The organism is Pseudomonas sp. JL27(2026) (assembly GCF_056933555.1).
This window is the reverse complement of sequence record NZ_CM167794.1, coordinates 1,482,987-1,539,054: the sequence shown is the minus strand read 5'-3', so window position 1 is coordinate 1,539,054 and position 56,068 is coordinate 1,482,987. Positions and strand designations below refer to the sequence as shown.

General features: G+C 59.5%; 53 protein-coding genes and 2 tRNA genes (2 of these 55 only partly in view). 27 read left to right on the top strand and 28 right to left on the bottom strand.

Translation table 11 applies throughout. The features are described 5' to 3' along the window. The 8 genes from AC1Z1G_RS07025 to AC1Z1G_RS06990 form a co-directional block, all read right to left on the bottom strand. Positions 1-357: the 5' portion of a 5-carboxymethyl-2-hydroxymuconate Delta-isomerase gene (locus AC1Z1G_RS07025; protein WP_483625978.1), read on the bottom strand. It extends 9 nt beyond the left edge of the window; only the first 357 of its 366 coding nucleotides appear in the window; the start codon lies at positions 355-357; its stop codon lies beyond the left edge, outside the window. A gap of 73 nt (positions 358-430) precedes the next feature. Further along, complete coding sequence (locus AC1Z1G_RS07020; protein ID WP_483625977.1) at positions 431-1,621, bottom strand: low temperature requirement protein A; 1,191 nt, start codon at positions 1,619-1,621, stop codon at positions 431-433. Positions 1,622-1,686: 65 nt separating this feature from the next. Further along, complete coding sequence (locus AC1Z1G_RS07015; protein ID WP_483625975.1) at positions 1,687-2,622, bottom strand: LysR substrate-binding domain-containing protein; 936 nt, start codon at positions 2,620-2,622, stop codon at positions 1,687-1,689. Between the two features lie 75 nt (positions 2,623-2,697). Then, positions 2,698-4,794, bottom strand: coding sequence for a DUF6311 domain-containing protein (locus AC1Z1G_RS07010; protein WP_483625973.1), 2,097 nt, complete (start codon positions 4,792-4,794; stop codon positions 2,698-2,700). Between the two features lie 80 nt (positions 4,795-4,874). Then, entirely contained in the window at positions 4,875-6,980 is a 2,106-nt protein-coding gene (locus tag AC1Z1G_RS07005) for a DUF6311 domain-containing protein (RefSeq protein WP_483625971.1), read from the bottom strand. Continuing rightward, complete coding sequence (locus tag AC1Z1G_RS07000; protein ID WP_483625969.1) at positions 6,977-7,372, bottom strand: GtrA family protein; 396 nt, start codon at positions 7,370-7,372, stop codon at positions 6,977-6,979. The genes AC1Z1G_RS07005 and AC1Z1G_RS07000 overlap by 4 nt, the downstream gene beginning before the upstream one ends. 40 nt (positions 7,373-7,412) lie before the next feature. Then, positions 7,413-8,123: a class I SAM-dependent methyltransferase gene (locus AC1Z1G_RS06995; protein ID WP_483625967.1), complete on the bottom strand. Its 711-nt coding sequence runs from the start codon at positions 8,121-8,123 to the stop codon at positions 7,413-7,415. A gap of 3 nt (positions 8,124-8,126) precedes the next feature. Further along, positions 8,127-9,077 (bottom strand): glycosyltransferase family 2 protein, encoded by a 951-nt coding sequence (locus AC1Z1G_RS06990; RefSeq protein WP_483625965.1) that lies wholly within the window; start codon positions 9,075-9,077, stop codon positions 8,127-8,129. Between the two features lie 402 nt (positions 9,078-9,479). Between AC1Z1G_RS06990 and AC1Z1G_RS06985 the strand changes: the two genes are divergently transcribed. From AC1Z1G_RS06985 to AC1Z1G_RS06970, 4 genes are all read left to right on the top strand, one after another. Then, on the top strand, positions 9,480-9,671 hold the full coding sequence (locus tag AC1Z1G_RS06985; RefSeq protein WP_483625963.1) for a YegP family protein: 192 nt from the start codon (positions 9,480-9,482) through the stop codon (positions 9,669-9,671). Positions 9,672-9,948: 277 nt separating this feature from the next. Continuing rightward, complete coding sequence (locus AC1Z1G_RS06980; protein WP_483625961.1) at positions 9,949-11,346, top strand: toxin-antitoxin system YwqK family antitoxin; 1,398 nt, start codon at positions 9,949-9,951, stop codon at positions 11,344-11,346. A gap of 67 nt (positions 11,347-11,413) precedes the next feature. Next, complete coding sequence (locus tag AC1Z1G_RS06975) at positions 11,414-12,742, top strand: toxin-antitoxin system YwqK family antitoxin (RefSeq protein ID WP_483625959.1); 1,329 nt, start codon at positions 11,414-11,416, stop codon at positions 12,740-12,742. 278 nt (positions 12,743-13,020) lie between these two features. Beyond that, entirely contained in the window at positions 13,021-15,951 is a 2,931-nt protein-coding gene (locus tag AC1Z1G_RS06970) for a TonB-dependent receptor (protein WP_483625957.1), read from the top strand. Between the two features lie 142 nt (positions 15,952-16,093). On the opposite strand, the gene AC1Z1G_RS06965 is transcribed toward AC1Z1G_RS06970, so the two are convergent. The 6 genes from AC1Z1G_RS06965 to dapA form a co-directional block, all read right to left on the bottom strand. Beyond that, on the bottom strand, positions 16,094-17,065 hold the full coding sequence (locus tag AC1Z1G_RS06965) for a type VI immunity family protein (RefSeq protein ID WP_483625955.1): 972 nt from the start codon (positions 17,063-17,065) through the stop codon (positions 16,094-16,096). A gap of 137 nt (positions 17,066-17,202) precedes the next feature. Next, positions 17,203-17,292 (bottom strand) — tRNA-Ser (locus AC1Z1G_RS06960). Positions 17,293-17,375: 83 nt separating this feature from the next. Continuing rightward, positions 17,376-18,089, bottom strand: a complete 714-nt coding sequence (gene purC, locus AC1Z1G_RS06955; RefSeq protein WP_483625953.1) for a phosphoribosylaminoimidazolesuccinocarboxamide synthase — start codon at positions 18,087-18,089, stop codon at positions 17,376-17,378. Between the two features lie 28 nt (positions 18,090-18,117). Next, a complete protein-coding gene (locus AC1Z1G_RS06950) occupies positions 18,118-18,876 on the bottom strand; it encodes an MBL fold metallo-hydrolase (RefSeq protein WP_483625951.1) in 759 nt (252 codons plus the stop codon). A gap of 4 nt (positions 18,877-18,880) precedes the next feature. Continuing rightward, a complete protein-coding gene (bamC, locus tag AC1Z1G_RS06945) occupies positions 18,881-19,996 on the bottom strand; it encodes an outer membrane protein assembly factor BamC (protein ID WP_483625949.1) in 1,116 nt (371 codons plus the stop codon). 17 nt (positions 19,997-20,013) lie between these two features. Next, on the bottom strand, positions 20,014-20,892 hold the full coding sequence (dapA, locus tag AC1Z1G_RS06940) for a 4-hydroxy-tetrahydrodipicolinate synthase (protein ID WP_483625948.1): 879 nt from the start codon (positions 20,890-20,892) through the stop codon (positions 20,014-20,016). 326 nt (positions 20,893-21,218) lie between these two features. On the opposite strand from dapA, the gene AC1Z1G_RS06935 reads away from it, so the two are divergent. Then, positions 21,219-21,779, top strand: coding sequence for a glycine cleavage system transcriptional repressor (locus AC1Z1G_RS06935; RefSeq protein ID WP_095080353.1), 561 nt, complete (start codon positions 21,219-21,221; stop codon positions 21,777-21,779). Between the two features lie 9 nt (positions 21,780-21,788). After that, positions 21,789-22,262: a peroxiredoxin gene (locus AC1Z1G_RS06930; protein WP_483625946.1), complete on the top strand. Its 474-nt coding sequence runs from the start codon at positions 21,789-21,791 to the stop codon at positions 22,260-22,262. Positions 22,263-22,388: 126 nt separating this feature from the next. Here the strand turns inward: AC1Z1G_RS06930 and AC1Z1G_RS06925 are convergent, their stop codons facing one another. Together AC1Z1G_RS06925 and AC1Z1G_RS06920 are read right to left on the bottom strand one after the other, a co-directional pair. Continuing rightward, a complete protein-coding gene (locus AC1Z1G_RS06925; protein WP_483625945.1) occupies positions 22,389-23,459 on the bottom strand; it encodes an AI-2E family transporter in 1,071 nt (356 codons plus the stop codon). A 110-nt stretch (positions 23,460-23,569) separates the two neighbouring features. After that, complete coding sequence (locus AC1Z1G_RS06920) at positions 23,570-23,809, bottom strand: sulfurtransferase TusA family protein (protein WP_347904588.1); 240 nt, start codon at positions 23,807-23,809, stop codon at positions 23,570-23,572. Positions 23,810-23,906: 97 nt separating this feature from the next. On the opposite strand from AC1Z1G_RS06920, the gene AC1Z1G_RS06915 reads away from it, so the two are divergent. Continuing rightward, complete coding sequence (locus AC1Z1G_RS06915) at positions 23,907-25,340, top strand: M48 family metalloprotease (protein ID WP_483625943.1); 1,434 nt, start codon at positions 23,907-23,909, stop codon at positions 25,338-25,340. Positions 25,341-25,403: 63 nt separating this feature from the next. On the opposite strand, the gene AC1Z1G_RS06910 is transcribed toward AC1Z1G_RS06915, so the two are convergent. The 4 genes from AC1Z1G_RS06910 to rpoE all read right to left on the bottom strand — a co-directional run bounded on the left by AC1Z1G_RS06910 (position 25,404) and on the right by rpoE (position 29,248). Continuing rightward, the gene (locus AC1Z1G_RS06910; protein WP_483625941.1) at positions 25,404-26,831 is read right to left on the bottom strand and encodes a DegQ family serine endoprotease; all 1,428 of its coding nucleotides are present in this window, start codon (positions 26,829-26,831) and stop codon (positions 25,404-25,406) included. 248 nt (positions 26,832-27,079) lie between these two features. Next, complete coding sequence (locus AC1Z1G_RS06905; protein WP_483625939.1) at positions 27,080-28,039, bottom strand: MucB/RseB C-terminal domain-containing protein; 960 nt, start codon at positions 28,037-28,039, stop codon at positions 27,080-27,082. 8 nt (positions 28,040-28,047) lie between these two features. After that, positions 28,048-28,635 carry a sigma-E factor negative regulatory protein gene (locus tag AC1Z1G_RS06900; protein WP_347904584.1) on the bottom strand — a complete coding sequence of 196 codons (588 nt, stop codon included), beginning with the start codon at positions 28,633-28,635 and terminating at the stop codon, positions 28,048-28,050. A 31-nt stretch (positions 28,636-28,666) separates the two neighbouring features. Then, a complete protein-coding gene (gene rpoE, locus AC1Z1G_RS06895; protein ID WP_019692537.1) occupies positions 28,667-29,248 on the bottom strand; it encodes an RNA polymerase sigma factor RpoE/AlgU in 582 nt (193 codons plus the stop codon). A 570-nt stretch (positions 29,249-29,818) separates the two neighbouring features. Between rpoE and nadB the strand changes: the two genes are divergently transcribed. After that, entirely contained in the window at positions 29,819-31,435 is a 1,617-nt protein-coding gene (gene nadB, locus AC1Z1G_RS06890) for an L-aspartate oxidase (protein ID WP_483625937.1), read from the top strand. Here the strand turns inward: nadB and AC1Z1G_RS06885 are convergent. Both AC1Z1G_RS06885 and AC1Z1G_RS06880 read right to left on the bottom strand, forming a co-directional pair. After that, positions 31,404-31,856 (bottom strand): protein YgfX, encoded by a 453-nt coding sequence (locus AC1Z1G_RS06885; RefSeq protein ID WP_483625935.1) that lies wholly within the window; start codon positions 31,854-31,856, stop codon positions 31,404-31,406. The genes nadB and AC1Z1G_RS06885 overlap by 32 nt on opposite strands. Then, positions 31,840-32,094, bottom strand: a complete 255-nt coding sequence (locus AC1Z1G_RS06880; protein ID WP_483625933.1) for an FAD assembly factor SdhE — start codon at positions 32,092-32,094, stop codon at positions 31,840-31,842. Before AC1Z1G_RS06880 ends, AC1Z1G_RS06885 begins: the two co-directional genes overlap by 17 nt. A 149-nt stretch (positions 32,095-32,243) precedes the next feature. Between AC1Z1G_RS06880 and ygfZ the strand changes: the two genes are divergently transcribed. Next, positions 32,244-33,185, top strand: coding sequence for a CAF17-like 4Fe-4S cluster assembly/insertion protein YgfZ (ygfZ, locus tag AC1Z1G_RS06875; RefSeq protein ID WP_483625931.1), 942 nt, complete (start codon positions 32,244-32,246; stop codon positions 33,183-33,185). A 35-nt stretch (positions 33,186-33,220) separates the two neighbouring features. Further along, a complete protein-coding gene (locus AC1Z1G_RS06870; RefSeq protein ID WP_483625929.1) occupies positions 33,221-34,042 on the top strand; it encodes an HDOD domain-containing protein in 822 nt (273 codons plus the stop codon). Between the two features lie 156 nt (positions 34,043-34,198). Here AC1Z1G_RS06870 and AC1Z1G_RS06865 read toward each other — a convergent pair whose 3' ends face one another. Together AC1Z1G_RS06865 and AC1Z1G_RS06860 are read right to left on the bottom strand one after the other, a co-directional pair. Next, the gene (locus AC1Z1G_RS06865; protein WP_483625928.1) at positions 34,199-35,587 is read right to left on the bottom strand and encodes a sensor histidine kinase; all 1,389 of its coding nucleotides are present in this window, start codon (positions 35,585-35,587) and stop codon (positions 34,199-34,201) included. Further along, on the bottom strand, positions 35,580-36,251 hold the full coding sequence (locus AC1Z1G_RS06860; protein ID WP_483625926.1) for a response regulator: 672 nt from the start codon (positions 36,249-36,251) through the stop codon (positions 35,580-35,582). The genes AC1Z1G_RS06865 and AC1Z1G_RS06860 overlap by 8 nt, the downstream gene beginning before the upstream one ends. A 234-nt stretch (positions 36,252-36,485) precedes the next feature. Here AC1Z1G_RS06860 and AC1Z1G_RS06855 point away from each other — a divergent pair, with 234 nt between their 5' ends. Genes AC1Z1G_RS06855 through AC1Z1G_RS06835 form a run of 5 tightly spaced genes read left to right on the top strand, consistent with a single transcriptional unit; the run spans position 36,486 to position 41,874 of the window. Continuing rightward, on the top strand, positions 36,486-37,778 hold the full coding sequence (locus tag AC1Z1G_RS06855; RefSeq protein WP_483625925.1) for an OprD family porin: 1,293 nt from the start codon (positions 36,486-36,488) through the stop codon (positions 37,776-37,778). Between the two features lie 55 nt (positions 37,779-37,833). Further along, positions 37,834-38,811: a Bug family tripartite tricarboxylate transporter substrate binding protein gene (locus AC1Z1G_RS06850; protein WP_483625923.1), complete on the top strand. Its 978-nt coding sequence runs from the start codon at positions 37,834-37,836 to the stop codon at positions 38,809-38,811. 58 nt (positions 38,812-38,869) lie between these two features. After that, positions 38,870-39,328, top strand: a complete 459-nt coding sequence (locus AC1Z1G_RS06845; RefSeq protein ID WP_483625921.1) for a tripartite tricarboxylate transporter TctB family protein — start codon at positions 38,870-38,872, stop codon at positions 39,326-39,328. A 1-nt stretch (position 39,329) separates the two neighbouring features. Beyond that, positions 39,330-40,844 (top strand): tripartite tricarboxylate transporter permease, encoded by a 1,515-nt coding sequence (locus tag AC1Z1G_RS06840; RefSeq protein ID WP_483625920.1) that lies wholly within the window; start codon positions 39,330-39,332, stop codon positions 40,842-40,844. Then, positions 40,837-41,874 (top strand): AbrB family transcriptional regulator, encoded by a 1,038-nt coding sequence (locus tag AC1Z1G_RS06835; RefSeq protein ID WP_483625918.1) that lies wholly within the window; start codon positions 40,837-40,839, stop codon positions 41,872-41,874. The genes AC1Z1G_RS06840 and AC1Z1G_RS06835 overlap by 8 nt, the downstream gene beginning before the upstream one ends. Before the next feature lie 129 nt (positions 41,875-42,003). Here the strand turns inward: AC1Z1G_RS06835 and ung are convergent, their stop codons facing one another. Beyond that, on the bottom strand, positions 42,004-42,696 hold the full coding sequence (ung, locus tag AC1Z1G_RS06830) for a uracil-DNA glycosylase (RefSeq protein WP_483625916.1): 693 nt from the start codon (positions 42,694-42,696) through the stop codon (positions 42,004-42,006). Positions 42,697-42,827: 131 nt separating this feature from the next. On the opposite strand from ung, the gene AC1Z1G_RS06825 reads away from it, so the two are divergent. Further along, entirely contained in the window at positions 42,828-43,940 is a 1,113-nt protein-coding gene (locus tag AC1Z1G_RS06825) for an enoyl-CoA hydratase/isomerase family protein (protein WP_483625914.1), read from the top strand. 53 nt (positions 43,941-43,993) lie between these two features. Here AC1Z1G_RS06825 and AC1Z1G_RS06820 read toward each other — a convergent pair whose 3' ends face one another. Both AC1Z1G_RS06820 and AC1Z1G_RS06815 read right to left on the bottom strand, forming a co-directional pair. Continuing rightward, a complete protein-coding gene (locus AC1Z1G_RS06820; protein WP_483625912.1) occupies positions 43,994-44,425 on the bottom strand; it encodes a hypothetical protein in 432 nt (143 codons plus the stop codon). Between the two features lie 250 nt (positions 44,426-44,675). Continuing rightward, complete coding sequence (locus AC1Z1G_RS06815) at positions 44,676-44,993, bottom strand: hypothetical protein (protein ID WP_483625910.1); 318 nt, start codon at positions 44,991-44,993, stop codon at positions 44,676-44,678. A gap of 184 nt (positions 44,994-45,177) precedes the next feature. On the opposite strand from AC1Z1G_RS06815, the gene AC1Z1G_RS06810 reads away from it, so the two are divergent. The 9 genes from AC1Z1G_RS06810 to AC1Z1G_RS06770 all read left to right on the top strand — a co-directional run bounded on the left by AC1Z1G_RS06810 (position 45,178) and on the right by AC1Z1G_RS06770 (position 54,296). Then, the gene (locus AC1Z1G_RS06810) at positions 45,178-46,665 is read left to right on the top strand and encodes a sensor domain-containing diguanylate cyclase (protein ID WP_483625908.1); all 1,488 of its coding nucleotides are present in this window, start codon (positions 45,178-45,180) and stop codon (positions 46,663-46,665) included. Continuing rightward, positions 46,658-46,876 (top strand): cysteine-rich CWC family protein, encoded by a 219-nt coding sequence (locus tag AC1Z1G_RS06805; protein WP_483625907.1) that lies wholly within the window; start codon positions 46,658-46,660, stop codon positions 46,874-46,876. The genes AC1Z1G_RS06810 and AC1Z1G_RS06805 overlap by 8 nt, the downstream gene beginning before the upstream one ends. Before the next feature lie 33 nt (positions 46,877-46,909). Continuing rightward, on the top strand, positions 46,910-47,602 hold the full coding sequence (locus tag AC1Z1G_RS06800) for a pseudouridine synthase (RefSeq protein WP_483625905.1): 693 nt from the start codon (positions 46,910-46,912) through the stop codon (positions 47,600-47,602). A gap of 310 nt (positions 47,603-47,912) precedes the next feature. Continuing rightward, entirely contained in the window at positions 47,913-48,797 is an 885-nt protein-coding gene (locus AC1Z1G_RS06795; protein WP_483625903.1) for an alpha/beta fold hydrolase, read from the top strand. 199 nt (positions 48,798-48,996) lie between these two features. Then, positions 48,997-49,070, top strand: a tRNA-Gly gene (locus AC1Z1G_RS06790). 238 nt (positions 49,071-49,308) lie between these two features. Next, a complete protein-coding gene (locus tag AC1Z1G_RS06785) occupies positions 49,309-51,921 on the top strand; it encodes a hypothetical protein (RefSeq protein ID WP_483625902.1) in 2,613 nt (870 codons plus the stop codon). Positions 51,922-52,190: 269 nt separating this feature from the next. Continuing rightward, positions 52,191-53,399 carry an acyltransferase family protein gene (locus AC1Z1G_RS06780; protein ID WP_483625901.1) on the top strand — a complete coding sequence of 403 codons (1,209 nt, stop codon included), beginning with the start codon at positions 52,191-52,193 and terminating at the stop codon, positions 53,397-53,399. Positions 53,400-53,672: 273 nt separating this feature from the next. Then, positions 53,673-53,855, top strand: coding sequence for a type II toxin-antitoxin system HicA family toxin (locus tag AC1Z1G_RS06775; protein WP_483625899.1), 183 nt, complete (start codon positions 53,673-53,675; stop codon positions 53,853-53,855). A gap of 33 nt (positions 53,856-53,888) precedes the next feature. Next, positions 53,889-54,296 carry a type II toxin-antitoxin system HicB family antitoxin gene (locus AC1Z1G_RS06770; RefSeq protein ID WP_483625898.1) on the top strand — a complete coding sequence of 136 codons (408 nt, stop codon included), beginning with the start codon at positions 53,889-53,891 and terminating at the stop codon, positions 54,294-54,296. Between the two features lie 23 nt (positions 54,297-54,319). On the opposite strand, the gene tam is transcribed toward AC1Z1G_RS06770, so the two are convergent. Beyond that, positions 54,320-55,090, bottom strand: a complete 771-nt coding sequence (tam, locus tag AC1Z1G_RS06765) for a trans-aconitate 2-methyltransferase (protein ID WP_483625897.1) — start codon at positions 55,088-55,090, stop codon at positions 54,320-54,322. 136 nt (positions 55,091-55,226) lie between these two features. On the opposite strand from tam, the gene AC1Z1G_RS06760 reads away from it, so the two are divergent. Next, positions 55,227-55,376: a hypothetical protein gene (locus AC1Z1G_RS06760; RefSeq protein ID WP_483625895.1), complete on the top strand. Its 150-nt coding sequence runs from the start codon at positions 55,227-55,229 to the stop codon at positions 55,374-55,376. Between the two features lie 456 nt (positions 55,377-55,832). Then, positions 55,833-56,068, top strand: the 5' end (the start) of a protein-coding gene (locus AC1Z1G_RS06755) for an inclusion body family protein (protein ID WP_347904560.1). It continues 268 nt past the right edge of the window; 236 of the gene's 504 nt are visible here — the first part of the coding sequence; it begins with the start codon at positions 55,833-55,835; its stop codon lies beyond the right edge, outside the window.

Here is a 56,068-nt window from a genome sequence, read left to right as displayed (position 1 = left end):
GAGGAAGCTCTTGCTGTAAGACGCTCGATCGATGTCCTGAATTTCCACGCACAATTGCAACTCAACGCCAGCCGGCCACTCGCACAACGCCTGCACGACCGCCAGCAAGCTGTCTGACAATTGCTTTTTGACCTCTGGCGAACGCCCGCTCAGCAACGCCAGTTTCACGTGCACAAAACCTCGTTCCCCAAGCCCGGTGCCCACCCGAAAACGGGCGACCTGCACCGCTCGGCTCTTGATTTCGTACTCCGCAGAAAATTGCCCCGAGGCCACCAGCGCCTGGTTGAGGCGCAGCAATGCCACGTCTGGATTGAGCGTCGGCAGGTTGTCGGTGTATTCCATGTGCAGATGAGGCATTGCAAAGCTCCTGGGTGGATGTACGAAAAGTTGTAGCCATAACACAGAAAAATAGCGTTCAGCCTGGCACTGTTCAGTGCCCCGCCAAGGTGACCTTCTCACGCAGCGCGAGGGTTTCCCACGCGGCCACCAGTATCAGAATCGAGGTGGTCAGCGCGCCGAGCAGCAGCGCCGAAAACAGCTGGTTGAGCGCAAACGGCAGCAGCACCAGCAGCAAGACCAGCCCCACCAGATGGGACAGCGGCGGCAGGATGCGGTCGGCCATCACAAACTTGAACAGCGCATTGCCGAGCAGAAACAGCCAGGGGCCAGCGATGATGGCGATGATCCCGGCGTCTGTGGCGTGGTCCGGGTGCACCAGCACCAGCTCATCGGCCACGGCGCTGACAATGACCCCGGCCACGATCAGTACGTGCAAGTAGGTGTAGGCAATACGCGCCTGACGCCCAGGGTCGTCCGAATGGGCGATGCGGTGATGCGCGCGCTCGGCACCGGTGTCGAAATACACCCACCACATCGCCACGCTACCGAGTACGGCGATCAGGAATGCACTGAGCGACTGCCCGTTCAGCGTCAGCTCGGCGAAGGTCGCGCCGGTCACCAGCAACGACTCCCCGAGGGCGATGATGACGAACAGGCCGCAACGCTCGGCCATGTGATTGCCTTCGACGTTCCAGTCCTTCAGCGTCGAACGCCCCAGGCCCGGTACCCAGAAGTACAGCGAGGGTGAAATCAGCTCGATCAGCAACGCCACGGCCCAGCAGGCCAGGCGGCGATCACCTTCCAGCAGCGCGCCAGCGATCCAGAACACCCCGGACAGCAGCATCCAGGCGAGGATGCGCTGGAAGTTGCGGGTCATGTTCAGTGGTTCGCCACGCACCGCCCAGATCGCGAACAACGTGCGCCCCACTTGCATGAACACGAATGCACCGGCAAACAACAGCCCCTTGTCGGTAAACGCCTTGGGGATCGATGACGACAGCAGCAACCCTGCCACCATCAGCCCGAACAGGCCCAGGCGGATCGGCAGCTTTTCCGGGTCGAGCCAGTTGGTGACCCAGGACGTGAAGATCCACACCCACCACACCGCCACCATCATCAATGCCACCTGCACCGCACCGTTGATCGACAACTGCGCGAGCAAGGAGTGGGAGAGCTGAGTCACCGCGAACACGAACACCAGATCGAAAAACAACTCGACCATGCCGACCTTGCCACTGTCGTGGCTGCCGCGCCCACGCAACAAAGAACGGGAACTGCTCATGGAAAAGGTCTCCGGACCATGGCTGAGAGAGAACGCTGACAGCAAAACAGCCCCACCCCGAACGATCAAGCGCCCGGTGCGAGCAACGCCGATTCGCCGCGTTCACTCATGAACGCTTCGAGCCGCGAACGCAGCCAGCGCTCGGCCGGGTCGTTATCCACGTGGCTCAACCAGACCATGGACAGGTCCAGGGTCGGCGTCTTGAAGGGGAACGGCTCGGTAAACAACAACCCGGACGCCGCCATGGCCATGGCGGTGTAGTCCGGCAGGCTGGCGATCAGGTCGGTGCCAGCAAGCAATGCCGGCAAGGCACTGTATTGCGGCACGGACAACACCACCTGGCGCTTGCGTCCGATCTCGGCCAACCACTCATCGGCGAACCCGCTGACGTTGGCCGTGTGCGACACCAGCACGTGGGGCCGCGCGCAGTATTCGTCCAGGGTCAGCGGGGTGTCCGAGGCGTCGGCGCGCAACACGCTGGGCTGGATATGCCGCAGCAACTTGCGCTTGGCATTGGCCGGTAGGCCACGGGTCTGGCTGATGCCCACGGTGATGTCGCCGGAGGCCAACAGGTCGGGGATGCGCCAGTAATCGACATGCTGGACCACGAACACCACCTGCGGCGCTTCCTGGCGCAAGGCCCGCAAGAGCGGCGGCAACAGGCCGAATTCGACGTCGTCCGACAGGCCGATGCGAAAAGTCATGGTGCTGCTGGCCGGGTCGAAATCGTGGGTCCGGCTCAGCGCCGCCGACAGCGAGTCCAGCGCGGGCGACAAGTGCTGAATGATTTCCTCGGCCCGCGCCGTCGGTTCCATCCGGTGGCCGACGCGAATGAACAACGGGTCGTTGAACATCGTGCGCAAGCGGTTGAGCGCCGAGCTGATGGTCGGCTGGCCGAGAAACAACTTCTCGGCGACCCGGGTCACGTTGCGCTCCAGCATCAGCGTTTCGAACACGACCATCAGGTTGATGTCGGTCTTGCGCAGTTCATTGCGATTCATCAGCTGCCCTCGTCCACGTCTGCGGGCAGTGTAGAAAGGCCTGCCGGTTGACGTCTACAACCGGGAGCATTGGCATTACTGCACAGTCAGGGCCTTGAGCCCCAGCCCCAATCGCCGATCATCGCCGCCCATGCCCAATGCCTTGGGGCTGATCGCATTCGGCAACTGCAAACGGATGCGCATCATGCCCTCAGCGGCGATGGCTTGTTGCAACGCCGGTGTGAGGGAGATTTCGATGGGATTACCATCGGCCTTGATCAGGCGGGTCGACAATGCCTGCACGTTATTGATGGTGACGATCAGGTCCTGGGCCGGGTGGTTGGGCTGTACGAAGACAATCGCATCAAGGGTCAGGGAATGCACCGGGGCGGACACCCGCAGGGCGATCTCGGCCTCGGTCTGGTTGCTCCAGGTGCCCCATGCTTCCGGCACGGACCAGCCGCTGACCAACTGGGTGCTCACCTGATTAAACAGCTGCCGCTCACCGGGCGTGACCGGTGCGAGCAACGCCAGCGGGTTGTCCACGCCCTGCACTGCCAGGCAGTCGGTACACTGTTTCCAGCCTGGCGCCAGGACGATGAAGCCGTCGATTTTGGCGAGCAGGTCAGTGCGGGTATTGATGTGCTGGCCGCCCTGCTGCAATGCCCGGGTATCAAGAATGTACAAGGAGTCGGCTGCGTACTGACCGGAGTCCAGCGCTTGCGTGGCCGTGCGGCGTGCCTGTTTCAGTGCCTTGTTACCCATGCGCCCCAGATAGGCCGCGTCGCTCGGCAGACCGTGCAGGCTGGCGTAGGTCGCTATCGCGCTCCAGCCGGCGGGCTGGTTCTGCGGCGGTAGCGAACGGACCTTCTGGTAATGCGCCGCCGCACTCGCCCAGAACGGATCGCGCATCGGCGTCGCCCAGGCCGATGCGGGTTCCATCATCCGGCTATGGCGCAAGCCGAGCCAGCCGCCACGGGTGTCCAGTACCTGCGCCACCAACGCCACGGCCAACAGGCACACAGCGGCACGCGGCGAGTTGCCCCGCACCACCAGAAAAAATATCGCGAAGAGAATCACGTAGAACACCGGCCAGAACATCCGCCCCGAAGCGCGGAACACATTGGCCGCCGAGATCACCACCGAGGGCAGCGGATAGTGGAACTCGAACAGACCAAAACCGATCTGGTTCGACATTGCGAAAAGCGTCAGCCCCGCCAGCGCCAGCAGCAACATCGGTCGACGGCGCACCGCGGCGACAAAACCACTGCGCCCCTGCAACAGGATCACCAGCGCACCGATGGCGAGGAAGATCGCGCCCAATCCCAGGAAGTTGAGGCCTTCGTAGTCATCCGGCGCACCGGGAATATCCTGCAACACGTATGACCAGCCATTGGAATCGACCAATGCCGACAGGTTCATCCGGTATGCGCCAAAGCCACCGGAGATGGTCCCGGCGCCGACACTGAAGTACCCCGCCTGCCAACAGCACAGGCCGACCAGCCCAAACAACAGGAGGCCTTCGGTCACGGCCGTGCGGCGTGTCAGTTTGCCTTGCAGGTATTTGCCGAACAGGTCGGCCAGCCAGATCAACGCGACCATCGCCAGCAGGTAGGCATGCACCAGTGCAGTCACTGCCAACAGCAAGCCCCACACCCGTCGACGCCGTTGCAGTTGCGGGTGTAAAGCCAGGTACAGCGCGGCCAGAATCAGGAAGTGCCCGGCCAGGGAAAGGTGCGCGCCCATGCGCAGCATCATCGGCGGGGAAAACAGAAACAGCCCAATGCCCAGCATGCGCAGCACGATGCTGTCGGTCACCAGCCCCAGCAATTTCCAGGCAAACCAGGCTTGCAGGACAAAACAGGCCAACAGCCAAAACCCGAAATACTGGAACGGCTGAGGCAGCCATGCCGCAAACGGTTTGAACAACAATGCCAGCAACGGATTGGAGTCCGAGAAGATGATCGCGTTGCCCAGCTCCATTCCATAGGACGGGTTCAAGCCAAGGGGAAAGGTCCACGGCGACTGCCGGAAGAATGCCCACCCCAGGTAGTGGGTGGCCGGATCGCCGTTTTCCAGCCAGGCAATGTTTTGCGGGTCCAGGCCCCTGGGGCCGATCACCATGAAGAAGGCCAGTACGCCCATCAGCAAAGGGATCAAGGCAATCGCCCGTTGCTTGCCTGATTCTGTCATCGGTACGTCCGTCAGTTATGCAGTACAACGATCACGCCGGGCGCGTTTGACGGCCCGGCACCACGCGCTCACCGGGCACATCAATGCACGGTCAACGCCCTCAGCCCCATGGCCATCTGACGATCATCCACACTCATGCCCAACTCCTGCGGGCTGGCCGCATCGGCGAATTGCAAACGCATGCGCACATACCCCTGACGCGCGATGGCGGCTTGCGCCTGCGGCGTCAGGACGATCTCGAGGGTGCTAACGTCCGTCTCGGTGAGGCGGGTCGACAGCACCGGCACATCATTGAGGCTGATGACCACGCGCTGTTGCGGGTGCATCGCCCCCACCAGCGCCGAGGCCTCCAGCACCAGCGAGTGCACGACGGCAGACGGCCGGAAAATGATTTGCGCCTCACGCCCCAACGACCAGGTGCCCCACGGTTCATTGCCCGACCAGCCACTGGCCAGCGTGACCGTCGCCGGGCTACCGAGTTCGAACGACTGCCGCTCACCGTGCTTGAACTCGGTAATCAGTTGCAGCGGGTCGACGGCGCTCGCGACCGCCGGGCAATCGGCGCACTGCTTCCAGCCCGGCGCCAGCACATTCAACCCGTCGATCTTGGCCAGTACATGGGCCGAGCGATCAAGGCTGGCCGCCACTTGCGGCACCAGCCGTTCCTCCAGCACATACAGGGTATTGGCGTCGTAGGCGCCGGTCGTGATCGTGCGCAGTGCGTCACTTTGCGCGGCCACCATGGCCTGATTGTCGACCCGCCCCAGGTACACCGCGTTCGTCGCCAGGCCATGGGTGCCGGCGTAGTCCGCCAGCGTCAGCCAATGGGCCGAATAGTTCTGTGGCGAGAGCCAGCGAACGTTCTGATACCGCAACGCCGCTTGCTGCCAGAACGGATCTTTCAAGGGGGTTTTCCACTTTGACTCAGGCGAGGCCATCAGCAACTTGCGCGTCAGGTCCCAGCCCACGCGGGAATCGCCGACCTGAATCACCAACGCCAGCGCCAGCAGATAAATTGCCGTGCGTGGGCGGTGACCGCGAACCACCACGTACAACACGACGAAGGTCGCCATGTACATCATCGGCCAGATCATGCGCCCCGACGCCCGGAACACGTTCGCCAGGGCCAGTGCCCACTCGGGCAGCGGATAGGTGAATTCGTAGGGCCCCACACCGACCTTGTTGGACAGCGAAAACGCCATCAACCCCACCAGTACCAGCAACAGCATCGGGCGCTTGCGCATCGCGCCCAGCACCTGACGGTTGCCTTGCAGCAGCACAACCAGGGCGCAAATGGCCAGGAACATCACCCCCAGCCCCAGGAAGGCAAAACCGTCACCGTCGCCGACCACTCCAGGGATGTCCTGCAACACGCAAGACCAGGTGTTCACGTCGATAAAGGACAGCAGGTTGGCCCGGTACAACCCGAAACCAAACGACATGACCCCGGCACCGACACTGAAGTAACCCGCCTGCCAGCAGCACACGCCGACCAGCAGCACCAGCAGCAACCATTCGACGCCCGCCGTGATCGGCGTCAGCTTGCGCTGAAGGGTCCGGCCCAGCAGATCGCCCATCCAGATCAGCGCCGCCATCGCCAACAGGTAGGCATGAATCAACGCGGCGCTGGTCAGCAACAGGCCCCAGTAAAGTCGTCGCCGGTCAGTGCCGGGCCGCAACGCCAGGTACAACGCCGCCAGAATCAGGAAGTGCCCGGCCAACGCCAGGTGCATGCCCATTCGTACAATCATGGCTGGTGAAAACAGGAAGAACCCGACGCCCAGCAGGCGCAGTGCGACGTTGCGGGTGAGCAGGCCCATCAACTTCCAGGCAAACCAGGCTTGCAGTACAAAACACGTCAGCAGCCACAGGCCGAAGTACTGGAATGGCTCGGGCAGCCACGCAGAAAATGGTTTGAACAGCAGCGCGAACAAGGGATTGGAATCGGAAAACACAATCGCGTTACCCAACTCCAATCCGTAGGCCGGGTTCAAGCCCAGGGGAAACGACCAGGGGGCGTGCCGAAAAAACACCCAGCCCAGGTAATGGGTCGCCGGGTCGCCGTTATCCAGCCAGGCGATGTTCATCGGGTTCAGCGCCCGGGGGCCGACCACGATGAAAAATGCCAGGACACCCATCAACAGAGGCAACAGTGTGACCGCCAGACGCTTGCCTGTTTGGTTCATCGATACGTCCAGAAGTTATGCAGTACGAAGGTGAATACCGGGAGAGTCAGCGCCACAGCGACAATGCCCAGCCGATAGTCGAGCCCGGCGACCTGAGCTATCCAGGCCACCAGCATCGCCAGGAAAAACCCCACGACCGACACCGTGACAAACCGCGCCAGCGTCCGCCCGTGCAAGCGGCTGGAAAAGCTCCAAGTGGTATTCACCACGTAGGACACCACGGTGGCGATGATGAACGCGACGCCATTGGCCAGCGGTGGCAATGCCAGCACGTGTTCAATGAACAGCACGGCAACCAGCGCATGGAGTGCGGTGACGGCGATCCCGGTCAGCCCGAAACGCAAGGCGCGCCGGATCAGCACCGAACGCTCGGAGGCGGCTGGCGGGTTCATGCCTGGCGGCTCACGCGTTTTGCCCGATAGCGCGCAAGCGTCACCGTTTTTCCGCCAGGCAGAACACCGTCAGGCCCGCCACGCGATTGGCCCGCATAAAGGGCCGCTCAAGCGTGCACAGCGCGTTAAGCAACGAATTGACCAACGGGTGATGACGCTTGAGTTGCGAGCGCGGGGGCGACGGTTGCGCGCCTTTGGGCAACAGCCGCAGCCCCGCCGCCAGCGGGAACACCAGGCCAAAGTAGTAAGCGCCCTGGCGTACGTGCAAACCAGCATCGCGCACCACCGATTCAAGGTGCTTGAGGGTGTAGCGGCGTTTGTGTTCGAGAAAGTCGTCGTGCCCGCTCCACAGGAACTGGAACGCCGGCACGGTGATCAGGAAACGGCTGCCCACCGGGACTTTGTCGACGTAGGTTTTCAGCAGCCCGACATCGTCGTCGACATGCTCGAGCACGTCCATCAACAGCACCAGGTCGGCACCCACCGAGTCAATCGAGCGGCGATAGTGCACCGGTTTTCCGGCAGTGGTGGCGTCGGAGTCGGCGTCGTAGCTGATGTCCACGCACCAGGCCTGAGACGCGCTGGAATGGGTCAGCAGGTGATGGGAGAAAAACCCCGAACCGGCGCCGACGTCCAGCAAGGTCGTGGCAACATAACCATCCAGCATGCGAGTCATGGCGGCGGCTTTGGAACGGTAGTACCAGTGTTGCGCGATACCGTCGCCCAGAATATCGGTTTCCTTGAGATCCATGCTTCAGTCCTTGGCGTTGTAGACCCGGCGTACCAGAAAAACCGGCCGACGCTTCGATTCGATGTAGGTCCTGCCCAGGTATTCGCCCAGCACGCCGATCCCGATCAATTGCAGGCCCCCCAGGAAGGTCACCGCCACCATCAATGAGGCGTAACCCGGCACGTCGATTCCGTGGATGATTGCCCGGATGATGATGAAGGTGGCAAATGCAAACGATATCAGCGAGACGAACGCCCCGAGGTACGTCCAGATGCGCAAGGGCTCGGTGCTGAAACTGGTGATGCCCTCAAGGGCGAAGTTCCACAACCGCCAGCCGTTGAACTTGGTCTCTCCCGCCACCCGGGCAGGGCGAACGTAATCGACGTAGGCCGTGCGAAAGCCGACCCAGGCGAACAGGCCTTTCATGAAACGCCGAGATTCTGGCAGGGCGTCCAGCGCATCGACCACACACCGGTCCATCAGCCGGAAGTCGCCGACGTTTTCCGGCAACCGCTGTTCGGCAATTTTATTGTGCAGGCGATAGAACCAATTGGCCGAGACTTGCTTGGCCCAAGAGTCCGAATCACGATTGACCCGCCGCCCGAGCACCACTTCGTAGCCTTCGCGCCAGCGCTCGATCATCTGGAGAATGACCTCCGGCGGGTCTTGAAGGTCGACATCAATCGGCACCACCACCTGCCCCGTGGCCGCTTGCAGGCCAGCGGTCAATGCCGCTTCCTTGCCGAAGTTGCGGCTCAGGTCGACGATCCGCACGCGTGGGTCGGTCTTCTGTCGCTCAAGCAACTGTGCCAGCGTGCTATCGGAACTGCCGTCGTTCACAAACACGATGTCGAGCACAATCTGCGGCTCATTGGCGAAGACCGCAGAAATCCGGGCCAGGAACAGATCAACAGTGGCGGCTTCATTGAACACAGGGACAACCAGCGATAACCGCAGGATGTCTGTCGGATCCATTCCATGCTGATAAGTCAATTGATTGCTCTTTTTTATTGAGTTTTGACAATCTGCTTGCTCTACCGCCCGCGTCCTGCAACCCGCAAGGAAGACTATCCTCGCCAAAAAACGGTGACCGTAACGATCGGGCGGTTCGTATTAAGCAGCAGTCAACCAGGCGATGCAAGGGCAAACAAGGCGCTGATTCAGCAGGTTTCCAGGCTTTTTCGACGTAGGTCCCGCCACCTTCCTGGCAGGTGAAAAACGCGCTTAACCGACCGTTGGAACACCCTGCGGCGTATGACGTAATACTTGCTAACCATTGGAAACATAAGATTTATAGCCAATTTTTTCCGTGCCGCTAACCTGCGCGGGCAGGTCATGGAACCTGTCGCAATTGAGCCATCGCATGGAGCGAACCGTATGTATTTTGAAATCTACCGACAAACCCGAGGCACCCTGGTCACCGGAAAAGGCCAATGGCGCTGGCGCTTGAGAGCCGGCAACCACGAAACCATCGCCAGCGGTGAGTCCTACATCAACAAGGCCGATTGCCTGCATGCAATCGGGCTGATCAAAAGCACCGACGCGCAGACGCTCATCAAAGAGATCTAGGCGCACGCAGAACGAAGCGGCTCACCTGCGCGTGAGTCGTTCCAGCCATGACCCTCGTACAACCGGCAAACAACGTCCCAGTCCGGTAACTTTTCCTACCTGTCTCGCCCCATCCTGACTCGACCTCTTATATGATTCGCCCTCTGGAAAATCACATGGAAGATGCAGGATGCCGTTCAAACACTGGAAGTCACTGGGTTTAGCCTTACTGACGTTCACATCTCCCCTCCTCACCCACGCAGAATCACGCCCTGCTCACCCGACGGTGATCATTGGCATGGACACCAACGCCAGCTATGTCGCAAAAGGGCCGTCGATTCAGGGTGTACCTTCGGCAGAGCTGCGCCGGGCCGCGTTGTTGCAACTCTCCAACCCGCATGCCTGCGGGAGCGACGAGGTCTACCTCACCCCAGAATCAGTGGGTGTTCCCAATGAGTCGTTTGGCCGACTCCTGGATGAAGTCCAGCAACTGATCGACGATGAAACCCCGCTGCTGCTGACGCTGTCCGCCTGCGACGGCAAGCGTGCCTTCTTCGAAAAAGTCAGGGCCTGTACGCCAGAAGAATGCGCCGAACTGACGGCCACCCTGGTCGACGGCAAGCAGTACCTCGACGAGCAGTACCAGGCGATCGGCAGAAGCCAGGCGTCGTATTTCATCCCGATGCCCATGCCTTACGACAAAAAGCTGAAGGCCTGGCACGCCAAGGTCTTCTACGTTGAATCGAAAACCTTGCGCCGGGACTACTTTGTCGACGCCAAGGATTTCGTTTCCGGCAAGCCTGTCTACGGGTCAAAAACCTACTACCCGAACGGAAAACTCGGCCAGAGCTTTCAGAACGACGCCCACGGCAAACGTCAGGGCGAAGTGGTCACCTACTCCGAAACCGGCATCGTCACCCAGCGTGCGACCTACCTGAACGATGAACTCGAAGGCCTGCAAACCACCTACCACGACAACGGCAAAGTCGAAGAAGCCTACACACTTCACGACGGTAAACGGGTGGACGGTGAGTCCCTTACCTACGACGAAGACGGCAAGCTCGCCGAGCGCACCCCGTACCGTAATGGCGTGATCGACGGCCCCTACACGGCGTACTACCCGAGCGGGAAACTGCGGCACAGCAGCACATTCGTTGCAGGTGATGCTCAGGGACCGGCGATCACCTACTTTGAGGACGGTTCCGTCCAGACCGAGCGCCAAAACGTCAACGGCCATCCGGATGGCTGGTTGATCACCTATTACGCTGGCAAAAAAGTCGCAGAGAAAGAGTTCTACGAGCATGAAAAGCAACGCAGTCTCGCTCGCTGGAACGAACAAGGCGTCCAGACCCTGCAATCCCAATGGGACGAACAACGCCGCGAGCAAGGCGACTTCAAGCAGTGGTATGGCAACGGCCAGATCAAGGAGCACACGGCCTACAAGGATGGAAAAATCGTCGGTGAGGCAAGCAGCTGGTACGAAAACGGCCAGCTCAAAGAGCAGAAGATCTACAAGGATGGGCAGCGCCAGGGTGAATCTCGCGACTGGTATGAAAGCGGCCAGTTGAACGCATCTGCCCACTACGTCAACGACCAGCGGGACGGCAAGACCCAGTACTGGGACATGGAAGGCAAGCTGTCGAGCGAATGCACCTACAAGGCAGGCGAGCGGATTGGCGACTGCATTCAGTTTTAAACAATTTTTTGGATCGCCCGCCTGCGAAATACCGCATTCGGGCGCTCACCGACAGGGAAGCAGCACGATGTATTTGAAACACTGGAAGATGTACCTGGCCATCACCGCCTCCGGGCTGGCCGTATTGCCGGGCACGGCGGCGGCCAGCACCACGCTGAACGCCTATTTCACTGAAGTCGGCAGCAAAGTGACGAACCTGCCTGAAGTGGCACCGGTCCCGTTGATCCTGATGACCCTCTCCACGCCCAATGCCTGTGGCAACAATCAGGCCTACCTGACGCCAGAGGCTATCGAAGTCCCGGTTGAAGCGTTTTCAGAAGTGCCGGAAAAACTCCAGCAAACCATCGATGAGCGAAGAACCTTCGTCTTGACGCTGTCGGACTGCAACGGGCACCCGCCCGTGATCACCCACGTGGAACTGTGCACGCCGCAAGCGTGCCCTGAGTTCCTCGCCCAACCGGTGGACGGAAAACTCTACCTGAGCGAAAACTACCTGCCGGTCGACGCCGACGAGGGCGAAAACGTCCTGCATGTACCGATGCCCTACGACAAAGCCCACAAGGCCTGGAAGGTCAAGATCTACAACCTGCGCAGCGGTAAATTGCGCCTGGAAGGCTATGTCGACAACGAAGACTATGGCAAAGGCAAACTGGTCTATCCGTACAAAGTCCTGCGCAACAACGGCAAGGTCGGCTACAGCAGCGAGCTCGACGCCGACGGCCTGACCGATGGCAAAAGCATCGACTACCACGAGAACGGCAAGGTCCAGAAAACCCTGGTCTACCGCAAAGGCAAGATGGTCGACGGCGAATACGCTTCCTACGACGAAAACGGCAAAGTCACCGAACGCGTCAGCTACCGTAACGGCGTGATGGACGGGCCTTACCGTATGTACTATCCGAGCGGAAAACTGCAGCACAGCAGCACGTTCGTTGCCGGTAAAGCCGAGGGCGCATCGACCTCGTACTTCGAGAACGGTGCGGTACAGACCGAACGCCATAACGTGAACAACAGCGCGGATGGCTGGGTAATCACTTACTACGCCAACGGGAAAGTTGAAGCGAAAACCTTGTTCGAAAAAGAGACTCAGCGCAGCGACTTGCTCTGGAACGAACAAGGCGTACAAGTCAGCCAGTCGCAGTGGGACGAACAACACCGCGAACAAGGCGAGTTCAAGCTGTGGCACGACAACGGCCAGCTCAAGGACCTCCGGGTCTACAAGGACGGCAAACTTCAGGGCACCGCACGCTCCTGGTTTGAAAACGGCCAGATGCAGTCTTCAACCGACTACGTCGACGGCCGCGAACAAGGCTGGATGCGCTTCTGGAAAGAAGATGGCAGCCTGAGCAGCGAATGCCAGTATCAGGCCGGTATCCAGCAAGGAAAATGCACGTAAGACCCGGCTGATTCACCCCCGGGACACGACGCCACATGTCGTTTCCCGGGGCGCAGGTCCCCCCGCCCTTGAGCGCGATCATCTCCCGGTTTTAGCCCCCCAACATCACGTGCCCCTGCCAGCGCACCCTCCCCAGGCGCGTCAAGTGTGGTCCATGTGCTTGTAAGTATTCAGAAAACCTTTCCTCTTTTTTTGAAAAGCCTTTGTCGGTTTCTTCGTTTCATTCGGGCTAGCTCTTGAAACTAATTGATAAGCATTCTTAAAAGGAGCATTTCAGGATGCCGAAGACGCCGTCACCCTGCCCATCCACCCTCTGCCTGGCCCTGCGCAACAGTCTGCTTTGTGGCGCGCTGGTGTCGCTTCCGTGGGCGTTACCGGGCGTGGCGCACGCCACGCCCGGTATTCAGGTGGTTCGTCAGTACGACATCCCCTCTGGCACTCTGGACCAGGCGCTCAACCAGTTCGCCAACGTTGCCGGGCTGTTGCTGGCCGTGGACGCCCGACTCACTGCCGGTAAGCCGTCGCCGGGCTTGCAGGGCCTGTATTCGCCAGCCAAGGCCTTGCGCCAGTTGCTGATGGGCAGCGGCCTGGTCGCCCGGGTCGATGACGATGGCCAGGTGCACATCGAAAAACAACCTCAAAACGCCGGCACTCTGGAACTCAACGCCACCAACGTCGTCGGCGAGGCAGAGCCCGATGCGCTCAAAGACTTCAACGCCCCGCGATCCACCGTGAGCCGAAACCTCGAACAGCTGGAGCGTTTTCGTGGACGCTCCAACGCGGACATGCTGGCCGGTATTGCCGGTGTACACACGTCCGACGGGCGCAATGGTGGCGGTATGGAGGTCAACATCAGGGGTATCCAGGGCCAGGGCCGGGTGCCGATCAAAGTCGACGGCAGCCAACAATCGCTGGATGTCTATCGCGGTTACGCAGGCACCGCGCAGCGCGCCTATGTCGACCCTGACCTGATCAGCAGCGTCACGGTCAACAAAGGGCCAAGCCTGGGCGCGGGCGCGGCCGGGGCCATCGGCGGCTCGGTAGAGATGCAAACGCTGACTGTCCAGGACATCCTCAAACCCGGCGAAACCAGCGGTTTTCGCGTACGCGGGTCGCTGTCCGACAACAGCACCAGCGATATCCCGGACCAGTATCAGGTCCACCCGCGCACTGAGCGCAATGACCTGCTCAACCCTCACGATTGGTCGCGCAGCCTGGCCTACGCCCACAAGGGCGACAGTTTCGACGTGGTGGCCGCTTACGCCGAGCGCAGCAGCAACAACTACTTTGCCGGAGATCATGGCCGTGAACGCTATGACACCTCGACCATCAGCGGCGGCGGCCTGGTGGATGCCAATACCGTGGCGCGCAACTATTACGAAGGCGAGGAAGTGCTGAACTCCGGCACCCACAACACCTCGTACCTGCTCAAAGGTACGCTGTACCGTGACAACGGCCTGGAACTGGGGCTGGGTTATCGCTACCTGGATTCAAGTTTCGGCGAAATCATGCCGTCGCAGATCGGCCGCACCGGGCCGACCGTCACCTGGCCCCTGGGTGATTTCAAGAAAGACATCGATCGCTACGACCAGGCCTGGTGGATGGGGGCCAGCCCCGAGTACTACCAGCGTTGCTCAGCCGTGCCGGCAGCAGTGCCGGATGGCAATAACATGTGGGATGCGTCTGGCTGCTTCGTACGCGAAATTCTCGATCCGGTGGAGGACTACACCAACGCCAACCGGATGATTCAGTTCAAACCCGGCAACATCAAGCTGCACACCCTCACCAGCGACTTCAAATGGCGCCCCGAGGACGACGCGCTGGCACGCTATGTCGACCTGAACGGCCACCTGTGGGCCACTTTCGCCCGCAGCATTATGTACAACAACACCGGTTTCCATGCGCCTCAACGCGGCCAGGGCTACCAGGACGAGCAAAGCGAAAAGTACCGCTCCGCGCTCAAATCGGACCTGAGTAACCTCAAGGTCGGCGCCGACCTGACCAACATCAACCGCTTCGACACCCGTGGCGGCGATTTCACCCTGACCTATGGCACGTCCTACCTGTACGAAACCATCGATCCGACCCGTGCGCCCTATCAGGACGATCGGCAAAACAATCGTGTGGAGCGCGACGCCAACCGCCACGAGTACAGCCTGAGTACCTCGCTGGACTACCAGCCCATCCAGGACCTGACGTTCACCCTCGGCGGGCGCTACAGCGGCTATCGCATTCGCGACCGCAATCGACAAGCCATCATCGAGTCACGCCCGGATTCATTACCGGCTTATCCCTGGACACCCTGGACCCGTGAGTTCACAGGTTTTGCACCGAACACCGAACTGTCCGGCCACGGCTTCGCACCGGCCTACAGCGTCAGCTACACCTTCAACGAACACCTGATGAGCTACGTGTCCTACACCCAGGGTTTGCGCATGCCGTCACTGTTCGAAACCACCATGGGCAACTGGACCGCCATCCCCAACGACGACTTGCGTCCTGAACGAATGAAAACCTTCGAAATGGGGACCGCGCTCAATGGCAACAACCTGCTGTTCAGCAACGACCAGGGTGCAATCAAACTGGCGTACTTTCGCAATACCATCGACAACATGATCACGCGCAACTATCGCTACAACAAAAGTGCGCCCGCCGGTTTTGGTGGCGAGCTGAACATCCGCAACGTCGACAGCTTCACCACCCAGGGCTTTGAACTGACCAGCAGCTACGACAGCCGTTGGGTATTCGCCGACGTGTCTTACGTTTACAACACCAAGGCCGAGACCTGCGACAGCGCCTTCGCCCAGGCCCTGCGCGATGGCGGAAAGCTGCAAACCCCCGATTGCACGCCTGGCGGCTTCCAGGGCTCCTACACCAACACCCAGAACCCGCCGCGCTATACCGTCAACATGGTGCTGGGCGCCAAGGCGTTCGAGCAAAAACTGGCCACCGGCATACGCATGCTCTACAACAGCGGCCCGATGTACGTGCTGGACAAATCCTGGCAGGTCGGCGCAACCACCCCACAGCAGCATTACCTGTCCACGCGGATCTACGACTACTTCGCCGACTACCAGATCAACGATGAACTGAAGGTCAGCTTCAATATTTACAACCTGACCGACCAGTACTACCTGGACCCGATGTCGCAAAGCATGATGCCGGCACCGGGCAGGACATCAAGCCTCTCGGCCTCGCTGAAATTCTGAAGCGCCACCGTTTGCTGATCGGGCAGGCGCAGTGTTTGCCCCACGAAAAAGCCCCCGTCATCACACCTGATCACGGGGGCTTGTCGTTAGTGCCTGTCGCGTTGTTCACCAGCGCTCCGGAACACGCCGGGCGGGCCTTGCATCAACAGGATGCCTCGGTCTCGGCGCCCTCTTCGTCAAAGCGTGCGAACCACCGCCGGGTACTGTCCTTTCCAAAGCTCGCGCCATACGGCGAATGGCCGTGAAGTTGAACAGGATCCGGACTGCGTACCGGCTTCACCACTTTACTGACGGCCACGTACGTCGCTGGAACCCCGTCAGCAAGCGCCCCCAGCTCCGGGTACTCACCTGCACGAATAATCAGGCCGTTGTCGTAACTGAGTACGTCGATATCACTCCGGGAGCCCTGCAATTGGCGCACAGTTGCCTCCCCGCCCAGACGCTCGACGAAGGTCTTCGAGAGGATCGTGTACCAGTTTGCCCCTTTGATCTGGTCAACCAAATGCATGGAAAGACTGTGTGGCATAGAGTCGACCTCCAGCCCTGAATACTGTTGAGCCAGCTCACACTCAATGTGCGTGTAACAATCAAAGTCAAACGGCAGGATTGTCGACAGCCCACCATAGCCATGGTCCGCGCAGACCTGATTGCACAAGTAAGTCAGCCAGTCACGATAGCGAGCCAACCCTTGTGCAGTCGCAAGAAACGTCCAGGGCAACACAAGTTTGATAAACGAACGCGTCGAGTCACCGTGCAACGCCTGTGAGTTCAGAACCGCCAGACCGTAGGTCTCGGCCTCCTGATCGTTCACAGCACTGGAGATCTGCCACTCATACCGGTCATGGGGGCCGGTCTTCAGGATTTTCTCACGGCTCTTTTTGAAACTGTCGGGGGTCAGCTTGCTGTGTCGTTCCCGGAACTGTGCTTTGAGTTCTGAGCCGAACTCGCTGTAGAAGCGATCAAAGCACTCCATGACTTTTTGCTTGTTTTGGGTCGTGTACCCTTCTTTGAAGTACAGGGTCGCAATCAACCCCAACTTCACTACCGGGGTCCCGTCCGGCAATTCAAAGGCCAGATCAGGGGCAAGCCCTGCAAGTTGCTCCAGTCCCTTCATAACAAGTCTTCCTTAACATGCGATCACGCCAACGCCGCCAAAAACGCTGAGAGAAAGCGACACGCAAAGCCTTCCTCACATTTCCCGCCCATGCAAAAAGCCCCGAGGCGGTTAAGCGCTCGGGGCTTTTCAAATAATGGCGGAGAGATAGGGATTCGAACCCTAGGTACTGTCGCCAGTACAACGGATTTCGAATCCGTCCCATTCGGCCACTCTGGCATCTCTCCAACGGCGCGCATCATAACAGCACATTCACAGGAAGCAAACCCTCAAGTGAAATTTTTTCCGTGCTATCAGATGCTTGCGTCGATTACAGCGGTACGCCGAGGCGGTTGGCGACTTCTTCGTAGGCTTCGATGACGTCACCGAGGCCCTGACGGAAGCGGTCCTTGTCCATTTTCTTGCCGGTAGCCTTGTCCCACAGACGGCAGCCGTCCGGGCTGAATTCGTCGCCCAGGACGATGCTGCCATCGTGGAACACGCCGAATTCAAGCTTGAAGTCGACCAGCAGCAGGCCGGCGTCGTCGAACAGCTTACTCAGCACTTCGTTGACCTTGAGCGACAGTTCTTTCATGCGAACCAGTTGCTCAGCAGTACCCCAACCGAATGCCACGACGTGGGATTCGTTGATGAACGGGTCGCCCTTGGCATCGTCCTTGAGGAACAGTTCGAAGGTGTAAGGGTTGAGCTTCATGCCTTCTTCAACGCCCAGGCGCTTGACCAGGCTGCCGGCGGCGTAGTTACGCACGACGCACTCGACCGGGATCATGTCGAGTTTCTTCACCAGGCACTCGTTGTCGCCCAGCAGTTTGTCGAATTGGGTCGGCACGCCGGCGGCTTCGAGTTTCTGCATGATGAAGGCGTTGAACTTGTTGTTCACCATGCCTTTGCGGTCGAGCTGCTCGATGCGCTTGCCGTCGAACGCCGAGGTGTCGTTGCGAAACAGCAGGATCAAGCGGTCAGCGTCATCGGTCTTGTAAACCGACTTGGCTTTGCCGCGGTAGAGTTCTTCACGTTTTTCCATGATGGGCTCCGCTTGCTAAGTTGATGGGCTAGGCGATATCTCGCCAGTCGAGCCCTGAATCTTGATCGGCCAATTGCAGCCAGTCCGGGTCGCACCCGAGGGTGTCGACAAAACATTGCCGGGCCAGCTGCGGCAGGTTGTTCTTGCTGCTCAGGTGGGCCAGAACCAGGTGTTGCAGGTCTTGCCAGCCCAACTCGGCCACCAGGCTTGCGGCCTGATGGTTGTTCAAATGTCCCAGTTCACCGCCCACCCGCTGCTTGAGAAAGGATGGGTAGTGACCTCTGGCGAGCCTGTCACGGCAATGGTTGGCTTCGATCATCAACGCATCGAGGTTGCGATACCCCTCCAGCACCGTGGCGCAATACGAGCCCAGGTCCGTCAGCAGGCCGAAGCGCCGCCGACCATCGCTGAAGACGTACTGCGTCGGTTCCTGCGCATCATGGGCCACCGCGATGACGCTGATGCTCAGGCTGCCGATCTGCAATTGCTCACCGCCAGCCAGAAGGCCCGCCGGTTCAATCGGTTTGCGCATCCCGCGCAGGGTGCCGCGACTCAGGTAGACAGGAAGATTGTAGCGCCGAGACAGCAAACCCACGCCATGCACGTGGTCGGCATGTTCGTGGGTCACCAGTATCGCGCTCAGTTGCGTCGGGTTGACACCCAGGCGCAACAGGCGTTTTTCGGTTTCACGCAGGGAGAAACCACAATCAACCAGTACAACCGTATCGTCGCTGGCTATCAGCGTGCCGTTCCCTTGGCTACCGCTGCCGAGAACGGCAAAACGCATCGAATCAGCCCAGGTTGTCCTGAATCATGCCCAACACCTTGCGGGCCACATCGGCCGGTGCAACGGTGTTGATGTTTTTCTCGACGGTGACCTGGACGTTCTCGCCAACCTTGCTCAGGCGAACCTGATAACGCTCGGCACGGGCTTCAACTTCTTCCTTCGCAGGCTTGCTGCCGAACAACTTGCCCAGGAAACCCGGCTCGTCGTTTTTCTTCTCGGCTTTTTCCGCGAGGTTGATGTAGTACAGGCCCAGGCTGCGGTTGATGTCTTCAACGCGCCACTCACCCTTCTCCAGCGCACGGCCGACACTCGACCACGCACGGTCCAGGTCGGAACCGACGTTGAGGACCGGGTTGCCGCTGCCGTCTTCGCTCAGGCTGACGCGGTTCGGGGTGTCGAAATCACGGGAGGCCAACATGGAGACAGAACCGCCCTTCTCTGAAGTACGGCTCATGCTCGCCAGCATGTCGTCGACCAGCGCAGCGTCCAGGCCAGTGTTGACCGAACGGTTGGTGAAGGCGACGTCGGCGGTGCTGCCGGCAGGACGCTCGGCGCTGACCACGTAGACTTCACTGGTATTGCGCTGCACGCCTGGCTCGATGCGCACCCGCACGCGGGTTTCGCTATCAGATGCCACGCCAGCAGAAGTCAGACGCTTGGTGACTGCCGACGACAACTCGTCAGGACGCTGCCAGGACGTGGTGAACTCGCCGGTTTGCGGACGCTGTTCATCCAGACGGAAACCGTTGTCCTGGAAGAACTGCACGGCCACGGGCCAGACTTCGGCCGGTGGGTGCTGCGCCATGACCCAGCGCGAGTCGCCGCTCTTTTGCAGGCTGTAGTCACTGGCATCGGCCAGCGCCGACAGTGGCTGCGGACGTGGCACTTCGTATTCACCCTTGACGGTGTCGTCTGCCACGTTGCGCGGGATCGGCAACAACGGGTCCAGGCGCTTGGAGGTGCTGACGTCCGGCGGCAGTTGCATCGGTGCAGTCTGTTGCGCTTCCAGGTAATCGCTACCACGGTCACGGAAGTAACCTTCCGGGCCCCAGACCCATCCGCAGCCACTGGTGCTGGAGATAATCAAGGCAAGTGCGGAAAGTCCGGCCATTCGCTTCATGCGTTGTACTTCCTCAATTAAACCAATACGCCGGACTGGCGCATGGCCTGTCGCAGCGGTTCGTGACAGGCTTCGCTGAGCCAGGTGAGCGGCAGACGGATACCGTCCGGCATCAAGCCCATTTCATGCAGGGCCCATTTCACGGGGATAGGGTTGGATTCGATAAACAGGGTTTTATTGAGCGGCATCAGTTTTTCGTGGATCGCCCGGGCAGTCACGGCATCGCCCTTCAGGGCTGCGGTGCACAGGTCACTCATTTCACGCGGCGCTACGTTGGCAGTCACCGAAATGTTGCCTTTACCGCCCAGCAGGATCAGCTCGACTGCGGTGGCGTCGTCACCGGAAATCACCAGGAAATCCTTGCTGACACCGTCCAGGATCGCCTTGGCGCGCGAAAGATCGCCCGTGGCTTCCTTGATACCGATGATGTTTTTCACGGTCGACAGGCGGATCACCGTCTCGGCCTGCATGTCACAGGCAGTGCGACCAGGCACGTTGTAAAGGATCTGCGGGATGTCGACGGCTTCGGCGATGGTCTTGAAGTGCTGGTACAGGCCTTCTTGCGTCGGCTTGTTGTAATACGGGGTTACCAGCAGGCACGCATCGGCGCCGGCGGTTTTCGCATTGGTGGTCAGTTCGATGGCTTCGCGCGTCGAATTGGCGCCCGTGCCGGCGATCACCGGGATGCGCCCTGCGACCTGCTTGACCACGCGACGAATCACCTCGATGTGTTCGTTCACGTCCAGGGTGGCCGATTCACCTGTGGTGCCGACGGCCACGATAGCGTGGGTGCCGTTTTGCAGGTGAAAGTCCACCAGTTTGCTCAGGCTGTCCCAGTCGAGACGCCCCTGTGCATCCATGGGTGTGACCAGTGCCACCATACTGCCCGCAATCATGCAACCGCTCCTGCCGGAAAAAGAGAGCGGTAATGGTACTGGCGCCAAGATGCTTGTACAAGCGAAGTACTGCGCGCGCGCCATTCCCCTGAGCGCTGGTTTTCGCTACCCTTCAGACTTTGATCGGTAACTGACCAGCTATCAGGCCGGGTTCCAGCCTTCATTTTCGGCATCATAAGCCCCGATCCCGCATTGCCAGCCGCGTTCTCGCTACACTGCAGAGCGCTACAACTGTCTGGCTCGGGTTTTCTGAATGCGTCTGCGCAGGCTCACCCCCAGCAAAAAGCCGGTACAGTACCGACCGCTCATCGCTTTAGGAATGCTGCATGTCCACCCCCACAGTTCGCGAACAATTCCTTGTCATCAGTGCCCTCGGCGCCAACCCCATGGAGCTGACTAACGTCCTGTGCCGCGCCAGCCACGAAAATCGCTGCGCCGTCGTGACTTCCCGCCTGACTCGCCATGGCGAGTGCAGCGCGTTGATCCTGGAGATCTCCGGCAGTTGGGACGCCCTCGCCCGCTTGGAAGCCGGCCTGCCGAGCCTGGCCAAGAAGCACGCCTTCACCGTCAACGTGGTGCGCAGCGCGGCACTGGAAAACCGCCCGCAAGCCCTGCCGTACGTGGCGTATGTCAGCTCGGCCTACCGCTCCGACATCGTCAACGAGCTGTGCCAGTTCTTTATCGACCACAACGTCGAGCTGGAAAACCTGACCTGTGACACCTATCAGGCCCCGCAGACCGGCGGCACCATGCTCAACGCCACGTTCACCGTGACCCTGCCGGCCGGCGTGCAAATCAGTTGGCTGCGCGATCAGTTCCTGGATTTCGCCGATGCGCTGAACCTGGATGCGCTGATCGAACCGTGGCGCCCACAGAACCCAATGTAAGGAAGCTCCATGGCCGTTGCTATCGACCAACCCGTCGCCAACTTCGAAGCGCCTGCCACCAGCGGGCAGACTGTCAGCCTGGCCGCCCTTAAAGGCCGGCAAGTGGTGATTTACTTCTATCCGAAGGACAGCACGCCAGGCTGCACCACAGAAGGCCAGGGCTTTCGCGATCAATACGCGCAGTTCCAGGCGGCCAATACCGAAGTGTTCGGCGTGTCCCGCGACAGCCTGAAGTCCCACGAGAACTTCAAGTGCAAACAAGCGTTCCCGTTCGAGTTGATCAGCGACAAGGACGAGGCCATCTGCCAACTGTTCGATGTCATCAAGCTGAAAAAGCTCTATGGCAAGGAATACCTGGGCGTGGATCGCAGCACTTTCCTGATCGACAAGGACGGCGTGCTGCGTCAGGAATGGCGCGGCGTGAAGGTGCCCGGCCATGTGGATGCGGTTCTGGCGGCAGCGCAGGTGCTGAACAAAGCCTGATGTTATTGCGGCGTTTTCATTGACGCCTTCGCGAGCAAGCCCGCTCCCACAGGAATTTTCGCTGAACCTGTGGGAGCGGGTTTGCTCGCGAATGGGTGCCCCCCGCCGATTATTCTGGATCTACCTCTACAGCAGCGGCGCAACAATCGGCTCCTTGCGCGGCCAGGCATCCAGTACGGCTTTGAACAGGGTCGCCAGCGGTATCGCAAAGAACACCCCCCAAAAGCCCCACAGCCCGCCGAACAGCAACACAGCGCAGATGATCGCCACCGGATGCAGGTTCACCGCTTCGGAGAACAGCAGCGGCACCAGCACGTTACCGTCCAGCGTCTGGATGATCCCGTAGACCGCCATCAAATAGATGAACTGATCGCTCCAGCCCCACTGGAACAGCGCAATCAGCAGCACCGGCACGGTCACCACCACCGCCCCGACATACGGCACCACCACCGACACGCCGACCAGCAGCGCCAGCAATGCCGCATAGTTGAGCCCCAGGGCAACGAAGGCGATGTACGTCACGCCGCCGCAAATGAACATCTCCATGACCTTGCCGCGAATGTAATTGGCGATCTGCCGATTCATCTCCTGGGCGACCCGTGTAATCAGCGCGCGCTCACGGGGCAGATAGCCACGCACCCATTGACCGATCATCTCCCGGTCCTTGAGAAAGAAAAACACCAGGATCGGCACCAGCACCAGATAGATCATGATGTTCACCACCAGCGGCAGGCTGGAGAGTGAAAAGGTCAGCGCCCACTGTCCGAATTTGCCGATTTCACCCCGCGCGACTTCAATCGCCTGCAACACCTGCTCATCAGACACCAGGTGCGGATAACGCTCCGGTAACAGCAACAACAGCGATTGCCACTTGGCGAGCATCCCCGGCAGCTCGTTGAACAGCGTAATCAATTGATGCCAAAGCAACGGCACCACCACCACGATGAACACCAGCAACAGGCCCATGAACAGCGCGAACACCAAACCGACCGCTGCGCCGCCGGGCACGCGCAAACGCTCCAGGGTCACGACCAGCCCCTGCATCAAGTAAGCCAGCACCATCCCCGCCAGCACGGGCGCAAGCATACCGCCCAGGGTGAGCACTGCCGTGAAGGCCAAAATCAACAGAACTGCCAGCACCACCGCCTCTTCATCAGAGAAGTAACGCTGGATCCAGTCGCGCAACACTTTAAACATCAATGTTCCTTAAAAAGAGAGCCTGCAAGACTAATGCCGGTCAGTTAGAGCACGAAACAGGCTCGCTCCCACAAGGATTTCGTTTAACTGACTGGCATAACCTGCAAGGCTCAGGCCTTTTTCAGCCAGTAGCGATAAACACCGGCGTCATCTTCTTCGCGAAGCAGCGTATGACCAGCCAAACGGGCAAAGGTGCGGAAATCGCGCTGGGACCCGGCGTCAGTGGCTGTCACCTTGAGCACCGCACCGCTGGCCAGGCGATTGAGTTCCAGCTTGGCCTTGAGCAGTGGCAACGGACAATTCAGACCGCTGGCGTCCAGTTCGGCGTCATGCTCTACAGCGTCGGTCATTGCTTCACTCCGTTCAGGTGATTGAGACGCCTAGAATATCTGGTCGCAAGGCAAGTGTCCGGCTACAGTAAGGTCTTTGTCTTCTAAGGCTTTGTGCATGACTTTTCTGCGCCCTACCCTGCTGACGCTCGCTTGCCTGCTCGCCTCACCAGGCTTCGCCGACGACTTGCCGTCACTCGGTGATGCCAGTTCAGCCATCGTCTCGCCACAGCAGGAATACCAATTGGGCCGTGCCTGGCTCGCGATGCTGCGCAGCCAGGTGTCACAACTCAACGACCCCCAGCTCAAGGACTACGTCGAATCCAGCGTCTATAAACTGGTGGAGACCAGCCAGGTCACCGACCGGCGCCTGGAGTTCATCCTGATCAACAGCCCGCAACTCAATGCCTTCGCCGCTCCTGGCGGGATTGTCGGGGTCAACGGCGGCTTGTTTCTGAACGCTCAAACCGAGGGCGAGTACGCCTCGGTGCTGGCTCACGAACTGGCTCACCTGTCGCAACGTCACTTTGCCCGAGGCGTTGAGGCCCAGCAGCGCATGCAAGTGCCAATGATGGCTGCCCTGCTGGCCGGTATCGTCATTGCCGCAGCCGGCGCCGGGGATGCCGGCATCGCGACCATCGCAGGCACGCAGGCGGCCGCCATCCAGGAACAGCGGCGCTTCTCACGGCAGAACGAGCAGGAAGCCGACCGTATCGGCATCCTCAATCTGGAAAAGGCCGGTTACGACCCTCGCTCGATGCCCACCATGTTTGAACGGCTGATGCGCCAGTATCGTTTCGACGCCAAGCCACCGGAATTCCTGCTGACTCACCCGGTCACCGAATCCCGGATCGCCGACACCCGCAACCGCGCCGAACAGGCAAAACCGGGCGGTATCGAGGACAGCATGCGTTATCAGTTGATCCGCGCGCGGGTTCAACTGATCTACGAAGAAACCCCAGGCCTGGGCGCCAAGCGCTTCCGTGCCCAGCTCGATGAAAACCCGAAAAACGATGTGGCACGTTATGGCCTCGCGATTGCCCAGATCAAGGGCGGCCAATTGAATGAGGCACGTGAAAACCTCAAGCAACTGCTGGCCAAGTCTCCCAACGAAATCATCTACAACCTGGCACAGGTCGACCTGGACATCACCAACAGCCGCTTGCCCGATGCGCAGTCTCGCGTCGACCGGATGCTCACCCAGTATCCGGGCAACTATCCGCTGAATCAGGTTCGTGTTGATTTGCTGCTCAAGCAGAACCGTCCGGCTGACGCCGAGAAAGCGCTTGAAGCGCTGCTCAAGACGCGCCCTGACGATCCGGACGTGTGGTACATGGTGGCAGAAACCCGTGGCCTGTCTGGCAACATCATTGGCCTGCACCAGGCTCGCGCCGAGTACTTCGCACTGGTTGGCGACTACCGTCAGGCCATCCAGCAACTGGACTTCGCCAAACGCCGTGCGGGTAGCAACTTCCCGCTGTCGTCACGCATCGACGCCCGCCAAAGAGAGCTCATGGAGCAAGAGCGCATGATCAAGGACATGATGGGCTGAGGTTTATTCCAGTCAAAAAAAACGCCTCTTTCGAGGCGTTTTTCTATTCAGCGTACAACCGATTTACTCGGCCAGTTTGAACGTAATGAAACTCGCACGGCCCTGACGCAGAACCCGCATCGACACCGAACGGTTCTTGGGCAGCGCCTTGGCAATGTCCATGAATTCCTTGGTCGAATCGATGGCCTGATTGTTCAGGTGAGTGATGACGTCACCCGGACGCAGGCCGATCAGGGCAGCAGGACCGTCCTGAACTTCCTTGATGACCACGCCACCTTTGAGGTCGAAGGTTTTCTTCTGCTCATCGGTCAACTCGACCACTGCCACGCCCAAGCGATTACTGCTGCGCTCAACCCCGGACTTCGGCAGCGCATCCAGCTCTTTACCTTCTTCGGGGATAGCACCGACCGTCAGTTCGACATTCTTGCGCTTACCGTCACGAATCACTTCAAGGTCAGCTTTGGCACCCGACTTCAGTGCGCCAACCAGATGCGGCAAATCGGCAGACATGACGATAGGTTGACCGTTCATGCTCAGAATAACGTCCCCCACCAGCAAGCCACCCTTGGCTGCCGGGCCACCCTCCTGGATCTGTGCAACCAGCGCACCGGCCGGTTTCTCCAGACCGAAGGACTCGGCAAGGTCCTTGTTCACTTCCTGGATTACGACACCCAACCAGCCACGGCTGACCTTGCCACCGCTTTTAAGCTGGTTCGACACGTCCATGGCAACGTCGATTGGGATGGCAAACGACACGCCCATGAAGCCACCGGAACGGGTGTAGATCTGCGAGTTGATCCCGACCACTTCACCGGCCAGGTTGAACAGCGGACCACCCGAGTTACCCGGATTGATCGGCACGTCGGTCTGGATGAACGGCACATAGTTGTCGTTCGGCAGGCTACGACCAACGGCGCTGACGATCCCCTGAGTCACGGTATGGTCAAAACCAAACGGTGAACCGATTGCCACCACCCACTGCCCGGCTTTCAAATCCTGAGATTTGCCCAGCTTGAGCACCGGCAGATCCTTGCCTTCGACCTTGAGCAACGCCACATCGGAGCGCGGATCAGTGCCGATCAACTTGGCTTTCAACTCACTGCGATCGGCAAGACGCACGATGATTTCATCGGCATCGGCGATCACATGGTTGTTGGTCAGGATGTAACCATCAGGCGAGATGATGAAACCCGAGCCCAGCGACTGCGCTTCACGCTGACGATCACCGCGTGGCGGACGCCCTTGTGGCGGCATCCCGCGCTCGAAAAACTCACGCAACATCGGTGGCAAGCCTTCCAGATCCGGCATCTGATCGGAGACCTTGCGGTCCGGAAGTTTCTGCGTGGTACTGATGTTCACCACGGCAGGTGAGGCCTGCTCGACCAATTGCGTAAAGTCAGGCAAATCGGCCGCCTGGGCTGCGACCGTCTGACCGAGCACTAGCACGGCGGCAATAATGGATAAATAGGACTTCAAACGTGGTATCGACATACGGCTCCCGTTACGACGAGCATGGTTAAGCGATAGGAAACAACAAATACCGGACAACGATCCACGGTACTTTTGTTCCGGGAACAACAAAACAAGGCCAGAGCCGTGAGGCTCTGACCTATAGAAAATTTAAAGAAATTTTGCAAACTGAAATGCTCACCAAACATTTCGGCGTCTCAATTGTGAGATGGACATTGCTGACCCCTTACACAACTAACCTGCCGATGGATGAGCATCACCGTGTCGACTCACTGCTTGGCCGTCGTGTTACCGGAACGCATGGACAGTGCAATTCGCTCAGCGGTGCCAATCGGAATCTCGCCTACCACCGTGACCATCATCTCGCCTTCAGGGGTCGTCAGACGACGGGAAACGGCAACGGTCGGGCCCAACTGAGTACGGGTATCGGTCACCGTCGCACCATTGAGAGGCTCAAGGAACACCGAAAAACGCGCCAGCCCGTCGTCATACATCAGGCTGCTGACCTGCGTTTTGGTTTCGGGATCCTTGTGCGCGGAACTGCTGGCCAACTCGAAGCCGGGCGGCAACCAGTCCGAATGCCATACCTGAGCCGTTTTCACCGCAGCTGCCTTGTCTGCGTCCAGCGCAACCACCTTACAGTCAGGGCTGGCCTGAAGATCGGCATCCGAGGGAACGTCGGCAGTATCAAGCTGAGTAAACTGGAAGCGCTCCAGCAACTGGCCTTTTTCGTTGAGCAGCAATGACTTCAATGGCAAACCGGTCTGGCTATCCAGATGCAGCTCAAAGCCATAACGGTGTTGATCACGAGGCGTCAACGACACAATTACGGCCGGACGCCCGGCCACACGCGACTTGCCAATGACGGCAAGCTCATACCAATTCTTGAGCTTTTGTGGATCAAGTGCACGAGCAGAGGAGTTTGGTGTATCACCCAACCCCGCAACCAGGGTGCCGCTGACGCATTGAGTATGCCCATCAATGCGTACGACCTCCTGAGCCGATCCGTCAAGCTGGAGCAAACGCTCACGGACCTTGCCATCCTGGACACGATGCCAGATGTTGTGGGTAGAAAAACTACCGTTGCGCTCGTAGACAAAAGTGCCTTGAAAGCTTTGCTGTTGCTCAGCCTGCCCTAGACGGTTCAACCAGTCCTGGGCCTCATCGGCGTAGGCTGGAACAGCAAACCAGCCACCGAGCAGAAGCGAAAGTAGAGGTATGGCGCGCATGATCCTCCTTAACGGTTTTCCAGGCTGGCTGCACGAGCGTAAGGCAACGCGCTTTCAGTGCCTTTTAGCGCAGCTTGTTGAGCATGTTGGCGCAAGTAGCTTGGCAGACGCTGATCGTGCCAGCCTGGCTGACCTTGCAGTACGCCATTGGCCATTGGGCCAGTGGCTTGCGAACTCTCATTGTAGCCGGCCAAAACTGCTGGGCCTTTAACTTGTGGAACGGCCAGGCCAGGTTGAGTGGATTGCTGTGCCAGTTCGACACCGGCAATCTCGTCCTGATTGTACAGACGCACACCAGCCAACACGGCCACAGTCACAGAAGCGGCCACCGCCAGACGACCCAGGCTGCGCCATGGACCGCGGGAAACCTTTGCCGGCACGGCTTCGTCAGCCAGCGCAGCAGAAACGGCCGCAGCGATGTCCAGACGAGGCAGCAACAAATCCTTGTGCATAACGGCTCGTGCGACTTGGTAACGGGCCCAGGTCTCGCGAGTTTCTACATCGTCGAAGGCATTCAATACCCGACGTAATTCCAGTTCGTCCGCTTCGTTATCCATCACTGCGGACAGCGATTCCTGCAGGGCTTCACGACTCATGGCGGTTCCTCTCTTGGCTATCGCCGCTGTCTCAGCTTTCCTGCAACAATGGCTGCAGGGCTTTATCGATGGCTTCCCGAGCGCGGAAAATCCGGGAGCGCACGGTACCCACCGGACACTGCATGACGCTCGCAATGTCCTCGTAACTCAGACCATCGAATTCACGTAAAGTTAACGCCGTACGCAAATCTTCTGGCAGTTGCTGAATGGTTCGATGGACGGTGCCTTCGATCTCATCCCGCAGCAATGCCCGCTCCGGCGACTCAAGATCCTTGAGGCCATGATCGCCATCGTAGAACTCTGCATCTTCAGAACTGACATCGCTATCCGGCGGCCGACGGCCGCGTGAAACCAGATAGTTTTTCGCCGTATTGATGGCGATGCGGTATAGCCACGTATAAAACGCACTGTCTCCGCGAAAATTACCAAGTGCACGATAAGCCTTGATAAAGGCTTCCTGTGCAACATCCTGGGCTTCATGGGTGTCGTGCACAAAACGCACGATCAACCCGAGAATTTTGTGCTGGTATTTCAGCACTAGCAGATCAAATGCACGCTTGTCGCCGCGCTGAACGCGCTCGACCAGCTGCTGATCCTCTTCCTGGGTTAGCATGAACACTCCTCGATAAGCGCGGAGGAGGCTTGCATAACCAATCGATCAAGCTTGCAAACATAGACTCGGGCTTTTCGCAAAAGTTCTCCCCCCTCCAGGCAAGTTTCCTGCGGCTCTGATTTGGCACGCACGAAAAACGCAGCGCGGGCTTGGCCGGCTGCGCGAATAATCTTGTCGTCGAACCCACACGCAAAGACTGAATCACAAGCCCCGCATAAAGACCGACGCGTCCCCTTCTTTCAGGCAACCTTCTATTGAACGTGGGCGCTTGGCAAAAGTTCCCAATCTTTATAGTCGGGCAAGAGCGACAATGTGCGACCGTGAAGAGAAAAAGAGTGTTTCATCCGCGATACGGGTGCCTTGTCGGCGATTTGACCGGTAAATCGCCCGGCACGACCCTCAAGCCCGGTCGTCACTTTTACGTCACAGTCATTTCACATCGCCATGAAGGCCCGGCTATTGTGCCGATCCACCCCTCTATATACTAGTGCGCTGTGTGGCTGCCTTGACTCGCCAATCCAGGTGTCTTGCGCCAACCCCGACCCGGGTCGCTTTGAGCGGAATCCTGAAATGAGCCAACAGTTTCAACACGATGTTCTGGTGATTGGCAGCGGCGCTGCCGGCTTGAGTCTTGCACTGACCCTTCCCGGTCACCTGCGCATTGCCGTACTGAGCAAAGGCGACCTCGCCAACGGCTCGACATTCTGGGCCCAGGGCGGTGTCGCTGCCGTACTGGATGACACCGACACCGTTGAATCTCACGTCGACGACACGCTCAATGCCGGCGGCGGCCTGTGCCACGAAGACGCCGTGCGTTTTACCGTCGAGCACAGCAAAGAAGCCATTCAATGGCTGATCGACCAAGGTGTGCCGTTCACCCGCGATGAACAATCCGGCACCGAGGACGGTGGTTTCGAGTTTCACCTGACCCGCGAGGGCGGTCACAGCCATCGACGCATCATCCACGCCGCTGACGCTACTGGCGCAGCGATTTTCAAGACATTGCTCGCCCAGGCTCGCCAACGCTCGAACATCGAACTGCTGGAACAACGCGTCGCTGTCGATCTGATCACCGAAAAACGCCTGGGCCTGGACGGTGATCGCTGCCTCGGCGCCTACGTGCTCAACCGCGGCACGGGCGAAGTCGACACCTACGGTGCACGCTTCGTGATTCTTGCCTCCGGCGGCGCGGCAAAAGTCTATCTGTACACCAGCAACCCCGATAGCGCCTGCGGTGATGGCATCGCCATGGCCTGGCGATCCGGTTGCCGGGTGGCGAACCTGGAGTTCAACCAGTTCCACCCCACGTGCCTGTACCACCCGCTGGCCAAAAGTTTTTTGATCACCGAAGCCCTGCGTGGCGAAGGGGCGCACTTGAAGCTGCCCAATGGCGAGCGCTTCATGCAGCGCTTCGATCCCCGCGCCGAACTGGCGCCACGGGACATCGTGGCGCGGGCCATCGACCATGAAATGAAACGCCTGGGCATCGACTGCGTGTACCTGGACATCAGCCATAAGCCCGAATCCTTCATCAAGACGCATTTCCCGACGGTCTACGAGCGCTGCCTGGAATTTTCCATCGACATCACCAAACAACCCATCCCGGTGGTGCCCGCCGCACACTACACCTGCGGCGGCGTGATGGTCGACCAACAGGGCCGCACCGATGTTCCGGGCCTGTACGCCATCGGCGAAACCAGTTTCACCGGCCTTCACGGCGCCAACCGCATGGCCAGCAACTCACTGCTGGAATGCTTCGTCTACGCACGCTCGGCAGCGGCAGACATTCTGGAGCAACTGCCCCAGGTCGCCATCCCCATCGCCCTGCCCGCCTGGGACGCCAGCCAGGTCACCGACTCTGACGAGGACGTGATCATTGCGCACAACTGGGACGAACTTCGGCGATTCATGTGGGACTACGTAGGCATTGTGCGTACCAACAAGCGCCTGCAACGGGCACAGCATCGCGTTCGCCTGTTGCTGGACGAAATCGACGAGTTCTACAGCAACTATAAAGTGAGCAGAGACCTGATTGAGTTGAGGAACCTTGCTCAGGTGGCGGAACTGATGATCCGCTCGGCAATGGAGCGCAAGGAAAGCCGCGGCCTGCATTACACCCTCGATTACCCGAACATGCTGCCAGAGGCGCTGGACACTATTCTGGTGCCGCCCACCTACGACGACTGAACGTGAGGCGCACCCGCAGGCGTCGGTGCACATCCGCCGCCTGCGCATCGTGTGGCACGCAGAGGGCCCGCACTCGCCGCTCACCCTGTAGACGAAAACGCAACACGATGACCAACGGTAGCGCCAGGCTGTCAGGACGCAATTGCACCGGCTGCCAGCCTGACTGTCGATTCCATAGCTGCCAGCCATCGGCGTCACGCCGCAGGCCACTGAACGATGCTGGGTGCGTCAGCAGAATTTGTCGCGGCAGAACCCAAAAGCCATGGAGCAGGCAGAGCGCCGCGCCAGACAGGCTTGCCCAGAAGGGAATATCAAGAAGGTACAACGAACCCAGCGCGAACAGCTGAGCGAGGAGATACGCCGCCAGCAGTTGCCGTGAGGCCTGCCAGCGGCATTCGAACACGTTACTTGGGCTGAACACGGTCCAGAATCATGCGAACCATGCGTTGCAGCTCAGGGTCTTCCGATTCAGCACGCTCCATGAACCAGCCGAACATGTCCTGATCTTCGCACTCAAGCAGTTTGACGTAGCAGGCGCGATCAACCTCGTTGAGGTGCGGATAGACCTCTTTCACAAACGGCACCAGCAACACGTCAAGTTCAAGCATGCCGCGGCGGCTGTGCCAGTAGAGGCGGTTCAGTTCAACATCTTCGACCATGGAGCGCTCCTCAAATAGAGCGCAAGTATACAGCCCCCGCCCGTGTCGGCCAGTCGGCTTTGGTCGGGCACCACCCATCCTTTGTGAACTACCCATTTCAAGGGCGCACCCTTATGATGTCCCCCAGACTATTTACCCTGCGATGACCCATGGCTGATTCTGCTTTTTTCTGCACCCTGTCCCACGAAGGCGTTCTCGCCGTCCGCGGCGCTGACGCCAGCAAGTTTCTTCAGGGGCAGTTGACCTGCAACCTCAATTACCTGAGCGACACCCAGGCCAGCCTCGGCGCCCGCTGCACGCAGAAGGGCCGCATGCAGTCGAGCTTTCGCATCCTGCTCGAAGGTGACGGCGTTCTAATGGCGATGGCCAGCGAACTGCTGGAACCGCAACTGGCAGACCTGAAAAAGTACGCCGTGTTTTCCAAGTCCAAGCTGACCGATGAAAGCGCAGCGTGGGTGCGTTTCGGCCTGTCTGAGGCCGACACGGCCCTGTCAGCCCTTGGCCTCGACCTGCCTCGGGAGACCGATAGCGTCGCCCGTCACAACGGTTTGATCGCCATTCGCGTTTCTCCCGCCCGCACCGAGCTGTGGGCGCCTGTTGATCAGGCAGCAACCGTAAAAGCTGCACTGGCGGCGCAGTTGAGTGAAGGCGAGCTGAATCAATGGCTGCTGGGCCAGGTTCGCGCCGGTATCGGCCAGGTCATGCCAGCCACCCGCGAGCTGTTCATTCCGCAAATGCTCAACCTGCAAGCCGTGGGCGGCGTGAGCTTCAAGAAAGGTTGCTACACCGGCCAGGAAATCGTCGCGCGCATGCAATACCTGGGCAAGCTCAAGCGCCGGCTGTATCGCCTGCAACTGGACGCCAGCGAGTTACCCGAACCCGGCACACCGCTGTTTTCGCCGACCCACGGCAGTTCGATTGGCGAAGTCGTGATCGCTGCTCGCGCCGATCAACACATTGAACTGCTTGCCGTGCTGCAAGCCGAAGCCGCAGAGAGTGGCGATGTACACCTCGGCGAACTCGAAGGCCCAGGCCTGCAACTGCTCGATCTGCCTTATCAACTGGATCGCGATCGCGAGATCCAGCGTTAATTGCAGTACTTTCTTGCAACACCTAGAGAACAGAAATGAGCAAGCTGTCGGATAAGGTCCAACAGGATTTGGTTGAGGCCATCGATAACGATGACCTCGTTCTGCCAACATTACCGGAAGTGGCCCTGCAAATTCGCCGGGCCGCCGAAGACCCTGAAATCAGCGTCGCTACCCTGAGCAAAGTCATCGGCCGAGACACCGCGTTGTCGGCAAGGCTGATCAAAGTGGTCAACAGCCCGCTGCTGCGCGCCACCCAGGAAGTCACGGACCTGCACACGGCAATCACCCGGCTGGGCGTCAACTACAGCAGCAACCTGGCCATCGGCCTGGTCATGGAGCAGATTTTCCATGCCCGCTCCGAAGTGGTGGAACAGAAAATGCGCGATGTCTGGCGCAAAAGCCTGGAAATCGCCGGGGTCAGCTACGCCCTGTGCCGCAGTCATACCCAACTCAAGCCGGATCAGGCCGCGTTGGGCGGACTGGTGCATCAGATCGGCGTGCTGCCGATCCTGACGTACGCCGAAGACCACTACGAGCTGCTGTCGGACCCGGTCAGCCTCAACCATGTGATCGAGCACATTCACCCGTTGCTGGGCGACAAACTGCTGAGCGTCTGGGAATTTCCGGAAATGCTGGTGAAGCTGCCGGGGCAGTACCTGGACTTCAAGCGTCAGTCCGAGCGGGTCGATTATGTCGATCTGGTGCAGGTCGCCACCCTGCACTGCTACAAGGACACCGACCATCCACTGGCCCAGATCGATATCTCCAGCCTGCCGGCGTTCAAGCAGTTGAAGATCGACCCGAACAACCTGTCGTTGTGCGCCGACCTGGAAGACGCCCGGTCGATGTTTTACTGATTGCGAACACTACTGTGGCGAGGGAGCTTGCTCCCGCTCGGCTGCGCAGCCGTCGTAAATCCGGACAATGCGGTTTAACTGAAACACTGTGGCGTATGGTTTTGAAGCTGCTTCGCAGCCCAGCGGGAGCAAGCTCCCTCGCCACAGGTCCCGTGTTCACTCTCCGGCGATAAAACTCACCCGCACCTTCAGCCCGGCCTGCGCGCCATCGTGCAGGCTGATTTGTGCCAGATGAGCGCGGCAAATTTCGCCAACAATCGCCAACCCCAGGCCTGAGCCGGCCACCTGCTGGTTTCGACGATAAAAGCGCTCGAACACCCGGTCACGCTCTTCCAGCGGAATACCGGGGCCGTCGTCTTCGACTTCCAGCACTGCCGGTGCGCTGACCCGCAGAATCACGTTCCCCCCCGATGGCGTATGCGCCAATGCGTTGTCCACCAGATTGCTCAACAGCTCGTTCAGCAGCGTCGGCTCACCGCGCAACCACACCGGCTCGTCAGCTTCCAGCGCCAGCGCCACGCCCCGCGCATGGGCCAACGGCGCCATGGCCATGCCCAGCTCACGGGCCAACTGGCTGAGATCAAGCAACTGCGCGCCGCCCTCGGCAATCGCCCGCGCACCGTTTTCAACGCGCGCCAGTGACAGCAACTGATTGGCCAGATGAGTCAGGCGGTCGGTGCTCTGGGCCGAACTTTCCAGGGTCGTGCGCCAGGTTTGCGGCTCACTGGAGCGCAGCCCCAGCTCAAGCCGCGCCTTCAAGGCTGCCAGCGGCGTACGCAACTCATGCGCGGCATCGGCAATAAACTGCGCCTGACGTTCGAACTGCACACGCAAACGCTCGGTGAAGTGGTTAAGCGCCCGCACCAGTGGCCACAACTCGCGTTGCACTTCGACCAGCGGCAGCGCCCGCAGGTCATCCGGCTGGCGCTCTTCCACCGCCGTGCGTAATCGCTCCAGCGGCCGCAGCGCCGCACTCACCGCAAACCACACCAGCAACAACGCACCGACGGCCAACATGCCCAGTCGCAGCAAGGTGTCGGCCATCAGGCTGCGGGCCATGCTGACCCGCGCCTCATCGGTTTCGGCCACGCGGATTTCCGCCATGCCGTTCATGTTCGGCTCGATCACCGGTTTGAGCAGGCTGACCACCCGCACGGTCTGGCCGTGATAGATCGCATTGTAAAAGCGCGCCAGCGCCGGGTAGTCGTCGGTGCGCGGCGTTCCCGGCGGTGGCCCGGGCAGGTTTTCGTAGCCGGAAATCAGCTTCTGGTGGATGTCGTTGACTTGATAGTAAATCCGCCCGGCACTGTCGTAAGCGAAGGTATCGAGGGCCACGTAAGGCACATCGGCGCTGAGGCTGCCGTCGCGCTGGTACAGGCCGGCCGCAATGGTTCGCGCCGAGGCCAGCAAGGTCCGGTCATACGCGGTGTCGGCGGCTTCGCGACCGTTCCAGTAAGCACTCAGGCCGCTGGCAATCATCAGCACCACCAGCAACAGTGCGAGGTTCCACAGTAATCGCCAACGCAGGCTGCTGGGCTTATGCATCGCGGGTTTCCAGCAGGTAACCGAGCCCCCTGAACGTCACGATCGCCACCGCGTGGCCGTCGAGTTTCTTGCGCAAACGGTGGACATAGATTTCGATGGCATCGGGGCTGGCTTCTTCATCCAGACCAAACACCTGGGAGGCCAATTGCTCCTTGCTCATCACCCGGCCCGGACGGGCGATCAAGGCTTCGAGCACCGCCTGCTCGCGGGAAGTCAGGGTCAGCAGCTCCTCGTCCAGGGTGAAACGCCGGGTGTCCAGGTCATACACCAACACACCACAACGCTGCTGACGCTCACCGCCCAGCACGCTGCGGCGCAGCAGTGCCTTGACCCGCGCTTCCAGTTCCGTCAGTTCAAAGGGTTTGGCCAGGTAATCGTCGGCGCCGAGGTTGAGCCCATGCACCCGGTCCTTGACATCGCTGCGAGCGGTGAGCATCAGCACCGGCAGGTTTTTTCCACGGCTGCGCAGGCGTGCCAGCACCTCGAAACCATCCATGCGCGGCAGGCCGACGTCGAGGATCGCTACCGCGTATTCCTCGCTGCTCAAGGCCAAGTCGGCGGCCACGCCATCGTGCAGCACATCGACGGTCAAACCCGTGCTCTTGAGCGCCTGGGCGACACTTTCGGCCAGCGGCAGATGGTCTTCAACGAGAAGAACACGCATGGATCCTTACCTCATTTTTGGATGGTCGACGCCATTCTTTGGCGCGGAGTTTACAGCCGCTTTTGCCGCTGTGAAGCCCGAAAACAGTGAAAGTCTACTGAAAGGTTAGCGAAAGGTTAGGCCGCTAGAGTCCAGCCACGGTCAGTTTCGGCTGCCGTCACCATTGAAGAGTAGCGACCCGAAAAACGCCTCGAAGCGTTTTCGTCAATAAGAACAATAACGGAGTACTTCACGATGCTGTCCACACAGCTTCAGGCTCGCCTGCCTGCACGTTTTTCCCGTCCCGGTTACACCGCCCTTGCCAGTGCCGCCGCCCTCGCCGGCTTTTCACCGGTCAGCCAGGCTGCCTTCTTCGAAGACAGTACGGCCACCCTCGAAACCCGCAACATGTATTTCAATCGCGACTTTCGCAGCGGCACCAGTGCCCAGCAATCCAAGCGTGACGAATGGGCCCAGGGGTTCATGCTCAACGTTCAATCGGGTTACACCGATGGCACGGTCGGGTTTGGCATCGATGCGCTGGGCATGCTGGGGGTCAAGCTCGACTCCAGCCCCGACCGTACCGGCACTGGCCTGTTGCCCACCCATGACAATGGTCGCGCTGCCGACGAGTACTCCAAGCTCGGTCTGACCGGCAAAGTAAAAATCTCCGCCACCGAACTTAAAATCGGCAGCCTGATTCCCGAACTGCCAACCCTCAAGCCCAACGACGGGCGCATCCTGCCGCAAACCTTTGAAGGTGGCCTGCTGACCTCCCGGGAAATCAAGAACCTGACCTTCACCGGCGGGCGCCTGGAAAAAGCCAAGGACCGCGACAGCACCGACTTCGAAGACATCGCCCTGAACAACAAGAACAGCCGTTTCGCCGGCACCGTGGCCGGCAAGCATTTCGACTTCGGCGGCGTCGACTACAAATTCACCGACAAGATCACTGGCAGCTACCATTTCGCCCAACTCGCCGACGTCTACAACCAGCACTTCCTCGGTGTGGTCGCCTCGCAACCGTTCGGCCCCGGCACTTTTGGCACCGACCTGCGCCTGGCCATCAGCAACGACGAAGGTCAGGCCCGTGGCGGCAACATCGACAACACATCCCTCAATGGCCTGGTGAGCTATGCCTTGAACGGGCATAAACTCAGCGCCGGTTATCAGCACATGTCGGGGGACAGCGCGTTCCCTTATGTCGACGGTGCCGACCCATACCTGGTCAACTTCGTGCAGATCAACGACTTTGCCGGTGCCGAAGAACGCTCCTGGCAGGCCCGCTACGACTACGACTTCGCCAAACTGGGGATTCCCGGCCTGAGTTTCATGAGCCGTTACCTGAGCGGCGACAACATCAAACTGAAAAACGGCGACACCGGTAAAGAATGGGAACGCAACACCGAGATTAAATACGTGGTGCAAAGTGGCGCACTCAAGGACGTTGCCGTGCGCCTGCGCAATGCCACCTACCGCTCCAACTACTCTGCCCGCGACGCTGATGAAGTGCGTGTGCTGGTGAGCTACAGCGTTGCCCTTTGGTAACGGATTCAACCCAACGACAGCTCCTACACAACAACAACTCCTGTGGAGACGAAAAATGGACTTATCACTGCGTAAAGTTGCTCTAGCCGCCAGTTGCCTGCTATTCGCCGGCCAACTCCTTGCCGAACCCAAACGCCCGGAATGTATTGCCCCGGCATCCCCTGGCGGTGGTTTCGACCTGACCTGCAAGCTGGCGCAAAGCGCGCTGATCAACGAAAAACTGCTGACCAAACCGATGCGCGTCACGTACATGCCCGGTGGCGTTGGTGCCGTGGCCTACAACGCGGTGGTGGCCCAGCGCCCTGCCGACGCCGGCACGCTGGTGGCTTGGTCCAGCGGCTCGTTGCTGAACCTGGCCCAGGGCAAGTTCGGGCGTTTCGATGAAAACGCCGTGCGCTGGCTGGCAGCTGTTGGAACAAGCTATGGCGCCATCGCGGTGAAAAGCGACTCGCCCTACAAGAACCTCGATGACCTGGTTCAAGCGTTGAAGAAAGACCCGAGCAAAGTGGTGATCGGCTCCGGTGGTACGGTCGGCAGCCAGGACTGGATGCAAACCGCGTTGATCGCCAAGGCTGCCGGGATCAACCCCCGTGACCTGCGTTATGTCGCCCTCGAAGGGGGTGGCGAAATCGCCACCGCGCTGCTCGGCGGCCACATTCAGGTCGGCAGCACTGACATTTCCGACTCCATGCCACATATCCAGAGCGGTGACATGCGTCTGTTGGCGGTGTTCGCCAACGAGCGCCTGGACGAGCCGGAAATGAAGGACATTCCAACCGCCAAGGAACAAGGCTACGACATCGTCTGGCCGGTGGTGCGCGGCTTCTACCTCGGGCCAAAGGTCAGTGACGAAGACTACGCCTGGTGGAAAAACGCTTTTGACAAACTGCTGGCTTCCGAAGATTTCGCCAAGCTGCGCGATCAGCGTGAACTGTTCCCGTTCGCCATGACCGGGCCCGAGCTGGACACGTACGTGAAGAAGCAAGTCGCCGACTACAAGATGCTGGCCAAGGAATTTGGCCTGATTCAGTAATCGCCTCTGTCTAGCGGCGACGCCCTTGCGCATCAGGGGCGTCGCCCAGGAGTTTGTCATGCTCTTACAACGCATTTTTGCCTCCACGCTGTTGGTGGCCTGCATCGGCCTGGCAATGATGGCCTGGCCGTATCAAGCACCTTTTTCCTATGAGCCCGTCGGCCCAAGAGCCTTCCCGTTGTTGTTGCTGGCCCTGATGGGCATCGCCCTGCTGTACATGGCGTTTCGCCCGACACCCATCGTCCACAGTGAAGATGAGCCGCCGCTGGATCGCGAGACCCTGACCAAGATCGGTATCTGCGTCGCTCTGCTGGTGGTGTTCGCGGGCACTTTTGAACCCCTGGGTTTCATTGTCTCCAGCATCCTGATCGGCGTGCCAATGGCCCGCCTGTATGGCGGTCGCTGGCTGTCCAGCCTGGTAATCATCAGCTTGATGAGCCTTGGCCTGTACATGCTGTTCGACCGCGTGATGGACGTGCCACTGCCATTGGGCCTGCTCGACGTTCTGGAGAACTGATATGGATACCCTTAGCTATCTTGGCCAGGGCTTCGGCGTCGCACTGACGCCGTACAACCTGGTCACCGCATTGAGCGGCACCCTGATCGGCACTGTGGTCGGCCTGTTGCCAGGCCTTGGCCCGATCAACGGCGTGGCGCTGCTGATCCCGATCGCATTCGCCCTCGGGCTGCCACCGGAATCCGCTCTGATCCTGCTGGCAGCGGTTTACCTGGGCTGCGAGTATGGCGGCCGGATCAGCTCGATCCTGTTGAACATCCCCGGCGAAGCTTCTACCGTCATGACCACCCTCGACGGATATCCGATGGCCCGCAAAGGCCTGGCCGGTGTGGCACTGTCCCTGTCGGCGTGGAGTTCGTTCATCGGTGCGTTCATCGCTATTTGCGGCATGGTGTTGTTCGCCCCGCTGCTGGCGAAATGGGCAATTGCCTTCGGGCCTGCCGAGTACTTCGTCCTGATGGTGTTTGCCATCGTATGCCTGGGCGGCATGGCCGGTGACCGACCGCTGAAAACCTTCATCTCGGCGCTGATCGGTTTGTTTCTGGCCTGTGTCGGCATCGACGCCAACAGCGGTGTCTATCGCTTCACCGGCGACAACATCCACCTCACCGATGGCATTCAGTTCGTGGTGCTGGTACTGGGCCTGTTCTCCATCAGCGAAATCCTGTTGCTGCTGGAAAAGACCCACCATGGCCAGGAAGCCGTGAAAGCCACCGGCCGAATGATGTTCAACTTCAAGGAAGCGGCCTCGGTATTCGTGGTCAACCTTCGTTGCGGTGTACTGGGTTTCATCATGGGCGTATTGCCAGGCGCCGGCGCGACGCTGGCAAGTGCCGTGGCGTACATGACCGAAAAACGCATTGCCGGTGCCAACGGTACGTTTGGTCAAGGTGACAAGCGCGGTCTCGCTGCACCGGAAACCGCCATCGGTGCCGCAGCTTGCGGTGCAATGGTGCCCATGTTGACCCTCGGTGTACCGGGTTCGGGTACCACGGCGGTGATGATCGGTGCGCTGTCGCTGTACAACATCACGCCGGGGCCACTGTTGTTCCAGCAGCAGCCCGACATCGTCTGGGGCCTGATTGCCTCGTTGTTCATCGCCAACTTCATGCTGGTGATCCTCAACATCCCGATGATCCGCATCTTCACCCGGATTCTCGCCGTGCCGAATTGGGCGCTGGTGCCGGTGATCGCGATCATTACCGCGATTGGCGTTTACGCGGTGCATGCCACCACCTTCGACCTGTTCCTGATGATCGGTATCGGCATCTTCGGTTACATCCTGCGCAAGCTGGATTTCCCGTTATCGCCGGTGCTGCTGGGCTTCATCCTCGGCGGCCTGATGGAGCAGAACCTGCGTCGTGCACTGTCGATTTCCAACGGTGCGCTGGAGATCCTCTGGTCGAGCCCGATCACCTTCGGTTGCTGGATCCTGACCGCGATCATGCTGCTGGTGCCCCTGCTGCGGATCTGGCGCAAACGCTCCGTGGCACGGCGCACCATCGCCGATGTCTGATCGGCCCTTCAACACGTGGTGGGGGACCCCGCTGGTCGGTCTGCTGGGCGGGTACCTCGCCAGCCAGATCGGCTGGCCGCTGCCGTGGATGGTCGGCTCGCTGCTGGCAATCATCCTGGTGCGCTGCCTGACACCCTGGCAACTGACGGAAATCCCCGGCGGGCGTAAATGTGGCCAGTGGATCGTCGGCATCGGTATTGGCCTGCACTTCACCCCGGTGGTGATCGAGCAGGTCATGAGCCACTTCGGGCTGATCTTCTTCGGTGCGCTGGTCACCAGCCTGTCAGCGGTGGTCGGGGTCTGGCTGTTGCGGCGTACCGGCGAGGACCGCGCCACCGCGTTTTTCTCCAGCATGCCGGGCGGCTCCGGCGAAATGGTCAACCTCGGCGCCCGCAATGGCGCCGTGCTCAGCCGCGTCGCGGCGGGGCAAAGCCTGCGGGTACTGGTGGTGGTGCTGTGCGTGCCGGCCGCCTTCAAATACCTGCTCGGCGAAGGCACTCCATTACTGCACCCGGCCACCGTCGATTGGCGCTGGCTGGCGGTACTGTTCCCGGCGGGCGCCCTGCTCGCCTGGGCCTGGCAACGCTTGCGCCAACCCAACCCCTGGCTGTTCGGGCCGTTGCTGGTGAGTGCGACGGTGAGCATTGGCTGGGACTTGCACATCGGCTTGCCCGACGGCGGCAGTCAAATCGGCCAGTGGCTGATCGGCAGTGGTCTGGGATGTCACTTCAATCGGCAGTTCTTTCGGCGCGCACCATCGTTCATGGGCCGGACGCTGGTCGGTACGGTGCTGACCATGTTGATCGCCACGCTGGCGGCGCTGGGGTTGAGTGCGCTGACCCACCTGGACCTGCGCTCATTGACGCTGGGCATGATGCCCGGCGGGATTGCGGAAATGAGTTTGACGGCAGAGACCTTGCAGTTATCTGTGCCCTTGGTGACGGCGATGCAGGTGATGCGGTTGTTGTTTGTGCTGTTTCTGGCCGAACCGTTGTTCCGGCATTGGAACCGGTTGCCGGATTCCGTCTGATAGACCGAGTTGCCTTTTTCGCGAGCAGGCTCGCTCCCACATTGATCTCTGCCCGACGCATTTTTTGGGCCGGACGCAGACTAATGTGGGAGCGGGCTTGCTCGCGAAGAGGCCCTCACTGTCAGCGCCTCAGACCGGTGGCAAGCGCCACTCGATCGGGGTCTCGCCATTCTGTTCAAGGAACTTGTTGGTGCGACTGAAATGCCCGCACCCGAGGAACCCGCGATAAGCGGACAGCGGCGACGGATGCACCGAGGTCAGCACCAGGTGCTTGGTGGCATCAATCAGTTTCTGCTTGCTCTGGGCATGGGCGCCCCACAGTAAAAACACCAGGTGCGGCTGATGTTCACTGACCAACTCGATGATCCGGTCGGTGAAGAACTGCCAGCCCTTGCCCGCGTGGGCGTTGGCATTGGCCCGCTCCACGGTCATGGTGGTGTTGAGCATCAGCACCCCCTGGTCGGCCCAGCTTTGCAGGTAACCGTGACTCGGGATGTCGATGTTCAGGTCGCGCTTCAACTCTTTATAGATGTTCACCAATGACGGTGGCGCCGGTACGCCCGGTTGCACCGAAAAGCACAAGCCGTGAGCCTGGCCCGGGCCGTGATAGGGGTCCTGGCCGAGGATCACCACTTTGACCTTGTCCAGTGGTGTGGAATTGAGCGCGTTGAAGATCATCGGGCCCGGCGGATAAATTTCCTTGCCCGCGGCGTTCTCCTGCCGCAGAAACTCACGTAACTCTGCCATATAAGGCTGATCGAATTCAGCACGCAGCGCCTCCTTCCAGCTCGGTTCGAGTTTGATACGGTCGTCAGCAGTCATGGTTACACCTGAAAATTCAATGGGGCGAACCCTAGGAAAGCCCACCGCGCTTGTCAATTGATCTGACGCAGAACCGGCATTTTCCCACGCAACGATCATACTGAACGTTCAAATTCCCGATCGAGGTCACGATGAATCTGCACTTCGAAGAACTCACCGGCACCGACGGCGCCCGCATCGGTATCGCTAGCCTGGATGCCGAAAAATCCCTGAACGCGCTGTCACTGCCGATGATCAACGCCCTGAGCGATCAACTGGACGCCTGGGCCAAAGAACCCCAGATTGTCTGTGTACTGCTGCGCGGCAACGGTGCCAAGGCCTTTTGTGCCGGCGGCGAAGTCCGCAGCCTGGTGGAGGCCTGCTGCGCTCACCCCGGCGAAGTACCGCCCTTGGCCGCGCACTTCTTCGCGGCCGAGTATCGCCTGGACTTTCGCCTGCACACCTACCCAAAACCACTGATCTGCTGGGGCCACGGTTATGTGCTCGGTGGCGGCATGGGGCTGCTGCAAGGCGCGAGCATTCGTATCGTCACCCCGAGTAGTCGCCTGGCCATGCCCGAGATCAGCATCGGCCTGTACCCGGATGTCGGCGCCAGTTGGTTCCTGTCGCGCCTGCCCGGCAAACTTGGAGTGTTCCTGGGTTTGACCGGGGCTCACATCAATGGCCGTGATGCGCTGGACCTGGACCTCGCCGACCGCTTTCTGCTCGATGACCAGCAGGAACAACTGATCGAAGGCCTGCTGCAACTGAACTGGCAGGAGCAAACGGCGATGCAACTCAACAGCCTGCTCAAGGCCTTGCAGCAGGAGGCCGTCGGGCAGATGCCGGTGGCGCAGTGGTTGCCGCGGCGCCAGCAGATCGATGAGTTGCTGGATGTCAGCGATGTGCGATGCGCCTGGCGCGCGATCAGCCTGTTGCGCGAACACAGCGATCTGCTGTTGGCCCGCGCGGCGAAAACCCTGAGTGAAGGTTGCCCGTTGACCGCCCACCTGGTGTGGGAGCAAATCGTCCGCGCGCGGCATCTCTCACTGGCCGAGGTTTTTCAGATGGAATACACCCTGAGCCTGAACTGCTGCCGACACCCGGAGTTCAGTGAAGGCGTGCGGGCACGCCTGATCGACAAGGACCAGAAGCCGCACTGGCATTGGCCGGATATCAACACCGTGCCCGAAGCGGTGGTCGAGGCGCACTTTCATAAAGCCTGGGAGGGGCGCCACCCGCTGGCGGACTTGTCCGACTACTGAAATCACAGGCAGAAAAAAGCGGCGCTGAATGCGCCGCTTGTTCGTTCAATGGCCTAACGGTTATGACCCCCTCTGTCGCCGTGGTCACCACGGCCGTGGTCCCGGTCGCCATGATGGTCGCGACCGCCATCGTTGCCGTGGTCCCGGTTACCGTTATGGCCGCCGTAGTAATCGCCACGACCGCCATACTGTTGCTGACCCCAGCCGCGATTCGGGTAGTAACGCGGCGACGGTTGATAGTACCGGGGCGCAGGCTGGTAGTAGCGAGGCACGGATTGGTAATAGCGCGGTGCCGAGTAGTAACGCGTTGGCGGCGAATAGTAGCCGCGCGGGGAGGAATAATAGCCCCCACCACCTGAGTAGTAAGCCGGTGCAGGGCTGGAATAGATCTCGGAACTGTAATAGCTCGAACCTCCCTCGTAATAAGGTACGCACGCAGAAAGAGTCAAACCCAGGGACGCAGCAAGAAGAAGTCGGCGATACATGGCGGCCTCCTGGACCGCGAAAGAGCCACGCCCGCGACGCGGGCAGGCGGCAGTCAAAAATAATCTGACTGACGAAACATCTGACATCAAATTCGGAATCTGGTGCGATCAAGCAACACTTTGATACAACTACAGACAACGCTTCTCGACTACGTCAATGACGGGCATGAAAAAGCGGCGCGGCCTCATCAGCCAGCGCCGCCGTATCAAGTGCTCCAGGCGTGCCTCGCATCCTCTTGTCCCCCGCCCTTCAATGATGCCCCCGACGGTAGCCACCGTAGTAATGCGGCCCATAGGCACCATCGTGATAGGGGTGATATCCGTGATAGCGAGGTCCGTAGAAACCACCATAGTAGTAAGGCGTGTAGTAATAGTTACCGTAGTAATACGGTGCTGGCACTGTATACACCCCACCTGTGTAGTAGTCAGACTCTACGTAATAGGGAACGCATGCACCAAGACTCAAACCAAGCAAAACACCGAGCAGGATTCGACGATACATGGCGGCCTCCTGAACCGCAGAAAGCACGCACCAGCGGCGCTGGTCCGCGGCAATCGGCAAGAACATCGACTGTCATTAATTAAGACTGCCAAACCGACACCAAGTGTCTGCCCGGTTACAACTTCAGATCAACGGCTCACCCCACCTGAACGCCTCAGGTTCCAACAGCGCAGCACCCTGAAAATGAACCCACGCCTTGCCCACGGTGCCACTAGAATGCTTGCATCGTGTCCCTGCCAACGGAATCGTTATGCCGCTACGCTCTGCGCTGTTTTCGCAACGCTCGTTGGTACTCACACTGGTCGCACTATTGAGCGCAGGTTTTCTCGCCACCTCCCTGCTCAGCTACTACGCCTCGCGCACCTCGATTCGCGACAACATCGTCAAAACCGAACTGCCACTGACCTCCGACACCGTTTACTCCGAGATTCAGAAAGACCTGGTTCGGCCCATCCTGATTTCCTCGATGATGTCGCGCGACACCTTCCTGCGTGACTGGGTAGTGGCCGGCGAACATGATCCCGAGCAGATCACCCGCTACCTCAACGAGGTCATGACTCATTACGGCGCCTACACCGCTTTCTTCGTCTCCAACAACAACCTGACGTACTACCAGGCCAAAGGCGTGCTGAAAACCATCAACGCCGACGAGCCACGCGACACCTGGTACTTTCGCGTTCGCAACATGACCACGCCCTACGAAATCAATGTCGACGTGGACATGGCCAACCACGACAGCCTGACCGTGTTCATCAACTACAAGGTCTACGACTACCAGAATAAATTCATCGGCGTGGCTGGCGTCGGGCTGACGGTCGATGCGGTGATCAAACTGATCGACACCTACCAGCAGCGCTACCAACGCAGCGTGTATTTCGTCGACACCCACGGCAAGCTTGTCCTGACCGGCGCGGACGGTGGCCCGCAAGGCGCACGCAGCGGGCAGTCCCTCAGTGACCTGGGCAGCCTCAAAGACTTGCCGGCCTTGCTGCCCACCCCTCATAGCGGCAGCTTCGAGTATTCAACCCGGGGCCAGGGGCATTTCCTCAATGTGCGGTTCATTCCCGAGCTGAACTGGTATTTGTTCGTCGACAAACGCGAAGACAGTGCACTGGGCGAGATTCGCCAGTCGCTGTACCTCAACCTGCTGATCTGCCTGATCGTCACGCTGGTGGTGCTGACCTTGCTCAACCTGATCGTCAAACGCTTGCAGCGCAAAATCGAAGCCCAGGCCACCCTCGACAGCCTCACGGGCCTGCCCAACCGCCGTGGCTTTGACCTGCTCGCCGCGCAAGCCATGCAGGAAGCCCGGCGCGAGCCCAAGCCGCTGACAGCGCTGCTGCTGGACCTTGACCACTTCAAGCGATTGAACGACACCCACGGCCATCTTGCTGGCGATGCCGTGCTGGCCGGTTTCGCCCGGGACCTGGAAAGCTGCCTGCGCCAGTCCGATATTGTCTGCCGCTGGGGTGGCGAGGAATTCATCGTGCTGCTCAAGGACACCGATGGCGGCAATGGTTTGAAGATCGCCGAGAAAATCCGCCACCTGATCGAGCAACGGCGTTATACCTATGGCGAACAGCTGTTGCAGATCACCGTCAGCATCGGCCTGACCACCCTGCAAACCGACGACACGCTGCACAACCTGCTGTCGCGCGCCGACCAGGCGATGTACCGTGCAAAACAAAGCGGCCGTAACCGAACCTGCGTGGAATTGCCTCACTCCAGTTATGAATAAACCTGACCTCTGCCCAGCCTGCGGTGCCCGTAACGACTGCAGCCTGGCCGACCCGAAAACCGCCGCCCAGGCCTGCTGGTGTTATGGCGTCAGCATCGACCCCGCCGTGCTCAAGGCCCTGCCCGCCGAGCTGCGCGACCAGACCTGCCTGTGCCCTCGCTGCGCGCAAGTCGAGGCGCAGCTACAAGCAGCCCACTCGCCTATCCAGTAAGATGCCCGGCCCTTTAGTGATCTGCCGATAGCCATGCGCGTTGACCGTTTCCTCAGCAACCTGCCCCGTTTCAACCGTCAACAGGTCCGCCTGTTGCTGGTGGAACGCCGCATCAGGATCGATGGCCAAACGGTCAGCGACCCGCATGCCGAGGTGCGTGAGTTCAGCCGCGTCGAGTTCGATGACGAAGTGCTGCAAGCCGGAAAACCGGCGCGCTACTTCATGCTGCACAAACCACCGGGCTGCGTCAGTGCGACCCGCGACCCTGAGCACCCGACCGTACTGGACCTGATCCACGAGCCCGACACAACGGACCTGCACATCGCCGGCCGCCTGGACTTCAACACCACCGGGCTGATGCTGATCACCAATGACGGCACCTGGTCGAGACGCCTCACCCAGCCGCAGACCAAGCTGCCCAAGGTCTACTACGTCGAGACTGAACAGGACATCGGCGAGCACTGCATTCACACCTTCGCCCAAGGCCTGTACTTCGCCTTCGAAGACCTCACCACACAACCTGCCGGACTGGAGCTGCTAGGGCCAAAACAGGCGCGGTTGAGCATCGTTGAAGGTCGCTATCACCAGGTCAAACGAATGTTCGGCCATTTCGACAACAAGGTCCTGCGCCTGCACCGCGAGCGGATGGGGCCGCTGGTGCTGGATGCAACGCTGGCGCCGGGCGAATACCGTGCGCTCACGGCAGCAGAAATCCAGTTGATCTGAGGCAGCGACCACTCGGCAGGCACGCGAAAAGATTTCGTAAACGGCACTTGCGGGATCGGTATCTGCCTGCTTGAATCAAGCCGTCGGCCGAAATGTGACCGATGAGTCACGATCTACTTCAAAGCAACTTTTTTGTCGGCAGAGAGCCTTAAGGCTCCACCACCCCGACAAAATGCCCGCCTATAACAATACCCGTCGACCAGCCTTCACAGGATCGACATGGGCTACAAAATTCCAGGCGTATGCCTACCTGTCACAAAGCTCGTGCAATCTCATTGCGCGCCTACCCGCTTGCCAGGAGTCTTATGACATGAGGCCAGAAATCGCTGTGCTGGATATACAGGGGCAGTACCGGGTTTACACGGAGTTCTATCGCGCAGACGCCGCAGAGAAGACCATTATTCTGGTCAACGGCTCAATGGCCACCACCGCGTCGTTTGCGCAGACCGTGAAAAACCTGCACCCGCAGTTCAACGTGGTTCTGTACGACCAACCCTACGCGGGTAAGTCCAAAGCCCACAATCGCCATGAAAAAATGCTCACCAAGGAAATCGAAGGGCAGATCCTGCTGGAGCTGATCGACCACTTCGCGGCGGAACACGTGCTGTCGTTCTCATGGGGCGGTGCAGCGGCACTGGTCGCGCTGTCACACCGGCCACGGCGGATAGAAAAAGCGGTCATCAGCTCGTTTTCACCGCTCATCAACGAACCGATGCGCGACTACCTGGAGCGCGGGGTTGACTACCTGGGCAGCCTGGATCGCGACCGCGTCGGCCATCTGGTCAACAACACCATCGGCAAGCACCTGCCGTCACTGTTCAAGCGCTTCAACTACCGTCACGTCAGCAGCCTGGCCGAGCATGAGTACGGGCAGATGCACTTCCACATCAGCGAGGTGCTCAACAGTGACCGTCAGTGCTACCTGAGGGCGGCACGAAAGATTGATGTGCCGGTGCTGTTCATGAACGGCGAATGGGACGAATACACCGCTGCCACCGACGCCAGACTCTTCGCCAATCATGTGCAACACAGCAGTTTCAGTACCCTGCAAGCCACGGGGCACTTTCTCGACATGGAGCACAAAGCGGCCTGCCGAGACAGTCGTCATGCACTGATGGGCTTCCTGAAACCGGCCCGGCACGACAGCCGACCGCGTCATCACCTCACCCAGGAACACCATGCTCTGGCCATTTGAAACAGCGTCATCGCAAGCACGCCCCGCACGCACACTCTGTAGTTGCGTGGCGTGCCTGCGATAGATCGCGGCACGGCCGCACCTGTCGAGTCATCCTCAACACCCTGCCTCACGCCCCGTAAAACCTTCGTAAATGCAGATCCGGCAAAGAAAAACTTCAAATCCCGGGCAACTTCTGGTACAAAGTCAGCCGCTCTGAGCGGGTGTCGTATAATGGCATTACTCCAGCTTCCCAAGCTGATAACGAGGGTTCGATTCCCTTCACCCGCTCCAAATAATTTCTGCCTCACGTCATGCTGCTGTTGACGGGGATGCAAGACAAAAAACCGGTCCCCAGTGGCCGGTTTTTTTATGGGTGCTCTATTTTGGTCGTTTGCCTGAAGTTGCTGCCAAAAGGTGTGCTCATACAAATCGCACACAGAGCCGTTTGAGAAACCTCATTGAACTTTCAATTCCAGCATCGCTGTGGAATGGTTTGTGCCACTTTTTTATCGCACTGCAAGGAGCACGCTTGAATCCACCTGGACGGAACACCCCACTGACTTACGCCGGGCAAAACAGCCAATTGAGCGCCAATGAAGTGGCTGAAGGGCGACTTGGACAACTTCGGCTGTTGCGTGACGATAACCAGTCGTTTCCAGCCAAGACATTACAGGCGTTCCATTGCCTGACCTGCAAGGCAGGCAGCGAGGGCGGATGGGAAATGCTGATCCATAACGTTTTCTATGGCACAGGATGTCCGATCTGCAGAAACGCCAGTGCGTTGGTGGATCAGGTCGCCCGACAGTTTCCGGCCCACCGGTTAGTGGTCAGTAGTAACCCTGCCGGACGGCCCGTTGCCAGTGAAGCGTGCTACCAGATGTTTCCCGTGCCTTGCGAGTTACCGGACGGTTTCGGCTGGATGCCTGAAAAGCTGGCACGCAATTCCGTTGCCGTTGCCCTGCGCAATGGCCGACGCCCATCTGAAAAAGTGGAACGTTACTACACGGACTCCGTCACAGCCTACAAAGCGTTTACGACATGCTTTCCTGCCGGAGCCATTCACTACAGCGGGACAAAAATGCCCGGTTCCACAAGCCCTGGCCCTTTTTTCAGTATTCAGACCGGCCCCAGGCTGATGCGCAGCCCGGTCAACGTGCACTACATCAGTTTGGATGGGCTACTGAAGATTTGTCTGCGAGAGCAAAAAGACCACACGCTGGACCAAGCCCTGAAATCTCATGCAGCAGAACATGGCGCCGAAGTGCTGGGCTATGGAATGCACCCCAACAGTGGCCTGATGATCCACTACAGAAATCGCTCGGGGGAAAACCGCAGCGACACACCGGCACGCGTCCGGGAGTTCTACTGGGGGCAGACATGGATCAGAAAGGCCGAAAAACTCACCGCGTGTATCATGCGTGAGTTGTTCCCTTCGCCGAGCTGGCTCTTCAATAAACGCTACAAGGATTTTCTGAACTACACCTCACCAACCGGCAACGTATCGGCGCTTGAGCTCGATGGCTATTGCCCCGAGTACCAGGTCGCGTTCGAGTACCAGGGCATCCAGCATTTCGTCGCATTGACCGACACGCTGGAAGCACATCACAAACTTGAGCAACTGAAACTGCGTGACGCATTTAAAGAAGTTGCATGCGCCACCCAGGAAATTGCCTTGGTTGTGGTGCCAAACATGGACCTTGACCCTGTCGCGTTTCTTGCGACCATCACCGACCTGCTGAAGCTTCTTGGCCGGCAACCCATCAACGCCGCTCCGGATATGAACGTCATCTGGACCACCTGGAACCTCGCCTGTCAAAACCCTCTTGAAGCGTTCCAAACCAAGGTGGTTGAAAAACTTGGGCAACACCGGCTGATCGGCCCCCCCATGCATTTGATCACACGCAACTCCGTCGTTACTTACGAGTGCAGTGTTTGCAACACGCAGAACGAGGTGAATTCCAGGAGCCTGGCCGATGGCGATGTTCGCTCGTACTGCGTCGGCTGCAAGGGCCAACAGACAGGCAATGCAAGAAACCAGAAGCGCCTGAGTATCTGGGAGCAAGAACACCAACTCCCACGGGCGTTCATTGAGGCGCTTCGAACAACGCCAGTGGATGCCAAAAACTTTCAGTTTGTGTGTATTCAAGATCACATCACTGACATCCATGACCCTGAACACGCTAAACGGCACATCGTCGATGGCGAATTCAAATGCCCCACCTGCCGCGCCAGACAGTTGGGCGTCACGCCCAGTCAGGTCGCCGCTCAGGCGCAACGCCGGCTAGAATTCAACAACAGCATTGAATCACTGGGACTTACGGTCCTTCAGGACTTGCTCCATCAAAATGACGAAATGGCGGCGTTGGTCGAATGCGCCAGCGGCAACCACACGTTCATGCTCAAGAGACCAGAACTGCGCAGGTTTCAACGGGACTTTTTCACTGATCGCAGCTTCATCCCCTCCGCTTGTCTCGCCTGCTGCTACCCAGGCGTCACCGTCGGTCCCGGCGACGTGCTGATGGGCACCGTATTTCATCGCCTTGCCTCACTGCGCGGGATGTATCCCAACGTCAGCTACCTGAGCGGTTTCGACGTGCAGGGCTGGGAAGTCGAGTATTTCAACTGTGGCGAGAGGCTTCCCGACGGCTGCCCACATCCCGGCTTCTCGATTTCCTGGCGAAACCTGCAAAAAGCAGGCAAGTCGAGGCCCTTCATTCACCTGTGCAACACCTGTGGTATCGCTCATGGTCAGGTCAGTAACCGGGGTAAGTCATTGCAGGATCTTGAAGCCATCATGGTCCTGCTTCGCCATGAACTTCATCAACACATAGCCCCGAGCGCGCCTTCCTGCCCACCTACGGTCAAGTATGTCGAAGGGCCTCTGGATACGGACTCTCAGATCGTCAGCACCACAAAGACAAAGCTCCAATTCTGGTGCGGCGTTCAGGGCCATGACCCGGTGATCGCAACCAAGGACAACTACTTCAACCAGGCACCGAACAAAGGCGCGGGGTTTTGCAAGCCGTGCGTTCTGTCGGCCGGCCTCACCAAAGTACCACTGCCAACGGCTGCACAAAGCTCGCGCCAACTGCTGCCCTGCACCCTGAGGGATCGAAAGAAGAGCGTAACCAGCGCCGTTTAGGCCCTGGACCTGGCACGACACCACGGCCCCTGCGCTGGCCGGCATGACTGGCAGCGCACACTATTGCCGGGCGCGGAATCGCGCGGATATAGTGCGCAACGCCTGTCGCGCTCCGGTGCACAGGCTGCCCGCTAGCGAACATTTGTCTGCAACGCCCCTGGCGCTTGATGCAGACGAGTGACCGCAGACAGCACCGGCTCGCGACAGGGAAGACGCTCGCTGCGACTTCGCGCCGCCCCTCACAACGAATAATAAATAATGAGCGTTCGATGAGTAGCAAGAAAAACCTGGAAATCGAATACCTGCGAGGTGCCGCGATCGGCCTGACCATCCTCGCCCACATCACGTTTTTGCTGCCCTTCTACAAGGAGTTCTTCTCCAAGGTGTTTGACCTCTACACCATGGGCTCGGGGGTAGACCTGTTTTTTTGCATCTCGGGTTACGTGGTCAGCAAAAGTTACCTCGACTACTTCGACAAACATCGGCAGCAAGGCACTTATGGCCTCGCCACCTTCACCTTCTGGCTACGCCGCGCCTATCGCCTGCTGCCCACGGCGTGGCTCTGGGTGCTGATCCCGCTGGGCTTTTCGATTTTCTACAATCAGTCCAATGCCTTTGAATCATGGTTCTACAACCTTCGCAGCTTCACCGCCGTCGCGACGTTCAGCGGCAACCTGGCCAATCAATACGGCCTGCTGCTGGGGCCTAACTCAGTGTATTGGAGCCTGGCCCTGGAAGAGCAGTTCTACTTCATCTTCCCACTGTTTCTACTGCTGATTACCTCACCGCGCTGGCGCATCATCGCCCTGCTGCTGTTGATCGCTGCGCAGTTCGGTCTGGATCGCAACATGTTCGCCCCGGCACCGGCGGCCATGCTGTTCTCGTTCCGACTGGACGCGATGATGTGGGGCATCCTGCTCTGCCTGTTCACCCGCAGCAGCCTCTACCAACAGATGGAGCCAACGGTGCTGGGCAGAAGTTGGCTCAAGCGCCTGGGTGTCACGCTGTTTCTGCTGTACATGCTGGGCGCCATCTCGGCACAGATGATTGCAACGCCGATTGCCTTTGGCCTGGTCGCGATTGTGGCGCTGATCCTGGTGTGGCTGGCCAGCTACCAGAAAGGTTACATCTTCAGTCCTCCGGCACTGGCGCCACTGCTCGGCTGGCTGGGGTCGCGCTCCTACGCGCTCTATGTGATTCACATGTTCGCCTATCACTTGAGCACGGAAATCTGGACCCGGGTCGCCACTGAACGAGGCCTCACGCTGAGCCAGGGTTTCACCACCGAGTTGCTGGTGACGGCAGCCGTGATCATGATCGTGTGCGCCGAGTTGAACTTCCGCTTCGTCGAAGAGCCATTACGCCGCCGCGGTGCCGAAATCGCCCGCCGCAAACTCGCGGCGCTAGAGCCTCAGCCCCCCGTGCAAGCGGCCCCGTCAACAGGGCAGATCAACGTGCCGGAAACGGCGAAACCTTGACGCCTACGCCTAATGAACAAACAGAAACCGGCCCTGATGGCCGGTTTTTTGTGGCTGATTTTCAGGCGCTTCGTTGTCAGCACTTCCTGGTTTCCTTGACTCCGCACGATTCAGCAACACTCAAAAACCCTGGGCCCACACCTGCACCCGGCAAGGGTTTCTACACTGGATCTGTCGTGCCTATTTCCTTCCGGCTGTCGCCTTGGTGGTTATAGTGTTGATCATAAAATCTCAGTAGGTATAGTAACCACCTACACACCACAGGGAAGTGATGTGAATAGCCGATATCTGATTGCGCAAATCGTCGCAGATGGCTGGTATCTGGTACGGGTCAGGGGCAGTCACCACCACTTCAAGCATCCAACGAAGCCCGGTCTGGTGACTGTCCCTCATCCCAAGAAAGGCTTACTGACGAAAACCGCCATCAGCATTTTGCAGCAGGCTCTGCTGAGCTGAACGGGCACACTGCATCCGCAGAGGACATTAAACATGCTTTACCCAATTGCAATTTCAACGGGAGACAACGAACACGCCTGGGGTGTTGAAGTACCGGATATCCCTGGCTGCTTCTCGGCTGGCGACGATCTGGACGACGCCATCGCCATGGCCCGCGAAGCCATCGAGGGGCACTTCGAAATACTCGCCGAAGACGGCTCGGCGATTCCGACCGCCAACAAGGTCACGCTCCACGCGGCCAACCCAAAATACACCGGTGTGACGTGGGCGCTGGTGGACATCGACATCACCAAGTACCTGGGCAAAGCCCAGAAACTCAACATCACCCTGCCCGGCTATCTGCTGACGCGAATCGACGAATACGTCCTGCATCACCCGGAAGAGAAAAGCCGCTCCGGTTTTCTGGCTTCGGCTGCGTTGAAAGTACTGCAACAAGGCTGACTGTGTGTCGACGGCGCAGCGCGCTAACGGGTCGCGACGATGAACAAGCGTGGAAACGGCAGCAGCACCGAGCCATCGGCCAGCACCGGAAAGTGCGGTTCCAGCGCCGCCAGGTACTGTTTGAGGTACTGCGCCTTTTCAGCCTCGTCGAGGGGGTCGAGAAACAGTCGCAGGCCGCTGCCCTTGAACCACTCGACCACCGCAGCTGCACCACCTGCCAGCGGATGGTGGTAGGTGGTACGCCACACATCAACGCGCGAACTGCACGAGCACAGCATCGAGTAATACGTGTTGGCGTCGTCCAGTGCCGTCCGTTGCCCCGCGACACCCGCCAGTTTGCTTGCCCAGGGGCCATTGGCCGCGACCTCACGCATCAACCGGTGGGCCGGCTCATCAAGGTTGTCGGGCATTTGAATCGCCAGGCTGCCGCCAGGCGTGAGCCTGGCCACCAGTGATGGCAACAGCGTGGCATGGTCGGGAAGCCACTGAAACACCGCGTTGGCGAGGATGACGTCGAACGGTCCCGATTCATTCCAGGTCGCGATGTCGGCCGTGTCGAAACGCACACCGGGTAAACGCTTGCGCGCAGCCTCGAGCATGTCGGGCGAGCTGTCCAGCCCACGCACCGTGGCGTTGGCAAACCGCTGCACCAGCAGCTCGGTCGAGTTGCCGGGGCCGCAGCCGATGTCGATCACCGAACGGGCGTCGATGTCGGGAATGGCAGCCAGCAAGTCACGCGCCGGACGCGTGCGCTCATTCTCAAAAGCTACATACTGCTTGGCGGACCAGCTCATCGCTTACTCCTGTCTGAGATCAGGGATTGAGCAACGCGCTAGACTGCGCGTTTGCGCTCATGGGCCGCCAGTAAGCGACGCCTGCGCCCTCTTCGTCAAGGCGCGGTCGCTGGCTCAATGGCCAGCCTTACAAGCGATGCTGCCCGAACTCGGCGGTCTGAACATCGTCGACCTCGGTGCGGCCGGGCTCACCGTCAAGCAGATGACCGAATGGGGCCCGACCGATGAACAGGTTGCGGCGCAACCGGCACTCGCGCCTGTGAACGATGACAGTGAGACCCCGTAAAACATGCCCCCTTTTTCCGCCCTGCTCCTGCGTGGCGTATGAACCGTTGTATCAGGTGACATCTGTCTGCTGGCTGAACCTGATCACTGAAAGCGGGTAAAAAAGTGGTTCACCCACACGCTGTCGTGAACAAGAGCGAGGAGTGTTTCTGCATGAATCTGATCGCTCTTGATGAGCCATTTTCTTATCGCCAAATCGTTGGAAATCATAACCAAATCGACCACTCGTCGAACGAACGACCCACGTTTTTGACAGCCTGGAAGTCGCATCTATAGTGCAAACGCGGCCTGTTGGAAGGAACCCGGACCGTCACTTTGCAGTGCAGGGAGCAAGGCCAACTCGCACCTTGTGATCGGTGGGTTCCGCTATGTAGTGCGTTTACAACGGCCGTAAGGCAAACACACGTTGTCGTGTCTGGTTAGCGCCGGGCACCCACTATGAACAAGGAGCTTTACTATGTCTCGAGTCACGGATGTGCTTGTTTCGATCGACACCGAAACCATTCTGAAAAACTACCCGAACATCAGCAAAAACCCTTCGGCGCCGACGATGATCGACGTCAACCACGTGTACATGGTGACCAATCAGAACAACGTGGTCAGTGGCCAGGCCGGTGGTGAACTCAATCTGCGAGCCCAGGTCGGCGACCTGATTCGCTGGCGCGAAACCAGCCTGTCGCAGAGCTTCGAAAC

Excerpts from the sequence above, each read along its gene's own strand:
- AC1Z1G_RS07020 (WP_483625977.1), bottom strand. The coding sequence starts at position 1,621 with ATGAGCAGTTCCCGTTCTTTGTTGCGTGGGCGCGGCAGCCACGACAGT.
- AC1Z1G_RS07015 (WP_483625975.1), bottom strand. The coding sequence starts at position 2,622 with ATGAATCGCAATGAACTGCGCAAGACCGACATCAACCTGATGGTCGTG.
- AC1Z1G_RS07010 (WP_483625973.1), bottom strand. The coding sequence starts at position 4,794 with ATGACAGAATCAGGCAAGCAACGGGCGATTGCCTTGATCCCTTTGCTG.
- AC1Z1G_RS07005 (WP_483625971.1), bottom strand. The coding sequence starts at position 6,980 with ATGAACCAAACAGGCAAGCGTCTGGCGGTCACACTGTTGCCTCTGTTG.
- AC1Z1G_RS07000 (WP_483625969.1), bottom strand. The coding sequence starts at position 7,372 with ATGAACCCGCCAGCCGCCTCCGAGCGTTCGGTGCTGATCCGGCGCGCC.
- AC1Z1G_RS06995 (WP_483625967.1), bottom strand. The coding sequence starts at position 8,123 with ATGGATCTCAAGGAAACCGATATTCTGGGCGACGGTATCGCGCAACAC.
- AC1Z1G_RS06990 (WP_483625965.1), bottom strand. The coding sequence starts at position 9,077 with ATGGATCCGACAGACATCCTGCGGTTATCGCTGGTTGTCCCTGTGTTC.
- AC1Z1G_RS06985 (WP_483625963.1), top strand. The coding sequence starts at position 9,480 with ATGTATTTTGAAATCTACCGACAAACCCGAGGCACCCTGGTCACCGGA.
- AC1Z1G_RS06980 (WP_483625961.1), top strand. The coding sequence starts at position 9,949 with ATGGACACCAACGCCAGCTATGTCGCAAAAGGGCCGTCGATTCAGGGT.
- AC1Z1G_RS06975 (WP_483625959.1), top strand. The coding sequence starts at position 11,414 with ATGTATTTGAAACACTGGAAGATGTACCTGGCCATCACCGCCTCCGGG.
- AC1Z1G_RS06970 (WP_483625957.1), top strand. The coding sequence starts at position 13,021 with ATGCCGAAGACGCCGTCACCCTGCCCATCCACCCTCTGCCTGGCCCTG.
- AC1Z1G_RS06965 (WP_483625955.1), bottom strand. The coding sequence starts at position 17,065 with ATGAAGGGACTGGAGCAACTTGCAGGGCTTGCCCCTGATCTGGCCTTT.
- purC (WP_483625953.1), bottom strand. The coding sequence starts at position 18,089 with ATGGAAAAACGTGAAGAACTCTACCGCGGCAAAGCCAAGTCGGTTTAC.
- AC1Z1G_RS06950 (WP_483625951.1), bottom strand. The coding sequence starts at position 18,876 with ATGCGTTTTGCCGTTCTCGGCAGCGGTAGCCAAGGGAACGGCACGCTG.
- bamC (WP_483625949.1), bottom strand. The coding sequence starts at position 19,996 with ATGAAGCGAATGGCCGGACTTTCCGCACTTGCCTTGATTATCTCCAGC.
- dapA (WP_483625948.1), bottom strand. The coding sequence starts at position 20,892 with ATGATTGCGGGCAGTATGGTGGCACTGGTCACACCCATGGATGCACAG.
- AC1Z1G_RS06935 (WP_095080353.1), top strand. The coding sequence starts at position 21,219 with ATGTCCACCCCCACAGTTCGCGAACAATTCCTTGTCATCAGTGCCCTC.
- AC1Z1G_RS06930 (WP_483625946.1), top strand. The coding sequence starts at position 21,789 with ATGGCCGTTGCTATCGACCAACCCGTCGCCAACTTCGAAGCGCCTGCC.
- AC1Z1G_RS06925 (WP_483625945.1), bottom strand. The coding sequence starts at position 23,459 with ATGTTTAAAGTGTTGCGCGACTGGATCCAGCGTTACTTCTCTGATGAA.
- AC1Z1G_RS06920 (WP_347904588.1), bottom strand. The coding sequence starts at position 23,809 with ATGACCGACGCTGTAGAGCATGACGCCGAACTGGACGCCAGCGGTCTG.
- AC1Z1G_RS06915 (WP_483625943.1), top strand. The coding sequence starts at position 23,907 with ATGACTTTTCTGCGCCCTACCCTGCTGACGCTCGCTTGCCTGCTCGCC.
- AC1Z1G_RS06910 (WP_483625941.1), bottom strand. The coding sequence starts at position 26,831 with ATGTCGATACCACGTTTGAAGTCCTATTTATCCATTATTGCCGCCGTG.
- AC1Z1G_RS06905 (WP_483625939.1), bottom strand. The coding sequence starts at position 28,039 with ATGCGCGCCATACCTCTACTTTCGCTTCTGCTCGGTGGCTGGTTTGCT.
- AC1Z1G_RS06900 (WP_347904584.1), bottom strand. The coding sequence starts at position 28,635 with ATGAGTCGTGAAGCCCTGCAGGAATCGCTGTCCGCAGTGATGGATAAC.
- rpoE (WP_019692537.1), bottom strand. The coding sequence starts at position 29,248 with ATGCTAACCCAGGAAGAGGATCAGCAGCTGGTCGAGCGCGTTCAGCGC.
- nadB (WP_483625937.1), top strand. The coding sequence starts at position 29,819 with ATGAGCCAACAGTTTCAACACGATGTTCTGGTGATTGGCAGCGGCGCT.
- AC1Z1G_RS06880 (WP_483625933.1), bottom strand. The coding sequence starts at position 32,094 with ATGGTCGAAGATGTTGAACTGAACCGCCTCTACTGGCACAGCCGCCGC.
- ygfZ (WP_483625931.1), top strand. The coding sequence starts at position 32,244 with ATGGCTGATTCTGCTTTTTTCTGCACCCTGTCCCACGAAGGCGTTCTC.
- AC1Z1G_RS06870 (WP_483625929.1), top strand. The coding sequence starts at position 33,221 with ATGAGCAAGCTGTCGGATAAGGTCCAACAGGATTTGGTTGAGGCCATC.
- AC1Z1G_RS06865 (WP_483625928.1), bottom strand. The coding sequence starts at position 35,587 with ATGCATAAGCCCAGCAGCCTGCGTTGGCGATTACTGTGGAACCTCGCA.
- AC1Z1G_RS06860 (WP_483625926.1), bottom strand. The coding sequence starts at position 36,251 with ATGCGTGTTCTTCTCGTTGAAGACCATCTGCCGCTGGCCGAAAGTGTC.
- AC1Z1G_RS06855 (WP_483625925.1), top strand. The coding sequence starts at position 36,486 with ATGCTGTCCACACAGCTTCAGGCTCGCCTGCCTGCACGTTTTTCCCGT.
- AC1Z1G_RS06850 (WP_483625923.1), top strand. The coding sequence starts at position 37,834 with ATGGACTTATCACTGCGTAAAGTTGCTCTAGCCGCCAGTTGCCTGCTA.
- AC1Z1G_RS06845 (WP_483625921.1), top strand. The coding sequence starts at position 38,870 with ATGCTCTTACAACGCATTTTTGCCTCCACGCTGTTGGTGGCCTGCATC.
- AC1Z1G_RS06840 (WP_483625920.1), top strand. The coding sequence starts at position 39,330 with ATGGATACCCTTAGCTATCTTGGCCAGGGCTTCGGCGTCGCACTGACG.
- AC1Z1G_RS06835 (WP_483625918.1), top strand. The coding sequence starts at position 40,837 with ATGTCTGATCGGCCCTTCAACACGTGGTGGGGGACCCCGCTGGTCGGT.
- ung (WP_483625916.1), bottom strand. The coding sequence starts at position 42,696 with ATGACTGCTGACGACCGTATCAAACTCGAACCGAGCTGGAAGGAGGCG.
- AC1Z1G_RS06825 (WP_483625914.1), top strand. The coding sequence starts at position 42,828 with ATGAATCTGCACTTCGAAGAACTCACCGGCACCGACGGCGCCCGCATC.
- AC1Z1G_RS06820 (WP_483625912.1), bottom strand. The coding sequence starts at position 44,425 with ATGTATCGCCGACTTCTTCTTGCTGCGTCCCTGGGTTTGACTCTTTCT.
- AC1Z1G_RS06815 (WP_483625910.1), bottom strand. The coding sequence starts at position 44,993 with ATGTTCTTGCCGATTGCCGCGGACCAGCGCCGCTGGTGCGTGCTTTCT.
- AC1Z1G_RS06810 (WP_483625908.1), top strand. The coding sequence starts at position 45,178 with ATGCCGCTACGCTCTGCGCTGTTTTCGCAACGCTCGTTGGTACTCACA.
- AC1Z1G_RS06805 (WP_483625907.1), top strand. The coding sequence starts at position 46,658 with ATGAATAAACCTGACCTCTGCCCAGCCTGCGGTGCCCGTAACGACTGC.
- AC1Z1G_RS06800 (WP_483625905.1), top strand. The coding sequence starts at position 46,910 with ATGCGCGTTGACCGTTTCCTCAGCAACCTGCCCCGTTTCAACCGTCAA.
- AC1Z1G_RS06795 (WP_483625903.1), top strand. The coding sequence starts at position 47,913 with ATGAGGCCAGAAATCGCTGTGCTGGATATACAGGGGCAGTACCGGGTT.
- AC1Z1G_RS06780 (WP_483625901.1), top strand. The coding sequence starts at position 52,191 with ATGAGTAGCAAGAAAAACCTGGAAATCGAATACCTGCGAGGTGCCGCG.
- AC1Z1G_RS06770 (WP_483625898.1), top strand. The coding sequence starts at position 53,889 with ATGCTTTACCCAATTGCAATTTCAACGGGAGACAACGAACACGCCTGG.
- tam (WP_483625897.1), bottom strand. The coding sequence starts at position 55,090 with ATGAGCTGGTCCGCCAAGCAGTATGTAGCTTTTGAGAATGAGCGCACG.
- AC1Z1G_RS06760 (WP_483625895.1), top strand. The coding sequence starts at position 55,227 with ATGCTGCCCGAACTCGGCGGTCTGAACATCGTCGACCTCGGTGCGGCC.